The organism is Aeromicrobium sp. P5_D10, from assembly GCF_054049535.1.
In genome coordinates this window covers 286,454-342,480 of the sequence record NZ_JBFUME010000006.1, presented here as the reverse complement: position 1 = coordinate 342,480, position 56,027 = coordinate 286,454, and the positions used below count along the sequence as shown (strand labels likewise).

General features: G+C 65.6%; 59 protein-coding genes (2 of these 59 running past the window's edge). 15 read left to right on the top strand and 44 right to left on the bottom strand.

Annotated elements, in window-relative coordinates:
• The 3 genes in view from hflX to miaA are tightly spaced (at most 49 nt apart) and all read right to left on the bottom strand, a layout consistent with a single transcriptional unit that may run on beyond the window.
• Positions 1–465: the 5' end (the start) of a GTPase HflX gene (gene hflX, locus ACXJKC_RS14235; RefSeq protein ID WP_456697394.1), read on the bottom strand. 933 nt of this gene lie to the left of the window's left edge; 465 of the gene's 1,398 nt are visible here — the first part of the coding sequence; it begins with the start codon at positions 463–465; the stop codon falls past the left edge of the window.
• Entirely contained in the window at positions 462–1,280 is an 819-nt protein-coding gene (gene dapF / locus ACXJKC_RS14230; protein ID WP_456697393.1) for a diaminopimelate epimerase, read from the bottom strand. Before dapF ends, hflX begins: the two co-directional genes overlap by 4 nt.
• Before the next feature lie 49 nt (positions 1,281–1,329).
• Positions 1,330–2,241, bottom strand: coding sequence for a tRNA (adenosine(37)-N6)-dimethylallyltransferase MiaA (miaA, locus tag ACXJKC_RS14225; RefSeq protein ID WP_456697392.1), 912 nt, complete (start codon positions 2,239–2,241; stop codon positions 1,330–1,332).
• A gap of 77 nt (positions 2,242–2,318) precedes the next feature.
• Here miaA and ACXJKC_RS14220 point away from each other — a divergent pair, with 77 nt between their 5' ends.
• Positions 2,319–2,546, top strand: a complete 228-nt coding sequence (locus tag ACXJKC_RS14220) for an antitoxin (RefSeq protein ID WP_456697391.1) — start codon at positions 2,319–2,321, stop codon at positions 2,544–2,546.
• On the opposite strand, the gene ACXJKC_RS14215 is transcribed toward ACXJKC_RS14220, so the two are convergent.
• A complete protein-coding gene (locus ACXJKC_RS14215) occupies positions 2,539–3,183 on the bottom strand; it encodes a class III extradiol dioxygenase subunit B-like domain-containing protein (RefSeq protein ID WP_456697390.1) in 645 nt (214 codons plus the stop codon). The genes ACXJKC_RS14220 and ACXJKC_RS14215 overlap by 8 nt on opposite strands.
• A gap of 35 nt (positions 3,184–3,218) precedes the next feature.
• Between ACXJKC_RS14215 and ACXJKC_RS14210 the strand changes: the two genes are divergently transcribed.
• Complete coding sequence (locus ACXJKC_RS14210) at positions 3,219–3,815, top strand: hypothetical protein (protein ID WP_456697389.1); 597 nt, start codon at positions 3,219–3,221, stop codon at positions 3,813–3,815.
• On the opposite strand, the gene ACXJKC_RS14205 is transcribed toward ACXJKC_RS14210, so the two are convergent.
• The 4 genes from ACXJKC_RS14205 to ACXJKC_RS14190 form a co-directional block, all read right to left on the bottom strand.
• Positions 3,804–4,373: an HhH-GPD-type base excision DNA repair protein gene (locus ACXJKC_RS14205; RefSeq protein ID WP_456697388.1), complete on the bottom strand. Its 570-nt coding sequence runs from the start codon at positions 4,371–4,373 to the stop codon at positions 3,804–3,806. The two genes, ACXJKC_RS14210 and ACXJKC_RS14205, sit on opposite strands and share 12 nt — an antisense overlap.
• A 35-nt stretch (positions 4,374–4,408) precedes the next feature.
• The gene (locus ACXJKC_RS14200; protein WP_456697387.1) at positions 4,409–4,867 is read right to left on the bottom strand and encodes a hypothetical protein; all 459 of its coding nucleotides are present in this window, start codon (positions 4,865–4,867) and stop codon (positions 4,409–4,411) included.
• 225 nt (positions 4,868–5,092) lie between these two features.
• Positions 5,093–5,764: a DUF222 domain-containing protein gene (locus ACXJKC_RS14195; RefSeq protein WP_456697386.1), complete on the bottom strand. Its 672-nt coding sequence runs from the start codon at positions 5,762–5,764 to the stop codon at positions 5,093–5,095.
• 113 nt (positions 5,765–5,877) lie between these two features.
• The gene (locus tag ACXJKC_RS14190; protein WP_456697385.1) at positions 5,878–6,513 is read right to left on the bottom strand and encodes a TetR/AcrR family transcriptional regulator; all 636 of its coding nucleotides are present in this window, start codon (positions 6,511–6,513) and stop codon (positions 5,878–5,880) included.
• A gap of 76 nt (positions 6,514–6,589) precedes the next feature.
• Here ACXJKC_RS14190 and ACXJKC_RS14185 point away from each other — a divergent pair, with 76 nt between their 5' ends.
• Positions 6,590–9,472, top strand: a complete 2,883-nt coding sequence (locus ACXJKC_RS14185) for an efflux RND transporter permease subunit (RefSeq protein ID WP_456697384.1) — start codon at positions 6,590–6,592, stop codon at positions 9,470–9,472.
• Positions 9,469–11,505 (top strand): YhgE/Pip family protein, encoded by a 2,037-nt coding sequence (locus tag ACXJKC_RS14180; RefSeq protein ID WP_456697383.1) that lies wholly within the window; start codon positions 9,469–9,471, stop codon positions 11,503–11,505. The genes ACXJKC_RS14185 and ACXJKC_RS14180 overlap by 4 nt, the downstream gene beginning before the upstream one ends.
• 1 nt (position 11,506) lies before the next feature.
• Here ACXJKC_RS14180 and ACXJKC_RS14175 read toward each other — a convergent pair whose 3' ends face one another.
• The 29 genes from ACXJKC_RS14175 to dapA all read right to left on the bottom strand — a co-directional run bounded on the left by ACXJKC_RS14175 (position 11,507) and on the right by dapA (position 41,504).
• Positions 11,507–12,073 carry a DinB family protein gene (locus tag ACXJKC_RS14175; protein ID WP_456697382.1) on the bottom strand — a complete coding sequence of 189 codons (567 nt, stop codon included), beginning with the start codon at positions 12,071–12,073 and terminating at the stop codon, positions 11,507–11,509.
• A 13-nt stretch (positions 12,074–12,086) separates the two neighbouring features.
• Positions 12,087–13,733, bottom strand: a complete 1,647-nt coding sequence (locus ACXJKC_RS14170) for an alpha/beta hydrolase (RefSeq protein ID WP_456697381.1) — start codon at positions 13,731–13,733, stop codon at positions 12,087–12,089.
• Positions 13,734–13,818: 85 nt separating this feature from the next.
• Complete coding sequence (gene miaB, locus ACXJKC_RS14165; protein ID WP_456697380.1) at positions 13,819–15,285, bottom strand: tRNA (N6-isopentenyl adenosine(37)-C2)-methylthiotransferase MiaB; 1,467 nt, start codon at positions 15,283–15,285, stop codon at positions 13,819–13,821.
• 589 nt (positions 15,286–15,874) lie between these two features.
• Positions 15,875–17,155, bottom strand: coding sequence for a hypothetical protein (locus tag ACXJKC_RS14160; RefSeq protein WP_456697379.1), 1,281 nt, complete (start codon positions 17,153–17,155; stop codon positions 15,875–15,877).
• A 50-nt stretch (positions 17,156–17,205) separates the two neighbouring features.
• Positions 17,206–17,694: a hypothetical protein gene (locus tag ACXJKC_RS14155; protein ID WP_456697378.1), complete on the bottom strand. Its 489-nt coding sequence runs from the start codon at positions 17,692–17,694 to the stop codon at positions 17,206–17,208.
• 96 nt (positions 17,695–17,790) lie between these two features.
• On the bottom strand, positions 17,791–18,252 hold the full coding sequence (locus tag ACXJKC_RS14150; protein WP_456697377.1) for a hotdog fold domain-containing protein: 462 nt from the start codon (positions 18,250–18,252) through the stop codon (positions 17,791–17,793).
• Positions 18,253–18,292: 40 nt separating this feature from the next.
• Positions 18,293–19,375 (bottom strand): exo-alpha-sialidase, encoded by a 1,083-nt coding sequence (locus ACXJKC_RS14145; RefSeq protein ID WP_456697376.1) that lies wholly within the window; start codon positions 19,373–19,375, stop codon positions 18,293–18,295.
• Positions 19,376–19,414: 39 nt separating this feature from the next.
• Positions 19,415–19,972 carry a GNAT family N-acetyltransferase gene (locus ACXJKC_RS14140; protein ID WP_456697375.1) on the bottom strand — a complete coding sequence of 186 codons (558 nt, stop codon included), beginning with the start codon at positions 19,970–19,972 and terminating at the stop codon, positions 19,415–19,417.
• Between the two features lie 31 nt (positions 19,973–20,003).
• A complete protein-coding gene (locus tag ACXJKC_RS14135) occupies positions 20,004–20,507 on the bottom strand; it encodes a regulatory protein RecX (protein ID WP_456697374.1) in 504 nt (167 codons plus the stop codon).
• 5 nt (positions 20,508–20,512) lie between these two features.
• Positions 20,513–21,595: a recombinase RecA gene (gene recA / locus ACXJKC_RS14130; RefSeq protein ID WP_456697373.1), complete on the bottom strand. Its 1,083-nt coding sequence runs from the start codon at positions 21,593–21,595 to the stop codon at positions 20,513–20,515.
• Positions 21,596–21,857: 262 nt separating this feature from the next.
• Positions 21,858–22,052 carry a DUF3046 domain-containing protein gene (locus ACXJKC_RS14125; RefSeq protein WP_456697372.1) on the bottom strand — a complete coding sequence of 65 codons (195 nt, stop codon included), beginning with the start codon at positions 22,050–22,052 and terminating at the stop codon, positions 21,858–21,860.
• Positions 22,053–22,062: 10 nt separating this feature from the next.
• A complete protein-coding gene (locus ACXJKC_RS14120; RefSeq protein ID WP_456697371.1) occupies positions 22,063–22,362 on the bottom strand; it encodes a helix-turn-helix domain-containing protein in 300 nt (99 codons plus the stop codon).
• Positions 22,363–22,401: 39 nt separating this feature from the next.
• The gene (locus ACXJKC_RS14115; protein WP_456697370.1) at positions 22,402–22,884 is read right to left on the bottom strand and encodes a CinA family protein; all 483 of its coding nucleotides are present in this window, start codon (positions 22,882–22,884) and stop codon (positions 22,402–22,404) included.
• Positions 22,881–23,489, bottom strand: a complete 609-nt coding sequence (gene pgsA, locus ACXJKC_RS14110; RefSeq protein WP_456697369.1) for a CDP-diacylglycerol--glycerol-3-phosphate 3-phosphatidyltransferase — start codon at positions 23,487–23,489, stop codon at positions 22,881–22,883. Before pgsA ends, ACXJKC_RS14115 begins: the two co-directional genes overlap by 4 nt.
• 30 nt (positions 23,490–23,519) lie before the next feature.
• Positions 23,520–23,957, bottom strand: coding sequence for a hypothetical protein (locus ACXJKC_RS14105; RefSeq protein ID WP_456697368.1), 438 nt, complete (start codon positions 23,955–23,957; stop codon positions 23,520–23,522).
• A gap of 2 nt (positions 23,958–23,959) precedes the next feature.
• A complete protein-coding gene (locus ACXJKC_RS14100; protein ID WP_456697367.1) occupies positions 23,960–26,458 on the bottom strand; it encodes a DNA translocase FtsK 4TM domain-containing protein in 2,499 nt (832 codons plus the stop codon).
• On the bottom strand, positions 26,400–27,188 hold the full coding sequence (locus ACXJKC_RS14095) for a sirohydrochlorin chelatase (protein ID WP_456697366.1): 789 nt from the start codon (positions 27,186–27,188) through the stop codon (positions 26,400–26,402). Before ACXJKC_RS14095 ends, ACXJKC_RS14100 begins: the two co-directional genes overlap by 59 nt.
• Positions 27,189–27,437: 249 nt before the next feature.
• Positions 27,438–28,073, bottom strand: coding sequence for a class I SAM-dependent methyltransferase (locus tag ACXJKC_RS14090; RefSeq protein WP_456697365.1), 636 nt, complete (start codon positions 28,071–28,073; stop codon positions 27,438–27,440).
• Between the two features lie 29 nt (positions 28,074–28,102).
• Positions 28,103–28,810, bottom strand: coding sequence for a sirohydrochlorin chelatase (locus ACXJKC_RS14085; protein WP_456697364.1), 708 nt, complete (start codon positions 28,808–28,810; stop codon positions 28,103–28,105).
• Positions 28,807–29,922, bottom strand: coding sequence for a uroporphyrinogen-III synthase (locus tag ACXJKC_RS14080; RefSeq protein ID WP_456697363.1), 1,116 nt, complete (start codon positions 29,920–29,922; stop codon positions 28,807–28,809). Before ACXJKC_RS14080 ends, ACXJKC_RS14085 begins: the two co-directional genes overlap by 4 nt.
• Positions 29,919–30,251, bottom strand: coding sequence for a nitrite reductase small subunit NirD (gene nirD, locus ACXJKC_RS14075; protein ID WP_456697362.1), 333 nt, complete (start codon positions 30,249–30,251; stop codon positions 29,919–29,921). The genes ACXJKC_RS14080 and nirD overlap by 4 nt, the downstream gene beginning before the upstream one ends.
• On the bottom strand, positions 30,248–32,827 hold the full coding sequence (gene nirB / locus ACXJKC_RS14070) for a nitrite reductase large subunit NirB (protein WP_456697361.1): 2,580 nt from the start codon (positions 32,825–32,827) through the stop codon (positions 30,248–30,250). Before nirB ends, nirD begins: the two co-directional genes overlap by 4 nt.
• A 46-nt stretch (positions 32,828–32,873) precedes the next feature.
• Entirely contained in the window at positions 32,874–34,343 is a 1,470-nt protein-coding gene (locus ACXJKC_RS14065) for an FAD-dependent oxidoreductase (protein ID WP_456697360.1), read from the bottom strand.
• The gene (locus ACXJKC_RS14060; protein ID WP_456697359.1) at positions 34,340–36,421 is read right to left on the bottom strand and encodes a molybdopterin oxidoreductase family protein; all 2,082 of its coding nucleotides are present in this window, start codon (positions 36,419–36,421) and stop codon (positions 34,340–34,342) included. Before ACXJKC_RS14060 ends, ACXJKC_RS14065 begins: the two co-directional genes overlap by 4 nt.
• A gap of 7 nt (positions 36,422–36,428) precedes the next feature.
• Positions 36,429–37,973, bottom strand: coding sequence for an MFS transporter (locus tag ACXJKC_RS14055; RefSeq protein ID WP_456697358.1), 1,545 nt, complete (start codon positions 37,971–37,973; stop codon positions 36,429–36,431).
• A gap of 98 nt (positions 37,974–38,071) precedes the next feature.
• Entirely contained in the window at positions 38,072–38,320 is a 249-nt protein-coding gene (locus ACXJKC_RS14050; RefSeq protein ID WP_456697357.1) for a DUF6457 domain-containing protein, read from the bottom strand.
• Positions 38,313–38,894 carry a molybdenum cofactor guanylyltransferase gene (gene mobA, locus ACXJKC_RS14045; RefSeq protein WP_456697356.1) on the bottom strand — a complete coding sequence of 194 codons (582 nt, stop codon included), beginning with the start codon at positions 38,892–38,894 and terminating at the stop codon, positions 38,313–38,315. Before mobA ends, ACXJKC_RS14050 begins: the two co-directional genes overlap by 8 nt.
• 4 nt (positions 38,895–38,898) lie before the next feature.
• Positions 38,899–40,578, bottom strand: a complete 1,680-nt coding sequence (locus tag ACXJKC_RS14040) for a ribonuclease J (protein ID WP_456697355.1) — start codon at positions 40,576–40,578, stop codon at positions 38,899–38,901.
• 11 nt (positions 40,579–40,589) lie between these two features.
• Positions 40,590–41,504, bottom strand: coding sequence for a 4-hydroxy-tetrahydrodipicolinate synthase (gene dapA / locus ACXJKC_RS14035; protein ID WP_456697354.1), 915 nt, complete (start codon positions 41,502–41,504; stop codon positions 40,590–40,592).
• 53 nt (positions 41,505–41,557) lie between these two features.
• On the opposite strand from dapA, the gene ACXJKC_RS14030 reads away from it, so the two are divergent.
• Together ACXJKC_RS14030 and ACXJKC_RS14025 are read left to right on the top strand one after the other, a co-directional pair.
• Positions 41,558–42,343 carry a thioesterase family protein gene (locus ACXJKC_RS14030; RefSeq protein ID WP_456697353.1) on the top strand — a complete coding sequence of 262 codons (786 nt, stop codon included), beginning with the start codon at positions 41,558–41,560 and terminating at the stop codon, positions 42,341–42,343.
• Between the two features lie 51 nt (positions 42,344–42,394).
• Entirely contained in the window at positions 42,395–42,610 is a 216-nt protein-coding gene (locus tag ACXJKC_RS14025) for an amphi-Trp domain-containing protein (RefSeq protein ID WP_456697352.1), read from the top strand.
• On the opposite strand, the gene ACXJKC_RS14020 is transcribed toward ACXJKC_RS14025, so the two are convergent.
• Positions 42,600–43,091 (bottom strand): dihydrofolate reductase, encoded by a 492-nt coding sequence (locus tag ACXJKC_RS14020; RefSeq protein ID WP_456697351.1) that lies wholly within the window; start codon positions 43,089–43,091, stop codon positions 42,600–42,602. The genes ACXJKC_RS14025 and ACXJKC_RS14020 overlap by 11 nt on opposite strands.
• A 10-nt stretch (positions 43,092–43,101) precedes the next feature.
• Positions 43,102–43,896 carry a thymidylate synthase gene (locus ACXJKC_RS14015; protein ID WP_456697350.1) on the bottom strand — a complete coding sequence of 265 codons (795 nt, stop codon included), beginning with the start codon at positions 43,894–43,896 and terminating at the stop codon, positions 43,102–43,104.
• Between the two features lie 51 nt (positions 43,897–43,947).
• On the opposite strand from ACXJKC_RS14015, the gene ACXJKC_RS14010 reads away from it, so the two are divergent.
• The 5 genes from ACXJKC_RS14010 to ACXJKC_RS13990 all read left to right on the top strand — a co-directional run bounded on the left by ACXJKC_RS14010 (position 43,948) and on the right by ACXJKC_RS13990 (position 46,812).
• Positions 43,948–44,448: a hypothetical protein gene (locus tag ACXJKC_RS14010; RefSeq protein ID WP_456697349.1), complete on the top strand. Its 501-nt coding sequence runs from the start codon at positions 43,948–43,950 to the stop codon at positions 44,446–44,448.
• A 120-nt stretch (positions 44,449–44,568) separates the two neighbouring features.
• Complete coding sequence (locus ACXJKC_RS14005) at positions 44,569–45,312, top strand: slipin family protein (protein ID WP_456697348.1); 744 nt, start codon at positions 44,569–44,571, stop codon at positions 45,310–45,312.
• Positions 45,309–45,842: an N-acetyltransferase family protein gene (locus ACXJKC_RS14000; RefSeq protein ID WP_456697347.1), complete on the top strand. Its 534-nt coding sequence runs from the start codon at positions 45,309–45,311 to the stop codon at positions 45,840–45,842. Before ACXJKC_RS14005 ends, ACXJKC_RS14000 begins: the two co-directional genes overlap by 4 nt.
• A complete protein-coding gene (locus tag ACXJKC_RS13995; protein ID WP_456697346.1) occupies positions 45,839–46,510 on the top strand; it encodes an AzlC family ABC transporter permease in 672 nt (223 codons plus the stop codon). Before ACXJKC_RS14000 ends, ACXJKC_RS13995 begins: the two co-directional genes overlap by 4 nt.
• Entirely contained in the window at positions 46,507–46,812 is a 306-nt protein-coding gene (locus tag ACXJKC_RS13990) for an AzlD domain-containing protein (protein WP_456697345.1), read from the top strand. Before ACXJKC_RS13995 ends, ACXJKC_RS13990 begins: the two co-directional genes overlap by 4 nt.
• A 79-nt stretch (positions 46,813–46,891) precedes the next feature.
• Here the strand turns inward: ACXJKC_RS13990 and dapB are convergent, their stop codons facing one another.
• The 4 genes from dapB to rpsO form a co-directional block, all read right to left on the bottom strand.
• Positions 46,892–47,635, bottom strand: coding sequence for a 4-hydroxy-tetrahydrodipicolinate reductase (gene dapB / locus ACXJKC_RS13985; protein ID WP_456697344.1), 744 nt, complete (start codon positions 47,633–47,635; stop codon positions 46,892–46,894).
• 5 nt (positions 47,636–47,640) lie between these two features.
• Positions 47,641–48,849, bottom strand: a complete 1,209-nt coding sequence (kynU, locus tag ACXJKC_RS13980; RefSeq protein WP_456697499.1) for a kynureninase — start codon at positions 48,847–48,849, stop codon at positions 47,641–47,643.
• 7 nt (positions 48,850–48,856) lie between these two features.
• Entirely contained in the window at positions 48,857–51,079 is a 2,223-nt protein-coding gene (locus ACXJKC_RS13975; RefSeq protein ID WP_456697343.1) for a polyribonucleotide nucleotidyltransferase, read from the bottom strand.
• Positions 51,080–51,305: 226 nt separating this feature from the next.
• A complete protein-coding gene (gene rpsO, locus ACXJKC_RS13970) occupies positions 51,306–51,596 on the bottom strand; it encodes a 30S ribosomal protein S15 (protein WP_456697342.1) in 291 nt (96 codons plus the stop codon).
• A gap of 158 nt (positions 51,597–51,754) precedes the next feature.
• Between rpsO and ACXJKC_RS13965 the strand changes: the two genes are divergently transcribed.
• Positions 51,755–52,624 carry an SGNH/GDSL hydrolase family protein gene (locus ACXJKC_RS13965; RefSeq protein ID WP_456697341.1) on the top strand — a complete coding sequence of 290 codons (870 nt, stop codon included), beginning with the start codon at positions 51,755–51,757 and terminating at the stop codon, positions 52,622–52,624.
• The gene (locus ACXJKC_RS13960) at positions 52,621–53,499 is read left to right on the top strand and encodes an SGNH/GDSL hydrolase family protein (protein ID WP_456697340.1); all 879 of its coding nucleotides are present in this window, start codon (positions 52,621–52,623) and stop codon (positions 53,497–53,499) included. Before ACXJKC_RS13965 ends, ACXJKC_RS13960 begins: the two co-directional genes overlap by 4 nt.
• Here ACXJKC_RS13960 and ACXJKC_RS13955 read toward each other — a convergent pair.
• The gene (locus ACXJKC_RS13955; RefSeq protein ID WP_456697339.1) at positions 53,496–54,425 is read right to left on the bottom strand and encodes a bifunctional riboflavin kinase/FAD synthetase; all 930 of its coding nucleotides are present in this window, start codon (positions 54,423–54,425) and stop codon (positions 53,496–53,498) included. The two genes, ACXJKC_RS13960 and ACXJKC_RS13955, sit on opposite strands and share 4 nt — an antisense overlap.
• Positions 54,426–54,534: 109 nt before the next feature.
• Here ACXJKC_RS13955 and ACXJKC_RS13950 point away from each other — a divergent pair, with 109 nt between their 5' ends.
• Both ACXJKC_RS13950 and ACXJKC_RS13945 read left to right on the top strand, forming a co-directional pair.
• Positions 54,535–54,846 carry a hypothetical protein gene (locus tag ACXJKC_RS13950; RefSeq protein WP_456697338.1) on the top strand — a complete coding sequence of 104 codons (312 nt, stop codon included), beginning with the start codon at positions 54,535–54,537 and terminating at the stop codon, positions 54,844–54,846.
• On the top strand, positions 54,815–56,027 hold the 5' portion of the coding sequence (locus tag ACXJKC_RS13945) for an ATP-binding protein (protein WP_456697337.1). The gene runs 221 nt beyond the window's last position; only the first 1,213 of its 1,434 coding nucleotides appear in the window; the start codon lies at positions 54,815–54,817; the stop codon falls past the right edge of the window. The genes ACXJKC_RS13950 and ACXJKC_RS13945 overlap by 32 nt, the downstream gene beginning before the upstream one ends.

Genomic DNA, 56,027 nt, shown 5'->3' with positions numbered 1-56,027 from the left:
CTGGGCGAAGATGTCGAGGATCAGCGCCGTGCGGTCGACGACTTTGACCTTGCACTTGTCCTCGAGATTGCGCAGCTGGCTGGGCGCGAGCGCCCCGTCGCAGATGATCGTGTCGGCGCCGCTGGCCTCGACCGACGCCCGTAGATCCTCGACCTTGCCCGAGCCGATGAAGGTCGCGGGGTCGGGCTTCTGCCGCCGCTGGATCATGGCATCGAGCACCTCGGAACCGGCTGTCTCGGCGAGCAGCTTGAGCTCGGCCAGGGAGTTCTCGGCGTCCTCGACGGTGCCTTCGGTCCACACACCGACCAGGACGACTCGCTCCAACCGAAGTTGGCGGTACTCGACCTCGGTGATGTCCTCGAGTTCGGTGCGGAGGTTGACGACTCGGCGAAGTGAGTTGCGCTCCTCCAGCTCGAGACCTTCCGTGCCGATTTCGTGAGCTGGGCCTGTCGAAGTGTCGGTCATGCAATCCAATCCATATTTCCGCGTGCGGCAATTGAGGCGGGACCCGTCAGGATCATGTGGTCATCGGCACGCCAGGTCACGTGCACCGTGCCGCCCGGCACGTCGACGCGGTACGTCGCCGGTCTTTCGGCTCGGTCAGCGGCTGCTGTGGCCACGGCCACCGCACAGGCGCCGGTGCCGCACGAGCGGGTCTCGCCCGATCCACGTTCGTGGACCCGCATCGCGACGTGCTGGTCACCCTGGCGAACGACGAACTCGATGTTGACGCCGTCCGGATAGACGGTGCGGTCGAATTCGGGCTGCTGCAGCAGGGTGCCGGCATCGCTCAGGCGATCGACGAAGGCGACAGCGTGCGGATTGCCAGTACGGACGTCCTGGGCCTCCCAGGCGTGACCGTCGACGGCGACCTTGGAGACGCCCTGGATCTGCGGAGCGCCCATGTCGACGCTGATGAGGTCGCCGTCCAATGTGATGGTCTTGTCTCCGTCGCGCGTGCCGACGACGAACGGCGTCGTCGGATCGACGAGACCTTCCTGCGCGAGATGCAAGGCGAAGACCCGCATGCCGTTGCCGCACATCTCACTGACCGATCCGTCGGCATTGCGGTAGTCCATGAACCACTCGCCGGCCGATTCGAGGCCGATCGCCTGAGTTCGGATGACGCGCAAGACACCGTCGGCACCGATACCGCGCCGACGGTGGCAGAGTGCGGCCACGAAGGCAGCGTCCAGCTCACCGTGGATCGTGCCGTCATGGTCTGGGAGCAGCACGAAGTCGTTCTCGGTGCCGTGCCCCTTGAGCCATGGAAAGGTCATGGGTTCCAGTCTACTTGGTTTCGAAACACTGCTCGTGCCTCGCGGATCCTCAACCAACGAGACGCAGGGCCTGATCCACCAGATCGTCCGCGTCGTACTTGAGCCAGTGGATCCGGGGGTCCTTGCGGAACAAGCGGTCCTGACGTCGGGCGAACTTGCGGGTTCCGGTGACGGTGGCCTCCCGCGCCTCGTCCTCGGTCATCTCTCCGCGCAGAAAGGCCAATATCTGCTGGTAGCCGATCGCGCGGGAGGCCGTCAGGCTCTCCTCGATTCCGGACGGCAGGAGCGACCGCACTTCCTCGACGAAGCCCGCAGCCCACATCTGTTCGACCCTCGCGGTCAGCCGCCGATCGAGCACGTCGCGGGGCACGTCCAATCCCAGGATCGTGACATTGTCGTAGATCGAGTCGTACCCCGGCATCGTGGCGGTGAACGGTTCGCCGGTCAGTTCGATGACTTCCAGGGCTCGGACGACCCGCCGGTCGTTGCTGGGCAGGATCTGGGCCGCTGCGGCAGGATCACGGCGGGCGAGTTCGGCATGCAGTTCAGCGGGTCCCCGCTCCCGCAGCTGGTCCGCCCAGCGCTTTCGCACCGCCGGATCCGTTCCGGGGAACTCCAGACGGTCGAGGACCGCGCGCACGTACAGCGCCGACCCGCCGACGATGACCGGCGTGACTCGGCGCGCGGAACAGTCGTCGATGATCGCGCGCGCCCAGCCCTGGAATTCGGCGACACTGGCCTGCTGGGTCACGTCGAGGACGTCGAAAAGATGGTGGACGACATCGCCACGTTCGGCCGCGGTCGGCTTGGCGGTACCGATGTCCATTCCGCGATACAGCTGCATCGAATCGCCGTTGATGACCTCAGCGGTTCCCAGCGCAGACGCCATCTGAACAGACAGCGACGACTTGCCCGACGCCGTCGGGCCAACGACAGCCACGATGCGGTCAGGTAAGGACATATCGCAAATTCTCGCAGTACTGTGATTGCTACACGGGGGCGGTCGTGCCCACGCCTAACAACAGAAGGAGTGAACCCATGGGTTTCCTCGACAAGTTGAAAAAGAAGGCTCCTGAACTCAAAGACAAGGCAGCCGATCTGGCCGCCAGCCAGAACGCCAAGATCGATCAGGGCATCGACAAGGCAGCCGACCTGGCCAACAAGGCCACAAAGGGCAAGTTCGACGAGAAGATCGATTCCGCCGCCGACAAGGCCAAGGACGCTGCCGACAAGCTCGCCGAGGGCGGCGACAAGCCCGCTACCTGAGCACCCAGTCGGCCACGATGTAGCCGACCCCGAGGGGCGCCGAGTCGTAGCGCAGACGCGCCACGATATCGGCGCCCTTTGTCAGTTCTCCCAAGGTCTTGAGCGCCGGGACGCCCGCGGCCAAGAGTTCTGCCCCAAGATCGGTATCGAGCGATGCGAGCGACTCGGCGTCGCCCTCGGACAGGGCCTTGGCCAGCGCGGCGTCGAACGGCTCGGCACGTTCGTCGAGGAATCCGGGTGCCTGCAGCGAACGTTTGGCGCTGCCATCGGCCATGACGAGCAGACCGACCCGGCCGTCGATCAGGGGACGGCCCGTCGAGTACGTCCTCGCGCCCGACCAGCCCGCCCGATCGAGCAGCCAAGCGCCGATCGTCAGGCTCAGCGGGAGCACGAGCGCATCTCCCCCGGCCCGGACGTCGACGCCGTATGACGCGAGGGTGCCACCTGCTCCTTCGTCCAGGTCATCGGCCGCAACTCCGGCGCCCACAACCACGATGCGCTCAGGTGCTGCATCCAGTACGGTCTGCACAGCTTCGGAGCAGGCGCGTCGCAACTCTTCGAGCTCGGCGGCGGTACCCGGCGCTATCTCCGGCACCACGACAGGAGGGTGCGGGCACACAGCGGCGGCGACGATCACGCGACGAAGGCTACCTGGCGTGTCACGATGGACCTGTGTTCGACTCTCAGGGGCTGCCGCCCTACCCGCCGCGGCAGAACGCCTGGCAGTTCCCACCCCCGCCGATCCAGAAGCGGTGGAAGTGGCTCGCGATCGCGGCAACGGCTCTCAGCGCTGTTGTGGCGATACTGCTCACCACGACGATCATCGTCCTGGAAACCCGCGATGCGCCGGGCCTCATCGACGACACCGACCTCACCGCGATCATCGACGATGCCTGCGAGCTGATGACCACTACGGTCGAGTCGATGCCTGTCAGTGGTTCGCCACGGCAACAAGCCGAGACGATCGAAGACCAGGATTTGGCGGTCACCGTGATGCTGACGGAGATCGAGCGCGGTCACGGTGAACTCATCCGTGCCGACCGTCCGGCACAGCAGTGGCTCGACGACTGGACCAGGCTCCTGGCAGCTCGTGATCGCTTCCGCACCGAGTTGCTGCGCCGGGGCGAGGCCACCTTCGTTGCTCCCGTGGACTCGTCAGGAAATCCTCTTCATCAGCGGATGGAGGACGTTTGGCTCGGCGATGCCGTCTGCGCCGTCCCGCCGAGTCTGCTGTGGCCTTACCCTCGGCACCGCACGTCAGAGATCTGACGTGCGGGCGGCGGCCTTCATTTCCTTCTTGTGCGCCCGCACCTTGGCCAGCGAATCCGCATCGACGACGTCGGCGACTGAGCGGAAGCCTTTGCGGCCGTAGTCCCCGGTAACTGTCGTCCAGCCACGCGGTTTGACGCCCAACTGCTTGGCCACGAGCGCGACGAAGATCTTGGACTTCTGCTCGCCGAATCCCGGCAGCGCGGTAAGCCGCTTCATCAGAGCGTCGCCGGTCTTGGCCTCGGTCCAGATGCGGGAAGCATCACCCCCGTATTCGTCGGCCACGATCCGGGCCAGGGCCTGCAACCGTCCGGCCATCGATCGCCCGTAACGGTGGATCGCCGGCGGTGTCGCACACAGATCAGCGAATGCCTCGGGATCGGCGTCCGCAATCACGGCCGGATCAAGTGTCCCGAAACGATCGAGCACCTTGGCCGGCCCCGCGAACGCCCGCTCCATCGGAAACTGCTGGTCGAGCAGCATGCCTGCCAGCAGCGCGAACGGGCTGTCAGTCAGAACTTGGTCAGCGTGTGGATCCTGCGCAATCTGGATGGCCATGACTCCATCATCGCAAGAAACTCCCGCTCGAGGGCTCAGGGTCGCCAGCGGTGGTTGCGTTGCCACAGGGTTGATTCGGGTGGCCGGTATTCGATATGGCCGGCCGTGCTGAGTCTGATCGACCACGGTTCGGAGTGGATCAGTCGGTGGTGGTGTGGGCAGATGAGTAGCCCGTCGTCGAGGGTGGTGGTGGCGCCTTTGGCCCAGTCCATCCGCCAGTGATGCCCTTCGGACTCCTCAGGTGGCCTGTCACATCCCGGGAATGTGCACCCATGGTCGCGGGCAGCCAGCGCTTGTTTCTGAGCCTTGGTGAACAGCCGTTGTTCATGCCCATGATCCAACGGCAGCGATTTGCCGCCGAAAACTTGCGGCACAATCCCCAAATTGCAAGCCATCAGCCGTGCCTGTGAAGCAGAAATCCTGGTGCCGGTCGATAACGTCGCGGCTTTGATGCCGTGGATCAGGGTGTCGAGATCCAACCGCACCATCAACATCGCACCCAGCCCAGAGCGGCCTGGCAGCAAGTGCCCCGGGAGCCTGGAGCAGAGTTCGGCAAATCCGACACCCATCCGGGTACGGCCCTTCGAGACGCTCGCTTCGCTCGCTCCTCAGGGACCCGTTCATGTCCCTGGCCGGTGGTTGAGGAGCTGTTGGGGGCACCTCCCGCGAGCGTAGCGAGTGGGGGCGGGACGAGCAGCGTCTCGAAACCAGCAGCCAGATCAACCTGATTCGGCCTGCGCATCAGGGAGTTTGAACCCACCCGACGTGGTGCCGTCACCATTGGGTTTCATCCAGAACTCGGACGCCTTCCAGGCCCGCTTCTCCTGCGCCTCCAAGTTCTCGTTCTCGTCCTTATCGACCTCAGGCTCTGGTTTGAACCGGTCAGTGATCCGCTTCGACCTGGATTTGAGGTCTTTGAGGTTGTACTTCGGGGCGTCCCCGATCAGCGCCTCTTCACAGGCCTTCTTCTGCTCATCGGTCGTGCCGTCGGGTAGATCGCCGATCGCGCCGGCGATGATTCCGGCCTGCTTCTCACCGATTTGGCCATCCGCCAAGGCTTCTTCTGTCGACGGTGCGTCTTCGAGCGCTTGGCCCTGTTTGACCATCGCCTCAGCAGACCGCCGGTCACCACCAAAAGAACCAGCCAACATCGCACCCGTCGACGTGGCACCTGACTTCCTCGCCAACCCAGATGCCTCCAACGCCCGCGCCGCAGCCAACTGGTGCGCCTTGACCCGTGCCTCGGCACGCATCAATTCCTCGGCCAGATGCCGGACGGTCTCAGCCTCCAAAGCCGTCCACGCCGCAATCGGCATACCGTCGAGCGCATTCTTCATCGCCACAACCCCACCCGACAACGGGTCAGGCAACGACGCAAGAACAGCCGACACGGGCAACCTCCAAAGCGGAATCTACAACCCGAAATCCCTACAATTCCGGTGCACAAACCACTCTGCCCCACACCTCAGACACTCATATTTCGACAACCCGGACTTATCCACACCTACGCCTTCGGCCGAGTGATCGAGTGCAGCAGAACCGGCAGAGTGTCCCGCATCAGCGTCTGATCGATCGGACGCTGCCCGACGAATGCCTCGCGCAATGCCATCTCGTAGGTACCCATCAACACTGTCGACGCGTGACCGACGTCGACCGTCAGCTGCAGTCCGAGCGCGTCGAGGACGGACTGCATGAATGCCTCCAGGTCGCTGCGTACCTGACCCAGCACCGCTGCGAACTCGCGACCGACGGCATCATCGCGGACGACTCGCAGTTCGAACTCGGCATGCAACAGGTACCACTCACGCTCCGGCGGATGCAGCACCAAGAACCGGTCGACGATGACCCGGATCGCGTCGAGCACGTCCTTGCCGGAGTACGACGTCGGATCCGCCGCCTCGCGAAGCATGCTGAACATCGTCTCGTGCTCACGGTTGAACAACGCCAGGACGAGTTCGTCCTTGGTCGAGAAGTTGGAGTAGAACGCACCGCGGGTGAACCCGGCTTGTTCGCAGATGTGCTCGACAGAAGCACCTTGGATGCCCTCACGCGCCAACACCACACGGGCAGCATCCAGCAGCCGTTCCCGGGTCGCGGCGCGGCGCCTTACTGTGCGCTGGCCACTGGAGACCTCAGTCATGCTCTCTCCTCCTATGTGACGCACACAGCGTACTCGATACATTGACGTATTGAATACACAAACGTATCGTAAACGTGTGTCGACATCTCTTTACACCCTCGGCCGCTGGGCATTCAGACATCCGGGTCGAGTACTGGCCGCCTGGATGGTCGTGCTCCTGGTCGCCGGAGTCGCAGCTCTCGGCCTGGGCAGCAGCACCAAGAACTCATTTGAGATCCCGGGCACCGAGTCCCAAGAGGCCATCAACTCGCTCGGGCGCACGTTCCCGGAGTTGAGCGGTGCTGGGGCATTCCTCGTGATCGTGGCTCCCGACGGTCAAAGCGTCCAGAACGCCGAGACCAAACGTCTCGTAGCAGATGCGATGTCCGGGATGAAGAAGGTCGACGGGGTGACCCAGGTCGTCTCGCCCTACTCAGATCTGCCCCCCATCGGCGTCTCCAAGGACGGCACCGCCGCCCAGATCCAGGTCCAGTTCAGCGGGGATCTGACCGACGTCGCGCCAGCCGACCGAGACCAACTCGTCGCGACCGGCGATGCCCTGCGCGATGCGGGATACACGACCGCTTTCGGCGGCGACGTCTTCACCAACACCGGTCCTCAGCTCTCGATCACCGAGGTCATCGGCGTGGTGGTCGCGTTCATCGTGCTGTATCTGATGTTCCGCTCTTTGCGCGCTGCTGTGATGCCGATCGTCACGGCGCTCCTCGGCGTACTCGTTACGACCGCCCTGACGATCGCCGCGACCGGATTCATGACGATCTCGGCGACGGCTCCACTCTTGGCACTGATGATCGGCCTGGCGGTCGGTATCGACTACGCGCTGTTCATCGTGTCCCGGCACCGCGAACAGCTCGCCGACGGCATCGAGCCCGAAGAGGCGGCCGCCCGATCCGTCGCAACCGCCGGGTCAGCAGTCGTCTTCGCCGGCGTCACGGTCGTCATCGCCCTGCTGGGTCTGGCGATCGCCCGTATCCCGTTCCTGACCGTCATGGGAGCCGCCGCCGCACTGTCGGTCGTCATCGCCGTCGCCGTCGCCGTGACGGTGATCCCAGCGCTGCTGGGTCGCGCCGGTGCGAAGCTGACACCTGAAACCAATCGCTCCGCCGACGGATTCTCCCGCCGCTGGGTCAAAGCCACGACCCGCTTCCCGATCTTCGCGATCGTCATCGTGGTGGTCGGCCTCGGAGTCCTGGCGATCCCCTCGAAAGACCTGCGGCTGGCCCTGCCCGACAATGGATCCGCGCCGGCAGCAAGCACCCAGCGGGCGGCCTTCGACCTGGTCGACAAGCACTTCGGGCCCGGTTACAACGCGCCCTTGCTGATCGGGATCGACATCATCTCGACGACCGATCCGGTCGGTGTCGTCAATGACATCGCCGATGACCTGCGTGAGCTGCCGGGTGTCGAGGCCATCGGGCTGGCCACCCCCAACCGCACCGCAGACACCGGGATCATCCAGGTCATCCCCCAGACCGGTGCGACGGACACCCGCACCGCCGATCTCGTCCATGAGATTCGCGACCGCAAAGCCGAGTGGAAAGACGAGCACGGGGTCGACGTCACCGTGACCGGTCTGACCGCTGGCGGCATCGACGTGTCCAACCGTCTGCAGGGGGCGCTGTTGCCATTCGGGCTCGTCGTGGTCGGTCTGTCTGTCCTGTTGCTGATGGTCGTGTTCCGCTCGATCGTCGTGCCCGTCAAAGCCACGCTGGGGTTCCTCCTGTCGACGGGTGCATCTTTCGGCGCGGTCGTGGCCGTGTTCCAGTGGGGTTGGCTCATGGACCTGGTGCACCTCGAACAGACGGGGCCGCTCATCAGCTTCCTGCCGATCATCCTGATGGCCGTGCTGTTCGGACTCTCGATGGACTATGAGGTCTTCCTGATGTCGCGCATGAAGGAGGAATATGTCCGCACCGGCGACCCGCATCGCGCAATCGTCGACGGATTCGTCGGCAGTTCACGGGTCGTCACGGCGGCCGCGATCATCATGCTGGCGGTTTTCGCGGCATTCGTCCCGGAGGGCGATCCCAACATCAAACCGATCGCCTTCGCACTGGCCATCGGGGTGTTCGCCGACGCCTTCCTCGTGCGGATGCTGTTCGCACCTGCCGTCCTGCAGCTCTTCGGACGACGCGCATGGGTGCTGCCCAGGGCACTTGACTCCCGGCTCCCCCACGTCGACGTCGAAGGCGAGGGATTGCATCAACGGGTCGAGTTGCAGGCCTGGCCACGTCCGCATTCGACGGCGGCGATCACCGCGTCGGGTCTGACGACCAACGGCCCAGAGGGCCCGATCTTCAACGATGTCTCGGTCGAGATCGAGGCCGGCGACTGGCTCGTCGTGCATGGTCCGAGCGGATCCGGCAAGACCGCGCTGCTCCTGACGATCGCCGGACGGATGGCGTTCGACAACGGGCGTCTGCGCGTCAACGGGGCGTTGCTGCCCCAGGAGACGTCGAACGTCCGTCGATCTGTGTCGCTCGCGGAGTTCTCGGGAATCAACGATCTCGAGGACAATCTCTCGATCGATCAGCACATCGCCGAGCGACTGTCGATCCGATCATTCGGTCTGTGGGTCAGCCGCAGCCGGATCGGACCTGTCCGGGTCGAGTTGGAGCAGGCGCTGCAGCACGCCTACGAAGCTGCCGGACTCCCCTACGAGAGCCATCCCGGCTCGACTCTCGTATCGGCGCTGCCCCGGCTCGAGCGCAAGTTGCTCGGCATCGTCCTGGCACTCATCGACGACCCGCGAATCGTCGTGGTCGATGACATCGACGATCTGAGGGCCAGCGAACACATCGAACTGCTCTGGACAGCGCTCGCCTGGCTGCTCGAAGACCGAGATGTCACCCTCCTGGCCAGCGCCCAGTCCGCATCCGCAGCACCCGAACCGTCCAGCCGACTCCACCTCCTGGAGTTGGACACGAACCGCACACTCCACGAGTTGATGAACCGATGATTCCCTCCCCCACCCTTCCCTGGTTCGAACTCGCCAGGTTCAAGCGCAGCAGGCTGACCCGCGCGGCCATCGTGGCCGTCATGTTGGTGCCGCTGTTCTATGGCGCGATGTACACCTGGGCCAATATCAACCCCACGGGGCGACTCGACAAAGTCGACGCCGCGGTCGTCAACCACGATCAGCTCATCGAGATCACCGGTCGGGACGGCAAGAAGCAGCCCGTCGCGGTCGGAAGACAGCTCGCGGGCAATCTCGTCACCAGTGACGATTCGAACAACTACAACTGGATACTGACCGACGAGAAGGACGCCCAGCGCGGCCTGGCAGACGGTCACTACAAAGCCGTCCTGACGATCCCTGAGAACCTGTCGAAGGCTGCGACGTCGACCAGTGGAGACCCCCAGGACGTGCTGCAGGGCAAACTCGATCTGCAGACCAACGACGCGGTCAACTACATCAACGGGACGATCGCCCAGACAATCCTGCAGGCAGCCAAGAACGCCCTGAACGCTCAAGTCACCGAGACCTATCTCGACAACGTCTACCTGAGCTTCTCCGACATCAAGGTCTCACTCGACGACGCCGCGAAAGGCGCGACGAAGCTCGCCGACGGTGCGGACGAACTCGCGGGCGGAGCCGGCAAGCTTTCGGACGGGGCGGCGACTCTGGCCGACGGAACGAGGCGTCTTGCCGACGGCGCGTCACAGCTCGACACGGGCGCGCAGAAGCTGTCCGGCGGACTCGCTGAACTCGACTCCAAGACCAAGCCTCTCGCCGGGCAGACACGACAGCTCGCCGATGGATCACGCCAGGTCGCCGACGGCACGGAGGAACTCAACTCGACGGTGCAACTGATCGGCTCGACGATCCTCGACGCCACCGAGAACGCGAACCGCGACATCGCCGAACTCACCCGGAATCTCGGTGAACTCGCCGCGACGTGTGAGAGCGCCCAGCCGGCCGGCATCGACTGCAGTCTGCTCCGCGAGGCGGCCGACGGATCCGGTGAGCTGAAGGGCTTCGTCAGCGAAGTGCGCGGGCAGACCAAGGAGATCAGCGCGGGTACGCAAAAGCTCAGCGACGGCGCCGAGCAGGTGGCCGACGGCAACGCGAAACTCGCCAAGGGCGTGCCGACCCTCGTCTCGGCGATCGGCGATGCGTCAGGCGGCGCGAAACAGTTGGCCGGTGCGACGGGACAACTCAGCGACGGTGCGTCGCAGGCCGCGACCGGCGCCGGCGCGCTGGCCGACGGCAGCACCAAGCTCGTGGACGGGGCGGACCAGCTTTCGACCGGTGCGCTCAAACTCGCCAACGGTCTGCGCGACGGTAGCGGCCAGGTGCCCGACTACGACAAATCCGAGCGCGAACAACTCGCCAAGACCGCTGCGACTCCGATCGACGATGCCGCCAAGCGGGTCCATGGTGTCAAGAACTACGGTTCCGCTCTGGCTCCCTACTTCATCTCCTTGGCGCTGTGGGTCGGCGCGATGGCGATATTCCTCCTGCTTCGACCGCTGTCAGCGCGCGCGATCGCCTCGACGGCGGGCAGTGTCCGAACCGCGCTGGCCGGATTCGCGCCCGGATTGGCGATCTCGGCCGCACAAGTGGGTCTGTTGCTCTTGGTCCTGGAATGGATCGTCGGCATCGATCCGGCCAATCGTCCGCTCCTGATCGGTATCAGTCTGATGACCGGGGCGGTCTTCACCGCGATCAATCAGATGTTCGTCGCCTTGTTCGGCGGCGCCGGCAGGTTCGCGGCGCTGGTCTTCGTCAGTCTGCAGCTCACCGCCGCTGGAGGGACGTATCCGATCGAGACGGCTCCCCCGTTCTTCGGCCTGCTGCACGATCTGTTGCCCATGACGTATGCCGTCCACGGGATGCGAGCAGCACTCGCCGGGGGCACCGACGGCGTCACGCGCGACTTCGTGGTGCTCGCTCTGTTCGCCGTACTCGCGCTGACGGTCACGGTCATCGCGGCGAGGCGTCAGCAGACCGTCACGATGAAACGGCTGCACCCCACGCTGATGGTCTGACTTAGCCTGTCCTGGAGGCGTCGGCTTCGGCCTGGATCCGCGCGACGTAGGCCGACCAGTCGACGTCCGAGGCGCTGGTGTCAGAACCGCTGCGTCCGTCGATGAGCTCCCGGACGATCTCGGCGTGCCCCGCGTGCTGCGCTGTCTCGGCGACCATGCGCACCATGAGAAAGCCGAGAGTCGTATCCGCCTTCTCTTCCACCCAGTGCGGCACCCGACCGGGGCTGTCGATGTCATGGGTCTCGATGGTCTCGTCGCTGTGACGGCAGGCGCGGTCGTACAACGCCAAGATCTCGGCGACGGATTCGTCGGCGGTCGCCCACATATCGGATCCCTGGTAGACCGATCCGTCCTCGACCCACGGCAAGACGTCCGGTGCAGCACGGCCGAACGAGGTCCCGAGATAGACGTGCTCGATGCCCACGAGGTGCTTGACCAGTCCGAGCAGATTGGTGCCCGTCGGCGTCATCGGTCGACGCACGTCGTAGTCATCTGCACCGTCAAGCGCCGCGAGCAGCGCGCCGCGCGACTCGCGGAGCTTGTCGTGCAGTTCGCCCTTGATCGTCATCGCCGGCCCGACTTCAGTGCGGGACTGCCATCTTCTGGACGTCGAGACGCCAACTGTTGCTGAAGGACGGCTGCTGGGCCTTGGCCGCCGAAGTCGACGGTGTCGGCTGTGGGAGAGGCGCGCAACGCTTGTCGGCACGGTTGCCCTTCATCCGCTTCGGAACGTGCCCGTCGTACAGATAGCGAGCGATGGTCTTGTCGACACAGGCGTTGCCGGCCAGCGAATTCGAGTGCGTCGTTCCGCCCACGACCGAGATCAGCCTGGCCTTCGGGTACCGCTTACGGACCTCGATGCTGCCCGCATACGGGGTCGCGGCGTCGAGCGTCTCGTTGATCATCAACAGGCTCTTGACCTTCTTGCCGTTGATCTTCTTCGGAGTGCGGGACGGGGCGGGCCAGTGGCGGCACGGTTCGTTGTACCAAGCGTTGGACCAGGTTTCGAACGGCGCGACGGCGTTGACCCTGTTGTTGTCCTTGCGCCACTTCGTCCAGCTCTTGGGCCAGGACACATCAGTGCACTGGACGCCGAGGTAGACCGCGTAGCCGTTGTCGTCCCCGTAGCCCGAGGCGTCGAGGTAGGCGCTCTCGAGCGCCGCGACGTCACCCTTCTTGACGAAGGCGCTGAACACGCTGCCCAGATCGGTCCAGGTCGACTGGTAGTAGCCCGCATACAAGAACGCATCGGTCCATTCACTACCACCGAGCTTGCCGCCGGGTGCGGCGACCGGGTTGGCGTACAGGCTGTTGCGGGTCTTGTAGAAGAGCTTGCGCACCTTGGACGTGGTGTTGCCCAGCTTGTAGACCTTGTCGTTCTTGGCAAGCCAGCCGAACCAGATGTTGATGTTCTTGTCGAACGCGACGTCTTGCGAGAGATTCGCCTTGTACCAAATCTCGCGCGGGTCGACGGTCCCGTCGAAGACCATGCGCCGGGTGCGCTCAGGGAACATCGAGGAGTACACCTGGCCGAGATAGGTGCCGTACGAGAAGCCGTAGTAGTTGATCTTGCCCGCACCCAACCGCTGACGGATCCGGTTCATGTCGCGGGCGACGTCCTTGGTCGTCAGGTGACGAAGAAGGCTCTTGCTGTTCTTGGCCTTGCAAGCCTTGGTGTAGGCATTCGTCCTGGCCGGCCACGGATCAGTGAGTTTGTAGGTCTTGTAGCTGACGTTTTTGTCGGGGTCGTACTTGGGACGGTTATAGCCCGCGTACTTCGGATCGCACGACACGTTGGGCTCACTCGCGCCGACGCCACGCGGATCGAAGCCGATCCAGTCATATGCTCCGCCGACAGACTTGCCCTTGTAGGCGGGGATGATCTGGCCGAGGAACGACAGACCGAGGCCCGATCCGCCGGGGCCGCCGGGGTTGACGAGCATGATGCCTTGGTACTTCTTCTTCGAGACCGTGTGCTTGACCCGGGAGATCGCGATCTTGATCTTCTTGCCGCGTGGCTTGTTCCAGTCGAGCGGGACCGAGACCGTTGCGCACTTGGCGCCGAAGTCACGCAGGTCCTCGTCGGCGCAGGTTTTCCACACGATCGATGACGGTGCCGACTTCTGGGCCAGAGGCGCCGCGCTGGCGGATGTCGTCCCGGGACCGCTGAGTGTCAAGGCCCCGACTGATGCTGCGGCGACTACACCAAGGATCTTCTTGCTGCGCACGATGTTCTCCCAACTCCCGTACCCAAGCTGGGCAGGACCAGTTCACAGTGCCATGGGTCGCGGCCCGTGGCAACCGTTCGACGGACTACAGAGCGCAGGCTTGCGCGGGCGGCAATGGCGCTGGTGCGCCCAACGACGGCATACCCAGCCCGACTGACCGCACTTCGGTCTTTCCTTGGCGCGCTTCCCACGCATCGCCGGCGGACGTCCGCCGGTACATGACTGGCGGATCGTCGCTGACGAGATGGTGCGGCGCGGCGTACGTGATCCGGACCTCGACCATGTCGCCAGGACGGACATCGTGATCGCCCGGAACGAAGTGGACGAGCCGGTTGTCGCGGGCACGGCCGGTCAGCCGCAGCGTCGCCCCGTCCTTCTTGCCTTCGTGATCGGCGACGAGCAACTCGACGGTGCGACCTTCCTGTTTCTTCGCCTCGTCCCAGGCGACCTCGTTGACGACCTCAATGAGTCGGTCGTATCGCTCCTGCACGACCGCTTTGGGCAGTTGATCGGGCAGTTCGGCCGCCGGGGTGCCGGGACGCTTGGAGTACTGGAACGTGAACGCGCTGGTGAATCGGGCCTTGCGGACGACCTCCATCGTCTGAACGAAGTCCTCTTCTGTCTCACCGGGGAATCCGACGATGATGTCGGTCGTGATCGCGGCATCCGGCATCGCCTCGCGGACACGGTCGATGATGCCGAGGAACTTCTCCTGGCGGTACGAGCGGCGCATCGCCTTCAGCACCCGATCCGAGCCTGACTGCAGCGGCATGTGCAGCTGTGGCATGACGTTGGGCGTCTCGGCCATTGCAGCGATGACGTCGTCGGTGAAGTCTTTGGGGTGCGGGCTCGTGAACCGCACACGCTCGAGTCCCTCGATCTCTCCGCACGCCCTCAACAGCTTCGCGAAGGCCTGCCGGTCACCGAACTCAACGCCGTATGCATTGACGTTCTGGCCCAGCAGGGTCACTTCGATGACGCCGTCGGCGACCAGTGCCTTGATCTCGGCCAGGATGTCGCCAGGACGACGGTCCTTCTCTTTGCCGCGCAGCGCCGGGACGATGCAGAACGTGCACGTGTTGTTGCAGCCGACGCTGATCGAGACCCAGGCCGCGAACACCGAATCGCGCTTGGTCGGCAGGGTCGACGGAAAGACTTCGAGTGACTCCAGGATCTCGACCTGGGACTCCTCGGCGATACGGGCCCGCTCGAGCAGCACCGGCAACGAGCCGATGTTGTGGGTGCCGAAGACGACGTCGACGTACGGCGCCTTCTTGGTGATGGTGTCGCGGTCCTTCTGCGCCAGGCAGCCACCGACCGCGATCTGCATGCCGGGGTTCTTGGCCTTGACCGACGCGATGTGGCCGAGGTTGCCGTACAGCTTGTTGTCGGCGTTCTCACGCACCGCACACGTGTTGAACACGACCAGGTCAGGCGTCGTGCCGTCCTCCGCCGGGATGTAGCCATCGGTCTCCAGCAGCCCGCCGAGGCGTTCGCTGTCGTGAACGTTCATCTGGCAGCCGTAGGTGCGCACTTCATAGGTCTTCGTCATGACCGTTCAATGGTACGTGGCCGAACCTCCCCAAGGTCAGGTCGACCGGCCGAACCTCGAACACGGCGCGTCTTTCGGATCCCCGCCGCCGACACGCTCCTCCCGCATGCAGGCGCGGCAGCTTCCTCGGTGCTCGTCCTTGCGATGGCCGCACTTCCTGCACAGCTCGTGAGGCGGCGATGTGGGCAACACTGCACGTCTCATCGCTTCAGCGTGTTGCAGGATCCGGCCCATCTGCCGACACTAGCCGCCGCACCGGGGTCTTCGCACCCGATCGGGCTGCGCGGGTGCTCCAGCTAGACGCCGCGAGACTCCGGCTTGTAGAGCTCCAGCGCCAGCTTTTCCATCGGGCCTTTGCCACAGGCACTTCCGATGTTGCCGCTGCCAGGAACAGCCCCATGCCCAACTTGCGATGACTCAGATCTGCACGGTTCGCGTTCACCGTGTCATCCTGTCAGGCGCGGGACCACCCCGTGCTGTTTTCGCGTCCCGTTCGACCGACGTGGCGACTCTGCAACCGCGTCACGTTTGTTCGTGGTTGAGGGCTTACCGGCCCTGCGGCCGACCATCGCCCACAGGGCCGGCGATTTCACTTCCTGACCCGCACGGACTTCGTCTTGACTGTCCGGGTGGCGTAGCCGGGCTTGCGCACCGTGACCTTGACCGAGAGCTTGCGCTTGCGATCGCTCTTCTTGACCTTGTACGACGCCTTGGTCGCTCCGCCGATCGCTCGACCGTTGCGGTACCAGCGATAGGACACACTGGCCGGCACAGAGGTCCAGGTGCCAGAAGTGACTCGCAGCGTCTTGCCCTTCTTCGCGGTGCCCGAGATCTTCGGCATCTTGGTGACGCCGAACTTGATGGGTGCCGGTCGCCTCGTCTGATAGACCGATGCCGACCACGACGGCTGTTTCCCGCCGGGGATCGTCAACACTGCCTGCAAGGCGCAGTTGATCGGCTCGCTCTTGATCCAGATTCCGTCCTGTTCCTCCCACGCGAGGGCCGACGAGTCGGGAGCGAAGGTCGGGCTGTTGAATCCCGACTGCGCCTCGGTCTCACACCGGTACTCGGGCAGTGGTGGAACTCCCCCGGTACGCGGATTGCCCGGTAGATGGGCGATCTGTATGCGGGCGTCTTCGAACTTCCCCCGCACCATCGCGAGGTAGGCGCCGTTGCGCGAGACCGCACCATCGGCGAGCGGCATGAAGTCCGAGCCCGGGAACATACCTTCGTGGAACCAGAACGCATCGCCTCGGTACACGTCGAACAGGTACATCTGATCGAAGCCGATGCCATTGACCATCAGCCGACTGTTGGTGAGCCAGGTGGGGTGGTCGTAGAACATCACACCGTAGCCGGCAGCCGGCGTCAGCCGGTTGGCTGCGGTGATCGCGGTGACCCAACGCAGCCGGCAGGGCGGTGCCGGTATGGTCGACGGGCACGAGAACCGCTCATATGTGTACGCGATCTTCGACCCGTCGGGCGAGATCGTCACGTGGGTCATCCGCCCCCCGATCCACTCCCCGGCCGAGTTCTTCAGGTCGGGCGGATCGATGGTGTTGAGCTCGGTCCCCCACTGATTCATCCGATAGATCCGAGTGCCGCGGGTGGCAACGACTGTGCCGACGTCCGACTGATCCGGCGACCGCCACGGCGAGGCACTCGTACCGTTGCTGGTCAGCGCCCGTTGACCGGAACCATCCGGCCGCGAGACCCAGATGTTGTGATTCTTGATGAAGACGATCGAACCCGCCATGGTCGCCCCGTGGGCCGATGGAGCGCGTGGCCCCACGGCGACCAGTGCTCCGGCGATGAGTGCGACGGCCGTCAGCCGGAATAGCAGATGGGAGGATCGGTGCAGGAGATTCATGCGCCCCAGCCTCGACGTCCCAGAGTCCCGGGAACCAGGGTCGATTGCCCTCATTTGGCCAGCGCAATCGAGAACTTGCCCTCGTCGGCCGAGATCTGGAAGTCCACACCGTCCGCCACGCCGACCAGGACATCCTCGCCGAGGCCCGACTTGTCGCGCACAGGCTTGTACGACGGCGCGAGTGTCGACTCGTACGCCGCGAAGATCTCGTCCGGCGCCAACTCGGTCGCGTAGTCGACTTCCTCCCGCGATCCGCCTACCGTCTCGGACGTCTGGCAGAGGGTCGATCCCGGGGGCGGCCCGGGCAAATCGGCCGGCAGCAGACGTACGTCAGCGATGTCTGGCGTCCCGAATGCCGTGGGAAAGGCCGCCTTGCACTCGGGTGGGACGTCTGTGGACGTGACGTCCGGCGCGGATCCGTCGTCCGGGCCGGCGACATCGTCACCGCCGCCGGAACTGCAACCGACAAGAGCCAGCACGGCGACCGTCAACAGACCTGCGGTCTGATATGTACGGGACGAGGGCAGGGCGATTCTCATAAGAACTCCATCCAGGTTCAGGGAGTTCCCACGCTGCCCGGCCCAATCGCCCGGAATCCAGAGTGAACTGACCCGGTTTCCCAGGCCGGCCCAGGCTCAGCTCCCCTTCGGAGTCACCCAGAGATGAATCGTGCCCTCGACTGTCACGGTTCCATCGGTCGTCACCGCTTTGACCCTGACCGGGACGTCCGGGCCGTTGGCCCAGTCGGACTCAATCGTCTCAGCGGTACACGTCAGCGCCGTGGTCGACTTGGCCAGGTACTTGACGTCCATCCCCTTGGGCAGCCAACGCATATCGGCCGGGCAGGTCGCCTCGGCCAGCAGCCCCATCGCCGCCTCCAGACCATTGCAGGCCGCGATCGCGTGGACCGTGCCGATGTGATTCTTGACCGAACGGCGCTTGGGGATCACAACCTTGCCCAGGTGCGGCTTCATCTCCTGGACCTGCATGTGGATCGATGCGAAGTACGGTGCCTTTTGTCCGTAGAGGACCGAGAAGACCCGCTTGCCTTGTGGAAGCGCGGTGACCTTCTTGTACAGCTCGAGGGTGGATGACATGACGCTATGTTACCCACAAGTAACCAACGATGGCGACCGGCTAGAGAACCGCCCCGCGAATGCACAGCACATCGGGCAAGTTCGTGCGTACCTCACTCCACGTGCCCCCCTCGTCATTGCTGACCCAGATGGCACCGTGCCGTGAACCTAGGTAGAGACCTACCGGATCCGCGCGGTCGGCCGAGAAGCCATCACGCAGTACGACGGACCACACCTCTTCAGGAAGCCCCGGGCCGGTCTCGTGCCACGTCTCACCTGCATCCTCAGAACACCACACAGCCGGCTTACCTGCCGGCGGGAAGCGTTCGATATCGGCCACCAGCGGATACACGTACACAACGCCGGGACGATGCGGATGAGCGACGATCGGGAACCCGAACTCGACGGGTAGCCCTCCACTGATCTTGACCCACGAACGACCGCCGTCATCCGAGCGGAAGACTCCCCCGTGATTCTGCGCGTAGAGACGGTCGGGATCGCCCGCATCGACCGCGACCTTGTGCACGCACTGGCCGAATTCGGGAGCTTCGCCCGGCAGGAAGTCGGTCGTGATGCCGCGGTTTCGCGGCTCCCAACTGGCACCGCCGTCTTCGGTCCGGTACACGCCGCCGGTCGACATCGCCACGGTGACGATGTCGGGATCCGTCGGGTGGGGCACGATCGTGTGGATCGCCTGGCCGCCGAAGCCTTCTCCCCACTCCGGCCGGTGCGGGTGGTCCCACAGACTCCTCACGAGCTCGAAGGTCTCTCCTCGATCATCCGAACGGAACAATGCGGACGGCTGAGTGCCCGCCCAGACGACGCCGTTGTCGGCGCCCGAAGGCTGGATCTGCCAGACCCGCTCGATCGAAGCCCCCTCCCCGCGAGGCAACCGCACAGCTCCTTCTCGGGATTCCGACCAGGTGGCACCCAGATCGTCTGATCGGTAGATCTGCGGCCCATACGGCATGCTCGTCGACCCGACGAAAAGCCGAGGGACAGAACCACGGTCGTCGATCGCGACCGAATAGATCTCTTCCATCGGGAAAACCGGCGCATCCCAGCGCCACTGTTCCCGAGCCTCGTCGGAGCGGCCGATGAACAGCCCTTTACGCGTCCCAGCCAACAACACAGCTGACGACATGTGGCCCACCTCCCGATGGAATCGTCCGGAGTCTGGACGCTAGGCCGAAGCCACCGGGCTGTCAACGGGTCGATCGAATACCTCACGGGGTGCCGTGCAGACCACCTCGGGATGAGTCACCGACTCGGGCTGGATCCAGAGGCCCTGCGTGAACCCGCACTTCTCCAACATCCGGATCGACCTGGCGTTGCGGACATCAGGACTCGCCACGAACCTCGGCGCATCCGGATAGTCACGGCACAGAACTTCGCGGCAGAACGTCGTGATCATTGCCGTCCCGATGCCGCGGCCGACCAGATCCGGCTCGCCGATCAGATAGTCGAAGGCCACCGCGGTCAAGTCCTGCACCCGCACGGCATAGTCGTCGTACGCCGCGACGGGATAGTCCTGCACATAGCCGATCGGGCGTCCATCCAGTTCGACGATCCACATGCGGGTCGCGCTGGTCCCGGCGAGCTCATCGGCGTAGTGCGTGCGAGCCAGCTCAGGAGATCGCGGCTCATCGCCGAACCAGGGCTGCGCGTGGTCGGCGGCCATCCACATCACCAGCATCGGGATGTCCGCGTCGAGGAGTCGGCGGAAGATGAAGCCATCCATGGGCAAACAAGTTAGCCCATGATCGGGACGACTACATGCTTTCGAGCGGTTGCGCCTCGGCACCGAGTTCTTGACGCACGACCTCGAAGGCCACCTGCGGTGCATAACCCTTGCGTGCCAGGAGCCCTGTCAGCCGTCTGATCTTGGTCGTTTCGTCGAGCCTGCTCATCGAGCGCAATTTGGCCTGCACGAGCCGGTGCGCGGCTTCCACCTCGGCCTCGGGGTCGAGCTCATCCAAGGCATCGCGGACCAACTCGTCGGCAACGCCTTTGCGCTTGAGCTCCATTGCAAGCACTCGCGACGAAAGCCCCTTGCTGCGTTGCCTGGCCTGCACCCATGCGTGGGCGAACTCCGCATCGTCGACGAGCCCGGCGTCCTCGAACTTGTCGAGGACCGCCGTGGCCACCTCGGCAGACACCTGTTTCTTGGCCAAAGTCTGCTCGAGGTCAGCCCGGCTTCGAGCAGAGACCGCCAGCCGGTCGTAGACGATCTGGCGCGCCCGACTCATCTGCTCAGCCAGGTCCTCGTCACTCATGTCGATCAGAACTCGGTGGCCGGGAGATCCGGCCCTTCGACTTCATCGACAGCTGCCGGCATATCGGCCTGCGGACCGATGCCCTTGGCCTCCATGATCCGCTTCTCCAGCTCGACCGCCAGATCGGGATTGTCCTTGAGGAAGGCGCGCGCCTTCTCCTTGCCCTGACCCAGCTGATCGCCTTCATAGGTGTACCAAGCGCCGGCCTTGCGGACGAATCCGGTCTCGACGCCGACGTCGATCAGGCTGCCTTCGCGGCTGATGCCCTGGCCGTACATGATGTCGAACTCGGCCTGCTTGAACGGCGGGGCCAGCTTGTTCTTGACAACCTTGACGCGCGTGCGGTTGCCGACCATGTCGGTGCCATCTTTGAGCGTCTCGATGCGGCGCACGTCGAGGCGGACCGAGGCATAGAACTTGAGCGCCTTGCCGCCCGTCGTGGTCTCGGGCGAGCCGAACATGACACCGATCTTCTCGCGCAGCTGGTTGATGAAAATCGCGGTGGTGCCCGAGCCGTTGATCGCGCCGGTCATCTTGCGCAGCGCCTGGCTCATGAGGCGGGCCTGCAGACCGACGTGACTGTCGCCCATTTCGCCGTCGATCTCGGCGCGGGGCACAAGTGCGGCCACGGAGTCGATCACGATGATGTCGAGCGCGCCGGAGCGGATCAGCATGTCGGCGATCTCGAGCGCCTGCTCACCGCTGTCGGGCTGCGAGATCAGCAGGGCGTCGGTGTCGACACCCAGCTTGCGGGCGTAATCGGGATCGAGTGCGTGCTCGGCGTCGATGAAGGCCGCGACACCGCCGGCCTTCTGCGCATTGGCCACCGCGTGCAGGGCGACGGTCGTCTTACCCGAGGACTCAGGGCCGTAGATCTCGACGACGCGGCCACGCGGCAGACCGCCGATGCCGAGCGCGATGTCGAGCGTCGTCGCACCGGTGGGAATGACCTCGATCGGCGCGCGGGCCTGATCGCCCAGTCGCATGACAGCACCCTTGCCGTGGGCACGATCGATCTGGGCCATCGCATTCTCGAGCGACTTGTTGCGATCCTTGTCGGAAGCAATGGAGCTGTTGGGCTGTGCCATGGGTCTGGGTCCATATCTGCTGGTGGGTGGCCGGTCATCGACGACGCTAGAAGGACCCACAGACAAAAGTGAGCCTCATCGACTCGTCTGTGGAAGTTGCCCTTCACACGTCCAACCTGTGCACAACGGTACCCGAACACCTGTTCGATCGAAATGCGACACGCCGAGTGGTGCGCAACGGTCCCCGAGTGGTGCGTCCTGGACAGACACGCCGTCCCAGAAAGACCAAACCGCACCACTCGCGGATCAGGGGTGGGGTGAATCAGCGCTCGGAGGCGGGGAGCCCCAAGGTGGCGTGCACAGCCCGCCACACGGTCTTGGGGTCCTCGCCCGCGTCGAGCGCCTCACTGGCCGTGCGGCCGCCCAATACCGCCATCACATGGTTGCCGGCCCAGACCCGGGCATAGGCGCGGCCGAAATGCTGATCCATACGGATCCAGAAATCACTGTGTCTCACTGCTGCAGGCTCAGGCGGCCGACACTGCGACGTCCGGGGCGATCGACGAGATGCTCGCGATCTGCTCCACGGATGCTTCTTCGATTTCGAGCAATGCACTGACGTCGAGCAACACCTTGGACAGTGGCACATCGAGCGCCGCCGCAAGGGCCGCCAGCAGCTCGGAGCTGGCCTCTTTCTGCCCGCGCTCCACCTCGGAGATATAGCCCAAGCTGACTCGGGCCTTCCCTGAGACGTCACGCAAGGTGAGGCCCTGTGAGACTCGACGAGCGCGGAGCACTTCGCCGACGTGCTGTCGCATCGCGGTCATCGGGCACCTCCGTCAATTGCCTGCATATGAGTCTCAACCTCAATCGGGTCGAGAATCTTCCCCCAGCCTAGCGACCAGCAAAGACAACAGCGCGGCGACCGTCCGGGTTCGTACCGATTCACGATCTCCGGACAGTTCGAGCAACCGTGTCACAGCACCTTCAGGCCCTGCCACCGCGATGTGGACCGTGCCCGCGGGCTTGCCCTCGTCGGGTCCGGGACCGGCCACGCCGGTCGTCGCCAATCCATAGGTCGAGCCCAACCGGGAGCGGACACCGAGCGCCATCTGCGCCGCAACTCCGGCATCGACCGTCCCATGGGTCGCGATGAGTTCCGCGTCGACGCCCAACAACTCGACCTTGAGTGACGGCGCATATGCCACGACGCCGCCGCGTACGACGTCTGAGGCACCGGGCACGCTGACGAGTGTCGCGCAAACCAGTCCCCCGGTCAGCGATTCGGCCGTCGCCACGGTGGCACCTGCCGTCCGCAGCGCGGTGACCGTCTCGGCCGCCAGCGTCACGACGACGCCGCTGCCCGTGCCTCACGTCGAAGCACTCGTGCGTCACGGATGTACTGCACACCCGTCCACATCGTGATGACGACGGCACCGGCCATCAGGATGTGCGTGATGATCAACAGGACGTCGGTCAACGGGTTGTCCCACAGCTCGAACGGCAGGATGTAGCCGGCGAGTGCGAGCGCCTGCAACATCGTCTTGAGCTTGCCGCCCTGGCTCGCCGGCATGACCCCGTACTTCTTGACCGCGAACCGCATCAAAGTGATGCCCCACTCGCGGGCGAGGACCAGCATCGTGATGGTCCAGAACAGCCAATTGTCGAAGATGATCGACAGACCGACGAACGCCATACCCGTCAGTGCCTTGTCGGCGATCGGATCGGCGAGCTTGCCGAAGTTGGTGACCAGGTTGTACTTGCGCGCCAGGTCACCGTCGATGCGGTCGGTGATCATCAGCACCCCGAACGCCGCCCAGGCGGCGACGCGCATGCTGATGGAATCGCCGTCCTGCGTCAGCAGAAGCCAACCGAAGAACGGAACGCCGACGATCCGGACCACCGTGAGTACGTTCGCGATGTTCAGGTTGCTCGGCGTGGATGCCGCGTCCATGAGTCCCTTTCGATGGGATGAAACGACTCCTCAGTATGCGGCAGCAGAGCGGCGTGACGCCAACTGGACCTCTGCCTCGCCCGGGGAGACATTCGTCGACAGCCCCAGCGGCGAGGTGTAGAACCGGCGTCCGTCGCTGCTGACGACCTTGATCCGCGGATCGTGGATCACGCCTTCACGGGGTTCGACCCTCAGTTCGCCCAGCTCGCTCCACAGCAGTCCGACCCAGCCGTTGTCCGAACGCAGCCGAATGCCGTGATCGTCGGCGACGAACAGCGGCGTGCGGGGGTCGCCTACGCCGCGCAGCAGCATGACCGCCAATCCGATGAGCACGACCGCCGGAGCGATCAGCAGATAGTCCTCCCGTTCGGTAGCCTGCCAGACGAATCCACCGCCCACCGCCAGGCAGGCCAGCACGAGCACCAGATACAGACTCGTCCGTCTGTGCACCTCGAAGGCATCGCTCATGGTCAGCCGGCCTGGATGGTCGCCAGGACCTGCTCGAGCTCATCGGGCTTGACCAGCACGTCACGGGCCTTAGAGCCCTCGCTGGGTCCCACGATGCCCCGGCTCTCCAGAATGTCCATCAGACGTCCGGCCTTGGCGAAGCCGACACGCAGCTTGCGCTGCAGCATCGACGTCGAGCCGAACTGGGTCGTGACGCACAGCTCGATGGCCTGCAGCACGAGGTCCATGTCGTCGCCGATGTCATCGTCGATCTCCCGCTTGGCTGCAGGGGCCGCCGTGACGTCTTCGCGATACGTCGGCTGCAGCTGTGTCTTGCAGTGTTCGACGATCGTCTGGATCTCAGCTTCGGTGACCCAGGCACCCTGCATGCGCATGGCCTTGTTCTGTCCCATGGGCAAGAACAGGCCATCGCCCTGGCCCACGAGCTTCTCGGCGCCCGGCTGGTCGAGGATGACCCGGCTGTCTGCCAACGACGAGGTCGCGAACGCCAGACGGCTCGGCACATTGGCCTTGATCAGACCCGTCACGACGTCGACGGACGGTCGCTGGGTCGCCAGGATCAGGTGGATTCCGGCGGCACGGGCGAGCTGGGTGATACGGACGATGGAATCCTCGACGTCTCGTGGAGCAACCATCATGAGGTCGGCGAGCTCGTCGACCACGACCAGCAGGTACGGATACGGAGCCAGCACCCGCTCACTCATGGGTGGCAGCTGAACCTGGCCCGCCTTGACGGCCTTGTTGAAGTCGTCGATGTGGCGGTAACCGAAGTTGGCCAGATCGTCGTAGCGCATGTCCATCTCGCGCACGACCCACTGCAGCGCCTCGGCGGCCTTCTTGGGGTTGGTGATGATCGGCGTGATGAGGTGCGGGACCCCTTCGTACGCCGTGAGCTCGACCCGTTTGGGGTCGACCATGATCATGCGCACCTCTTCGGGCGTCGAACGCATCAGGATCGACGAGATCATCGAATTGACGAACGATGACTTGCCCGAACCAGTTGCGCCGGCCACCAGCAGGTGGGGCATCTTGGCGAGGTTGGCCAGGACGTAACCGCCCTCGACGTCCTTGCCGAGACCGATGACCATCGGATGGTGATCGCCGCGCGCCTTGGGCGAACGCAGCACGTCACCGAGCGAGACCATCTCCTTGTCGATATTGGGGATCTCGACGCCGATCGCGGACTTGCCGGGGATCGGGCTGAGGATGCGGACCTCGTTGGAGGCCACCGCGTACGCGATGTTCTTGCTCAGTGCGGTGACCTTCTCGACCTTGACCGCGGGGCCGAGCTCAACTTCGTACCGGGTGACCGTCGGGCCGCGCGTGTAGCCCGTGACGGCCGCGTCGATCTGGAACTGCTCGAGCACCTCGGTCAGGCGCGCCACGACGTCGTCAGAGGCCTTGGAACGTGCCTTGTGGGGCGAGCCCTCGCGCAGCATCGTGCTGTCTGGCAGCGAGTAGACGACGTCGCCGGACAGTGCGAGCTGCTCGGCGCGCGCCGGGATCGGCTCCATCGGCGGCAGCTCGACCTCGAAGTCGTCACTTGCGTCCTCGACGACTTCGGCGGCCTCGGCCGGTTCGGGCACGAACGGCTTGAACGTGCGCGCGGGCGGCTTGACCTCGTCGTCGGGCCCGTCGATCAGCGGATTCTCGTACGGCACGTCGTCGGACACGATCGCCTTGGACGGCCTGCGCTTGCGCGGTTCTGGCGCGGGCGAGTCTTCATCGACCTCGGGTTTACGACCCAGTGCGACGTCGCGCAGATCGCGCAGCCGGTCGGGCACCGCGTACACCGGAGTGTTGGTCACGACCAGCAGGCCGAACGCGATGACGAGGATCAGGATCGGCGAGACGACGTAGGCGCTCTTCAACAGGTCCATCGGGATGGCCGAGAACAAGAAGCCGACAGCTCCCCCGGCCTCGCGCATCGCGTCAGGATCCTGATCGCTGGGTCGCGGGACGTCGTGAGCGATGTGGACGAGTCCGAGGACTCCGCCGCACATGGCTGCCCAGCCGATGAGTTGACGGCCGGCCGGCCCGTTGCGGTCGGGATGACGCAGCGTCCGCCAGGCCACGACGATCAGCACGATCGGGACGGCCCAGGCCAACAGGCCCACCGCGCCCGAGGTCGCCTTGCGGATCCCTTCACCGATCGGCCCCGACATGTCGGACCACACGGATCCGGCGACGACGATGCCGAGCGCCAGGATGCCGAAGCCGACTCCATCGCGGCGTTGCTCGGGGTCGAGATCACGTGCACTGTGGCCGATGCTGCGCGCTATCGCGCCCACCATGCCGGCCACGCCGAGCCAGAACGCCGTCGAGGCGCGCAGCAGCGCGTGAAAGACCACTACAAAGGGGCCAGGTCCCGATTTGGCTGCCGCCGGCTTGCGGGCTGCGGGCTTTCTGGCCTGCGGCTTGCGCTTGCTGGTGGTCGGCTTCTTACGGGCCTGGCTGCCGGACGGCCGCTTGCGCGGCGGGGAAGTCGTTCGGGTCGCCATGTTCAAAGGGTAAAGCAAAGGTCGAAGGTTTGGCGTGAACCACGCCGTTCCGCCCCATTTGGGACCGCGCACGGTCGACGATCAGGGCGACGAGTCGCGGATCGGGCGGTCCCGCGTCCAGCAACGGTTCGGTGACGACATCGGCCCCAGCGTCGGCGATCGAATCGTGCGGTGTCCCCGGACTCAGCAGGTACGTCGACACCACGACACGCTTGCCGTAGGCGCGGGCGACGTCGACGGCATCGGCGAGCGGAATGTCAGGGCCGCCGAGCGTTCCGACGTGGACACGTCCGCCCCACACGGCACTCAGCAGCCGCGCCGCCTTGCCGATGTCGGCGACTGCCCGGTCATCTGTCGGAGCTGCTGCCGCCAGCACGATGGTGTCGTCGGCCCGCGCTCCGGCCTCGACGAGACGGCGCACGCCGACCTCGGCCAGCACCCAATCCGGGCCCAACGGCGCCGTCACAGTCACCATCGGATCGAGATGTGAGGCACGCGCGATATCGACCGCGACCGGGCGGTCGTAGACAAGCATCAAAGGAACCACTATTCGTGGACCCGAGCTCTCCCGCACCAGATCGGCCACGCCGGGCTGCTGGCCGTCCACGAATGCGTCGACGACCTCGAGGTCATGCGCCTCCCGGCGCACCGCGTTGACCAAGGCGGCGAAGGCGCCCCTCCCCTTCGGACTGGTCCCACCATGCGCACACAAGATGACGGTTTGATTCACGACGGCCTCCGATCGACCGCGGAACCCGAGATGCCCGCGGTGGGTCGTTCGTGCCTCGAGGTTCCGGCGACCGTTGCGTGAACGGGCGCCGGAACCTCGAGAACACCTCGGCGAGCGCCGACCGACCGCCCGCGGGATGCGCTGACACACATGTCCAGCCCCCTTGAGACGTCGGTCCGGGTCTCCCCTCAGCCCCTTCAGCCTGATCCATGGCTGTTTCGCGCGGGTTAACGCAGCGGCGGGCTTTGGTTACAGATCAACCAATCCGGTCCGACGGCGCGCTGCGATCGCCCCGTGAGGCCGGTGGCCCGGGGCCGTGCGGGTGTGGGACTCGACGACATCGAAGCCGGTCGCCACGAGCTGCCGGCCCAGTTCGCCGGCGGACCACCGATAGGCAGGCGTGACAGCATGGTCGAATCGTTCGACCGTCGCACCCTCGAAGTAGCCGATCAGGAGGCTCCCACCGGGCTCGAGCACACGGGCGAACTCGCTCAACGGAATGTGAATCGACTCGGGGTCGTGGTGGATCAGCGAATACCAGGCAAGCACCCCGCCCAGCGATCCGGTGGCGTCTGGCAGGGCCTCGCTGCACCCCAGTTCGAAGCGGAGACCCGGATACTGTTGGCGGGCCCGGGCCACGAAGTCAGGGACCAGATCCAGACCGTGGACCGACGTGCCGCCCGATGCCAGGAAGTCGGTCCATTGCCCCGGACCGCAGCCGGCGTCGAGCACTCGCCCGGTCAGGCCGTCGGCCCAATGCCGCACGAGGGCACGATCAGTTGGATGGGTCGAATCCATCGAACCGAACAGCTCGACATATTCCTGCGCTCGGCCTGAGTAGGCCCGACCGACGTCTGTCCCGACCGTGGGTTCCGATCCGTTCACAGCGCCTATCTTGGCAGCACGTTCCGAGTTCAGCGCACCGCAGCCACTGTTCGGCGCAGCCGGCCAGCCGCTTCGGCGCACCGATCGAGCACGAGCGAGACCATCGCCGGATCGACGTCGGTGCCGTCGAGCAGCGGCCGGGTGACCACGTCCGCGCCGCATCGTGTGAGACGGCCGTGGAAGAAACCGGGTGCCATCAGGTAGCTCGCGACGACGACTCGGCGTCCTGCCTTCGAGACGCCACGCACGACGTCGGCGATCGGTGCACCGGACCCGCCGACGTGTCCGACCCTGACCGGCGCTCCCCAGGCGGCCCCCAGCAGCCGGGCAGCATGTTCGACGCTCCGCAGGGCAAGGACGTCGGTGGAGCCTGCGGCCCCGAGCACGACGATGTCATCGGTCGTCGCCCCGGCCTCGGCGAGCCGCCGGAGCATGATCTGCGTCAGTCGGTTGTCCGCACCGAGGGTCCGCGCCGCCACGACCCAGTCGCGGTCGGCGGCCCGCCGCACGTCGACCCGGACGTGGAATCCGGGCGCCAACAGCAGAGGGACGATGACAACCGGGCCGTCGATCAGATCCACTGCCGTGTCGATGCGCGGCAACTGCACATCGACGAACGCCTCACGGACGTCGAGGTGCGGTGACTCGATCCTGACCGCCTCGACGAGTGCCGTGATGGCCTCCTGAGCGGCGGGGACGTCGGTGCCGTGGCTCGTCGCCATCAGCGAGAGCGTCATGCGTCCTCCCTCAGGGCGAGCCGGTAACCGCGCTTGACAACGGTCTGCACGATGGGTCGCCCGACCGCCTCCCGCAACCGTGCCACCGCGACCTCGGCCGAGTGCGGGTCGTCCGACTCCCCCGGCAGGACCGTCAGCAACTCCTCGCGCGATCGGACCGCCCCCGGTTCGCGGGCCAATGCCCTCAGGATCGCCAGCCCGCTGGGCGATATCGGAAGAACCGTGTGCTCGAGCGTTGCCGCGGTGGCCCGCACCCTCAGATCACCGGCCACCGTCGGGACGCTGGTGGAGGCATCGCCGAGGTACATCACAAGCGAGCGCACCATCGCGCCGAGACGTGCGCGGTCGGGCAACAGCGGGTCGAAACCCGCGTTGCGCAGGGGATCTGCGGTGACGTGGCCGACTGCGGCGAGGGTCAATCGACGATCCTTCTCCAGCCGCCGCAAGTCGTCCGTGACACCGGCCCGCTCGACCGTCCCGAGCCAGGCGGAGGCGCCGGGCGCCGAAGTGAAGACCACCGCGTCGTACGCGCCCGCAGCGGCGGCGACCACCGACCGTTCGACGGCCTCCGGGTCCGGGGGCGGACCCCAGCGGTACACGACCAGCCCGAATGGACGTCCGCTCGCCGCGGCGAGCCGCTTCTCCAGTCCGTCGTCGCCGGCGCCGTGGTGCTGGACCGCTATCGACAGCCCCTGCACACCCTCAGTCACCAGGAAGTCCGCGATCTCGGCCGACGTCTCGGACTCGGCGACCCAGTCGGGCATCAGACCGGCCGCCTGCAGCGCACCGCGCGCTTTGGGGCCACGCGCGATGATCCGCATCGAGCCCAAGGCCTCGATCAGGTCATGCCCGAGTCCGGCGGCTTCGGCGGTGTCGAGCCAACCGCGAAAGCCGATTCCCGTGGTGACGACCACGATGTCGGCACCGGTCGCGATGATCTGTCGGGTCTGCGCCAGCAGCGTGTCTTCGTCGATATGCGATTCCACGCCGAGAGCTGCCGCGACTGACACCGCCGCGCCCCTGCGCCCGAGTGCTTGGGACAGATCATCGGCGCGCCGCTGGGCGGTCACCAGGATCTGAGTTCCGGCGAGCACCGGACCCAATGTCTTCATGGCGCGCCGCAGATCTCGACCCAGCCGTCGATGACCCGAGTCGGCCAGACCGTCAACGAGACAGCCGGGTCATCCAGGCACTCGCCGGTGCGCAGATCGAAGGACTGCTTGTGCATCGGCGAGGCCACGGTCGGAACGCCCTGGCGGCTGCCGACGAGTCCGCGAGCCATGACATTGGCCCGACTCAACGGATCGAGATGGTCGACGGCGTGGATCTCGCGAGTGTCGCTGAGCAGGAAGACCGCCACCTGCCGTCCTCCGACCAGTGCTGCGGATCCCCGATCCGGGACCAGCGCATCGACTGAGCACACCCGCTGCCACTGAGTCATACCGTCAGCTCCTCGGTCTGTGGCCGTACTGGAATGCTGGCTCCTGCGATCAGTACGGCGCGCTCCTGGTCGTCGGCAGGTCGGCGCTGACCGCGTTCCTGCACATATACAAGATCCGGGTCGGGTGTTTCGGGCGCGTTAACGAATGACACGAAGCGAAGAAGTTTCTGATCGTCGCCGAGAGTCGCGGCCCACTCATCCTCGTACATGTCGACATGTGAGGCCATCGCGGCGTCGAGATCGGCGGCGATGCCCAGGCTGTCGTCGAGGACGACCGCCCGTACCGCGTCGATCCCGCCTTCGACGCTCTCGAGCCACGGCGCGGTTCGCTGCAGCCGGTCGGCGGTGCGGACGTAGTACATCAGGAACCGATCGATGGCGCGGACGAGTTGCTCAGTCGTCAGGTCCTCGGCGAACAGTTGCGCGTGCCGGGGCGTGAACCCGCCGTTCCCGCCGACGTACATGTTCCAGCCTTTGTCGGTCGCGATGACGCCGACGTCCTTGCCGCGGGCCTCCGCGCACTCGCGAGCGCAGCCTGAGACTCCGAGCTTGATCTTGTGCGGTGAACGCAGACCCCGGTAGCGCAGCTCCAAGTCGATCGCGAGCGTCGTCGAGTCCTGCACGCCGTAGCGGCACCACGACTGTCCGACGCACGACTTCACGGTGCGCAGCGACTTGCCGTACGCGTGCCCCGACTCGAATCCTGCATCGACGAGTCGGCGCCAGATCGCCGGCAACTGCTCGATGCGGGCACCGAACAGGTCGATCCGCTGACCGCCCGTGATCTTGGTGTACAGACCGTAGTCGGCTGCGACCTGGCCGATCGCGATGAGACCCTCGGGCGTCACCTCTCCGCCGGGTATGCGCGGGACGACCGAGTAGGTGCCGTCCTTCTGCAGATTGGCCATGACGTGATCGTTGCTGTCCTGCAGAGCGGCATTCTCGCCGTCGAGCACGTGGCCCTTGCCGAGCGAAGACAGGATCGATGCCGCGACTGGCCGGCAGATGTCACAGCCGCGGCCGTTGCCGTGCAGGCCGATGAGTTCGCTGAACGTCGAGATCCCGCTGACCCTGACGATGTCGAACAGTTGGGCACGGGTGAACGCGAAATGCTCGCACAGGGCGTTGCTGACCTCGATGCCTTCCTCGGCCAGCTGGGTGTCGACGAGCTTCTTGACCAAAGACACGCACGATCCGCAGCTCGTGCCGGCCTTGGTGCAGGCCTTGACCCCGGCCAGGTCGGTGCATGCACCCTCTGTGACGGCGCAGCGCACCTGGCCTGCCGTGACGTTATTGCACGAACACACCGTGGCGTCGTCGGGCAGGGCGCTGCCGGCCGGCCGCTCCAAGCCTTCCGGCAGCAGCCAAGCCGTCGGGTCGCTGCCCAAAGCACGACCGACCATGGGACGCAGATTGGTGTAGGAGCTGGCGTCTCCGACCAGCATTCCGCCCAGCAGCTGCTGCGCGTCATCGCTCATCACGAGCTTCTTGTAGACCCCTGCGGTCGGGTCGGCGTACACGACCTCCAAGCTGCCCTGGGTCGCGGCGAAGGCATCGCCGAAGCTTGCGACGTCGACGCCCAGCAGCTTGAGCTTGGTCGACAGGTCCGCGCCCTCGAACGCCGCCTCTCCCCCGAGCAGCCGGTCGGCGACAACTTCGGCCATCGTGTATCCGGGACCGACCAGGCCCCAGACCCGTCCCGCGATGTGCGCGACTTCGCCGATCGCGTAGATCGACGCGTCGCTGGTCAAGCAGCCCGAGTCGGCGACGACACCGCCCCTTTCGGCCACGTCGAGACCCATCGTCCGGGCCAGCTCGTCGCGTGGACGTACTCCCGTCGCGAACACGACGACATCGGCGTCGATCCGCTCCCCGTCGGCGAACTGCATCCGCGTCACTTTGCCGTCGCGGCCAGACTTGAGCTTCGACGTCGAGGTCGAGGTGCGCACCGAGACGCCCAGATTCTCGATGATCCGTTGCAGCGCGGCACCACCCGCGCGGTCGACCTGCAAGGGCATGAGCCACTCCGCGAACTCGACAACCGTGGTCTCGGCACCCAATGCCGTCAGGGCACCCGCCGCTTCGAGACCCAGCAACCCGCCGCCGACGACCGCCCCCTTGACGGTCCGACCCAATGCCGCCTCGCGGTCGAGCACCCACTGGCGAAGCTCGGTGACGTCGTCGACCGTGCGGTACACGAAGCAACCGGGCAGGTCTGAGCCGTCGACCGGAGGAACCGTCGCGTACGAACCCGTGGCCAGGACGAGTTTGTCGTAGGCGAATGTCGTCCCGCGGGCATGTAGCCGGCGGGCGTCGCGATCGATCTGGGTGACGTTCGAGTTGCGGTAGAGCCGCACCCCCGGCCGCCGCCACAGACCTGGGTCACCGAGGAGCAGATCGTCGGGATCGCGATCGGAGAAGAACGAGGTCAGAGCGACGCGGTCGTACGGCGGCCGGGTCTCGTCGCCGAACACCTCGATGTCCCAGGCATCGTCCGCCCCACGTTCCACGAGCGCTTCCACGAGACGGTGGGCCACCATGCCGGCGCCGACCACGGCGAGCTTCTTCTTCGTCATGACGTGAACACTAGGAAGGCCAGATTTCGTGGCCGCCGACTTCGTGTTACCTCGATGGAACAGTTGTCTCACGGTTGGCGTCGGCCGACTGTGAGGGCGGTTGCGGGTCGCTGGCCTGCAGCCAGTCGACGATCCCGCACACGAGCTGGGTGCAGCCGCCACAGCCGGTCGTCGCGAGGGTCGCCTCGGCGAGGTCTTCGACGGTGCTCGCCCCGCCGTCCCAGGCGTGCACCAGATCGCCCTTCGTGACCCCATTGCAACGGCAGACCGTGGTCGCTGCCGGCATAGCGGTCGGTGAGTCGCTTTCGGCTGCGCCGGGACACGAGGTTCCCATCAACAGGTGCATCGGATCGGCCGGCAACATGCCTGGGCGGTCGAACTGCGTCGACAGGTGGGCGGCGAGCTCGGGTGCCCCGACGCAGGTCACACCGACGAGGGTGTCGCCGCGGGTGACAAGCTCGATGTGACGACGTTCGCGACGGTCCGACATTGTGACGACTCGGTCGTCGGACCGGGCCGTCGAGCTGCGGACGCCCATCGTCACAACGCTCATTCCGACGGCTTTCAGCCGCATCGCCGAACCTGCGATCGGCGGCAGCTCGATCTCGGTTCCGGCCGCCAGGCTCCGGGCCAGCGCACGGGCCTGGGCCCAGCCGGGAGCGACCAGACCGCTGACGCCCGCGGGCGTTTCGGCACAGTCTCCGATCGCGCACACAGCGGCGTCGCCGGGAGTCCGCAGGTCATGACCGACGACGACACCGACATTCGTCTCCAGCCCGGCCCGTGCCGCGAGCCCGGTCTCCGGAGCCGAACCGCAGGCCAATACGACGAGTTCGGCCGGGAACGATCGACCGTCGCGGAGACGGACCTCGTCGACTCGCCCACCTCGCACGCTGACCGAAGCGATCTGTGCTTCGCGCACGACGTCGATACCGAGCCACGACGCCTGGTCGGCGGCCACCGCGGCGATATCGGGGTCCACGTCGCGGTTCAGCAGATCGGACGCGGCGATGAGCGTGACTCCGACACCGCGATGCCGCAAGGCGCACGCCGTCTCCACCCCGAGTGGGCCGGCACCGATGACGACCGCATGCGAGACGTTGAGGGCAGCGGCGGTGATATCGCGGGCGTCGTCGATCCGGCGGACGACATGCGCTCCGCGCGGCAGCCCGTCGCGCAGGCCCGGCACCGGGATGACCCGGGCTCGTGCGCCCGTCGCGAGCACCAGCACGTCGTAGCCGAAGTCACCGTCGGCGGTCACGACGATGCGCCGGTCCCGGTCGATCTCCACCGCCCGCACCCCCGCACGGACGCGCACCCGTCCCTGGTCCGGGGTCGGCAGGGTGAGCCCCGCCAGGTCGATGCGGCCGGCGATCAGCTCGGTCAGCATGACCCGGTTGTACGGCTGGTACGACTCGGCACCGAGCACGTCGATGTCGATCTGAGGCGCGAGCCGACCCAACTCGTCGGCGAAGCGGTTGCCGACCATACCCGCGCCGATGACGACCACTTTCATGAGCCGCTCCTCGCGATCTGAACGGCGCACACCTTGAACTCGGGCATACCCGAGATCGGATCGGTTGCCGCATTCGTCACGGCATTGACCATTCCTTGGTCGGCGAAGTGGAACGGGACGAACACCGTGTCGGGCCGGATGTCGGCGCTGATCCGGGCCTGCGCGGTCATCGAGCCCCGACGAGACGTGATCGTGATGTCCTCGATGCCCTCCACACCGATGCGTCCCGCGAGCACGGGATGGATCTCGACGTAGGCGCGCGACATCGAATCGTTGAGCTTCGCGACACGTCGTGTCTGAGCCCCGGACTGATAGTGCTGCAGCACCCGGCCCGTCACGAGCCACACGGGCGCGTCAGCCCGCAACGGCTCATCCGGGCCGACCTCACGCACCGAGACCATCCGCGCCCTGCCGTTCGGCGTCGGGAAGGCCTCGGCGAACAGCCGTGGTGTGCCGGGATGATCCTCGTCCGGGCACGGCCAGTACAGCGCCTCGCCGGCGTCGAGTCGTTCGTACGAGATCCCCGCATAGTCCGCGCGTCCCCCGGCGCTGGCCCGTCGCAGCTCGTCGTAGACCTCCCGCGGGTCGGTCGGCCACGCGCCTGGAGCGTCGAGGCGCGCCGCGAGGCCGGCGAAGATCTCCAGCTCGGAGCGGACACCCTCTGGCGGTTCGACGGCCTTGCGACGCCGCAGCACCCGTCCTTCCAGGCCGGTCATGGTTCCTTCTTCCTCGGCCCACTGCGTGACCGGGAGGATGTAGTCGGCCAACAACGCCGTCTCCGAGGGGACGAAGTCGCACACCACGACAAGGTCGAGCGCCTCGACCCGCTCCCGCACCCGGCCGGCGTCCGGCGAGCTGACCACGATGTTGCTGCCATGCACGAACAGCGCACGAGACCCATCCGGCTCCCCCAGACTCATCAGCAGCTCGACCGCGGGGACTCCCGGTCCCGGAATGACGTCCGGGTCGACGCCCCACACCTTCGCGACGTGCTCACGGGCCACTGGGTCCGAGATCATCCGGTAGCCGGGCAGTTGGTCGGCCTTCTGCCCGTGCTCGCGTCCGCCCTGCCCATTGCCCTGACCCGTGATCGCTCCGTAGCCGCCGCGCTCAGCCCCGACGAGTCCCAGCGCAAGGGCGAGGTTGATCACCGCGGTGACGGTGTCGGTGCCGTCAGCGTGCTGTTCCGATCCCCGGCCCGTGAGCAGGAAGGCGCCACGACCGCCGCGGTGAGGACTCGCGTCAGCCAGGACCCTCGCGATCCGCCGCAGCTGGGTGTCGGACACTCCTGTCGTGGCGGCGACCCGCTCCGGCCACCACTGCGCCACGCTTCGGCGCACCTCGTCCGCACCGTCGACGCGGGCCGCCAGGTAGTCGGCATCGGCCAATCCCTCGGCGAACACGATGTGCAACAGTCCCAGCACCAGCACCAGGTCTGTGCCGGGGACGAGCTGCAGGTGCTCACCAGCACGATTCTCGGTCAGCCTGGCGGTGGCACTGCGACGCGGATCGACGACGAGCAGGCCCCCCCGTTCCCGCACCGGTCCGAGGTGTTGCACCGCCGGCGGCATCGTGTCCGCCAGGTTGCTGCCGAACAGCATCACGACATCGCCGTCGGCCAGATCTGTCAGCGGGAACGGCAGACCACGGTCGACGCCGAGCGAGCGGTTGCCGGCTGCAGCGGCCGATGACATGCAGAAGCGTCCGTTGTAGTCGATATTGCGGGTGCGCAGCGCGAGCCGGGCGAACTTGCCCAGCTGATACGCCTTCTCGTTGGTCAGTCCTCCCCCGCCGAACACCGCGATCGTGTCGGGTCCGTGCTCTGCTGACAGTGCCGTGACCCGAGCTGCGATGTCGTCGAGCGCCTCGTCCCACGTGATCTCCTCGAATCCGGCCGGCCCCTTCCGCATGGGCGCCGTGATCCGGTCGGGGACACCGAGTACCTCGGTACTGGTCCACCCCTTCTGACACATCCCACCTGCGTTGGTGGGGAACTGTCGCGGCTCCGCGATCAGCGGCTCACCGCTCAGATGCTGCGCACACTGCAGCGCGCAGTACGGGCAGTGCGTGTCGGTCATGCGATGCTCACACGCCCGCCTTGGCCATGACCGATTTCGGTCGCAGGTAGAACAGCCAGGTCACCGCCAGGCAGACGACATAGAACGCGGTGAAAACCCAGAACGCGCTCTTGACCGCATCCACGGGATCGGCGATCCAGGGTGCGCTGAACGTGATCGGGATAAGAAATCCACCAAGGGCCCCGACAGCCCCCGCCATCCCGATGACGGCCGATGCTTCCTTGGGTGAACGTCGCTCCGCGGCGAGTCGGGCCGGGCTGCCGTCGGTTCCCACCTGTTGTGCGTATGTCCGCTGGATCAGCGGGATCATCCGATACGTCGAACCATTGCCGATGCCAGTGGCAGCGAACACGATCAGGAAGGCGCCGAGAAACCACGGGAAGACATCGGTGTTGTGCTCGACGGCAGTTCGCACCGCCCCGGAGTACGTGAACGTGGCCGGATCGAGCGAACCGGCCGGCTTCGGCACGGCCTCGAGCTGGGCGAGGGACAGCATGACCAGCCCGGTACCGACGATCATGCCGATGAAGGCGAACAGTGTGATGCGTGCACCGCCGAACCGATCGGCCAGCCATCCCCCGAACGGCCGGGTCAACGAACCGACCAGTGCGCCAAGGAAGCCGTAGAACGCGAAGTTGATGCCGATGCCGGGAATCGTCGGAATCGGCTGGTTGAAGAAGTTGATCTTGATCAGCAACGGCATCGCCGCGGAGTAGCCGATGAACGAGCCGAACGTGCCGATGTACAGCAGCGACATGACCCAGGTGTGCTTGTACTTGACGACGGCCAGCTGTTCACGTGGTCGGGAGTACGCCGCAGCGAGGTTGTTCATGAAGAAGTACGCCGTCAGCGCGGCCACGACCGCCAGCGCTGCGTACAGATAACCGACCCGCTCCAGCACGATTCCGCTCTGGCTGGCCTTGACCAACCCGAAAGCCCCGGCTCCGCCCACGATGATCGGCAGGAAGAACTGGATCACCGCAACACCGAGATTGCCACCTGCCGCGTTCAGCCCGAGAGCAGTGCCCTTGAGTCGGGCCGGGTAGAAGAAGTTGATGCTGGCCATGGAGGACGCGAAGTTGCCGCCCCCGACGCCTGCCGTCGCCGCGATGGCGATGAAGACCCAATACGGCGTGTCCGGGCGCTGCACGAACCACGCGAACAGCAACGTCGGGACGAGCAACATCAAGGCGCTGAACACGGCCCAATTGCGACCACCGAACTTCGGCACCGCGAATGTGTACGGCAGTCGCAGCAGCGAGCCGACCAGATTGGGCACCGCGACGAGCCAGAACAACTCCTGTGCCGTGAACGCGAAGCCGGCCTTGGCCAGCAGGCCGGCGGCCGCGCTCCACATCAGCCACACCGAGAAGCCGAGGTGCTCGCCGAATATCGACCAGATCAGGTTGCGGCGGGCCACCCGGCTGCCGCCGGCCTCCCATTGGGCCGGATTCTCCGGATCCCATTCGTCGATCCACCGGCCGGTGCGCCGGCGGGTCGGGCGGGACGGGGCCGACTCGTGGTCGGGCGGGCTTGTCACGACGCTGGTCATGACTTGAACCTAGGAAGCGTGTGTTTCGCCGAAGGGTGTCATCGAGTCAGCAGTGAGTAACACTTCCCGCACGGTGCGGGAGGGACGACTGTGAGAAGTTACTCCACAGCCCAGCGTTCCAGCGCGTCCTGGACCGTCGCCAACACCTCGGCGACCCTGGCCGGGTCACGATCACCCTGACCTATCGCGACACCCGCCAGGAAGGTCGTGAGCGGCGCTGCGGGCCGGACGACTCCGTGCGCCGCATCTGCCGCGAGCTTGAGCACAGTGTCGACGTCAAGCACCTGCTCGATGCCGAGGTCGGTAGCGAGACCTTCGGCCCACTTGGCCAGAACTTGTTCAGTCATGTTCGGACTCCTTGAAACGTCGCAGATCAGCGGGTGTGTCGATATCGGCGAGGACGTCGTCGGGCAGATCGAGGATTGTCAGGGCGAGGTCCCGGGTCACCCGAGTGACCCCGAGGTCTGTCAGCGGCTCGTGGGCAGCGAGGACCGTCGCCAGCGCCTTCACACGGTAGACCGCGACAAGCGGCTGGCGGTGCCCGTCAGAGGAGCGCGCCACGACCCCGTCGACGCTGTCAGGCGCCACAGCCAGCAGGGCCGGAACCGCAGCAGCGGCCCGGGGCACATCAGCCGCGAGGACGACGACCAGCTCTGCCGGATCATTGCCCAGCGCGGCCAGACCTGCTCCCAGCGCGGCCGCCGGTCCGCCGAACGGTGGATCCTCACGCACGACGACGGCGCGCGGTGCTGTGCCGGCCAGACCGTCCGGTCCCACCACCACGAGCGTCCCCGCCGCCGATACTGCCTCGCAGGCGTGTGCCAGCAACGGCAGACCGTCGAGGACCACGCCGATCTTGTCGACGCCGTCCATACGGCTCGACCGACCGCCTGCCAGGACGATCGCGTCGAACGCGGTCATGATGTCAGGCCTGAATGACGACCGGCAGAATCATCGGGCGACGACGCAGCCGACGTCCGACGAATGAACCGAGCACCCGGCGGATGACCTGCTGGAGCTGGCCGGAGTCGCGGGTGCCGTCACCGATCGCCTCTTCGAGCGCCGCCACGATCTTGGGCAGGATCTCGTCGAACTTCGAATCGTCCTCGGCGATGCCGCGCGCGTGGATCTCGGGACCGGACAGGATCTTGCCCGTGGCCGAATCCACGACGACCACGACCGAGATGAAGCCCTCTTCGCCCAGGACGCGACGGTCCTTGAGCTCGGAGTCGGTCAGATCGCCCACCGACGAGCCGTCGACATAGACGTAGCCGCAGTCGACCGCACCGGTGATCGAGGCATGTCCGTCGACCAGGTCGATGACGTAGCCGTCCTCGGCCAGCAGCACGTTCGGGACGCCGGTGGCCGTCGCGAGCTTGGCATTGGCATGCAGGTGGCGGATCTCGCCGTGCACCGGCAGAACGTTGCTGGGCTTGACGATGTTGTAGCAGTAGAGCAGCTCGCCGGCCGACGCGTGGCCCGAGACGTGCACCAGCGCATTGCCCTTGTGCACGACGTTGGCACCCAGCTTGGTCAGACCGTCGATGACCCGGTAGATCGCGTTCTCGTTGCCGGGGATCAGCGACGAGGCCATCAGAACCGTGTCACCGGGTTCCAGGCTGACCTGCTGGTGGCTGTTGTTGGCCATGCGCGACAGAGCCGCCATCGGCTCGCCCTGCGAACCGGTCGACATCAGCACCATCTGGTGTGGCGGAGCCGCGTCGATCTTGTCGACGACGACACCGTCAGGCACGTGGAGGTAGCCCAACTCCCGGGCGATCTGCATATTGCGGACCATCGAACGTCCGACATAGGCGACCTTGCGATTGTGCTTGGCCGCCGCGTCGATGACCTGCTGCACACGGTGGATGTGCGAAGCGAAGGACGCCACGATGATGCGCTTCTTGCTGCTGGCGAACACCGCATCGATAGCCGGGGTGATATTGCGCTCCGACGTCGTGAAGCCCGGGACCTCGGCATTCGTCGAGTCGGTCAGGAACAGGTCGACGCCCTCTTCACCGAGGCGGGCGAAGGCCCGCAGGTCGGTGATACGTCCGTCGAGCGGCAACTGATCCATCTTGAAGTCGCCGGTGTGCAGTGCGACGCCGGCCGGGGTCTTGATCGCGACGGCCAAAGCGTCGGGGATCGAGTGGTTGACCGCGACGAACTCGCACTCGAACGGGCCGAACGTCGCGACCTCGCCCTCCGAAACGATGTACTTCGGGGCGTCCTTGAGCCGGTGCTCCTTGAGCTTCGGGTCGAGGAACGCCAGCGTCAGCTTGGAGCCGATCACGGGGATGTTGCCGCGCTCGCGCAGCAGGTACGGAACTCCGCCGATGTGGTCCTCGTGGCCGTGTGTGAGCACGATGCCGACAACGTCCTTCAGCCGATCGCGGATCGGCCCGAAGTCGGGCAGGATCAGGTCGACACCGGGCTGGGTCTCCTCTGGGAACAGTACGCCGCAGTCGACGATCAGGAGCTTGCCGCCGTACTCGAACACGGTCATATTGCGACCGATTTCTCCGAGTCCGCCAAGCGGAATGACGCGCAGGGCGCCTTCGGGCAGTGCGGGCGGAGCGTCGAGCTCCAGGTGCATATGGCTCATATAAGAGTGGCCTAGCTTTCAAGAAGGCCTGAGGCCACGAGTCCGGCGCGAACAATCGCAACCTCTTCGTCAGTGGCTTCAGGCAGCGGGGCACGCATCGTGCGGTTCTCGATCACGCCAAGCAGCTGCAACGCTGCCTTCGCGGTGATCGCACCTTGCGTGTGTGTCATCAACGCCTGGACGGCGGGAAGCAATTGGTCGTTGATCGCGCGGGCGGCCCTCAGGTCCCCTGCGTCGACTGCCGCGACCAGATCGGCATACTGACGTGCTGCTGCGTGACCGACGACGCTGACGACACCGCTGGCGCCGTGCGCCAGCCAGCCGAAGTTCAGCGGATCGTCACCGGAGTAGAACTTGATACCCGTCTCGCGCATGATCCACGCACCACGGTTGAAGTCGCCCACAGCGTCCTTGACCGCGATGATCAAGGGGTTCTTGACCAGCTCGGCGTACGACGGCGGTGCGATCGCGACGCCTGCACGACCGGGGATGTCATAGAGCATGACCGGTACGTCGTCGCCTGCCCGTGCGACCTCGTTGAAGTGCGCGACGATGCCTGCTTGGGGCGGCTTGCTGTAGTACGGCGTCACGATGAGCAGGCCGTGGGCGCCGATCTTCTTCGCCTGTTGAGCGAGCTCGATCGAGTGGCGGGTGTCATTCGTCCCGACGCCTGCGACGATCGTGGCCCGGTCGCCGACGGCTTCGAGCACGGCCGCCAACAGACGTCCGTCCTCTTCGCCGGTCGTCGTGGGCGATTCGCCGGTCGTGCCGCTGACCACCAGTCCGTCATTGCCCTGGTCGACCAGATATGACGCCACCTTCTGCGCCGCGTCGAGATCGAGTTCACCCGAAACGGTGAACGGCGTGACCATGGCTGTCAGCACACGCCCGAAGGGCGCTGCCTCAGTTGCGAACGGCGACGTCATACCCCGAGGCTACCGCCTGAGTACCTGTCGGTGACGACCGGCAGGATGGACATGTGAGTCAAGACATCTACGACATCGACACCGCATCGGTCCCACGCGGTGACGGAACGCGCGATCTGACCCTGACCGACCGGTGGAACACTCCGCTCGGCAAGCCCAATGGCGGCTACATCCTGGCCGCGATGCTGCGCGGCCTGGGTGAGGAGATGGGGGCAGGCGATCCTCTGGTCGCCTCGATCTCGTATCTCGCATCGCCTGAAACCGGCGCCGCAGAGTTGCGTACGTCAACTTTGCGGATGGGCCGGCGGGTGCAGACCGGCTCGGCTTCGCTGTGGGAGGGCGACCGGCACGTCGCGGAGATGACTGCGAGTTTCGGCGAGCGAACCGGAGGGATCACTCGTGAGCTCGGCGCGCCGCCGACGATGAAACCTCCGTCGGAGTGCTTCGATGCCCGCGGCAACGGGATGCCCGAAGGCGGCCTGTTCGATCGCGTCGACTACCGCATCGACCAGATACCCGCCGTCGTGTTCCAGAAGTGGACCGACGATCCCACACTGACGGTCTGGCAGCGCCTGCGCGACGGCCGCGAGATCGACTTTCCCGCCTTGGCCTTCCTGTGCGACTCATTCATGCCTCCGGTCACCGAACTGGGTCCGGGCCACAACTCCATGACGGTCCAGCTGACCGTGCACCTGCACCGACTACCGAGCCCCGGCTGGATCGCTACCAAGCTCACGACCCGGCACATCGTCAACGGCTTCCACGAGGAAGACTGCGAGCTCTGGGACGAAGAGGGCAACCTGGTCGCTCAGAGTCGCCAGCTCGGGATCCTCCTCTAGGCCGTATCGGTACTCTCGGGGCAAAGCTGCACCGCCTACCGAGGAGTACCCGTGGACCTGTTCGAGATCGACAACACGACAACGCTGTCCCGCGAGGACGCCGCCGCCAAGCTGCACGCTCTCGCCGACGCCCTGGCGCGTCACAACTCGGTCGAGTTCGAACGCGACGGACGCCGGATCACCGTCAGCATCCCCGACGAGGTCAAGCTCAAGATCGAGGTCGAGATCGGCGACGAGAACGAGCTCGAGATCGAACTCACCTGGTAGCGGACGCCCCGCGCAGCTCGTAGTCGGCGATGTCGTAACCGTCATAGGCTTGCCGGCTCGTCTCGCTCCACTGCGACCAGTCGAGGTCGGGGAACCAGGCGTCGCCCTCGGGCGAGAGGTGCACGTGGGTCACGACCATCCGGTCGACCACGCGGGCCTCGATCGCAGCGGCGTACACCTGCGCACCGCCGATGATGAACACCTCGTCGTCGAGGTCTGCCGCGATTTTGAGCGCCTGTTCCAGGCTGGCCGCCACTTCGACGGCCTCGGCGGTCCAGTCGGGATCGCGGGTCAACACGATCGACGTGCGTCCCGGCAGCGGCCGTCCGATCGACTCGAACGTCGTGCGTCCCATGATCATGGGATGGCCCATCGTGAGCTGCTTGAACTGCACCTGGTCGCCCGTACGGGGCCAGGGCATATCGCCTTGGTACCCGATGACCCCGTTGTCGCCGATCGCGACGACCAACGCGACTGTCACAGCGCCGCCTTCATACTGCGATCGGCGCTTTGATCAACGGGTGCGGGTCATAGCCCTCGACCTTGATCGAGTCGAGGGAGAAATCGTCGATCGAGGTCACCGACGGGTCGAGCCACAACGTCGGCAGGGCCCGGGGCTCCCGCGTGAGCTGTTCGCGCGCCTGATCGAGATGATTGACGTACAGGTGCGCATCACCCAGGGTGTGGACGAACTCGCCCACCTCCAGGCCCGTGACCTGGGCGACCATCTGGGTCAGCAGCGCGTACGACGCGATATTGAACGGCACGCCCAGGAAGACATCCGCCGAACGCTGGTACATCTGGCACGACAGCTTGCCGTCGGCGACGTAGAACTGGAAGAACGCATGGCACGGCATCAGCGCCATGGCGTCGAGATCGGCCACGTTCCAGGCGCTGACGATATGACGGCGCGAGTCGGGATTCGTGCGGATCTGTTCGATGACCTGTGACAACTGGTCGATGTGCCGGCCGTCGGGCGCAGGCCAGGAGCGCCACTGGTAGCCGTAGACCGGGCCGAGATCACCATTCTCATCGGCCCACTCGTCCCAGATCGACACACCGTTCTCGCGTAGATAACCGGTATTGGTGTCGCCCTTGATGAACCACAACAGTTCGGCGATGACCGACTTGAGGTGGATCTTCTTGGTCGTTACGAGCGGGAAGCCCTCGGCCAGGTCGAATCGCATCTGGTGACCGAAAACGCTGCGTGTTCCGGTGCCGGTGCGGTCGCCCTTGGCGACCCCGTCATCGAGGATTTTCTGGACGAGATCGAGGTAGGCCCGCATGGGTCCACAGTATCAATTCCACAACACCAAACCCTGTGCGAAACTCTCTGCATGCCGAGTGATGAATACGACGCAACTCCCACTGAAGTCCGCAAATTCGCCGTCCTGCAAATCAGCCTCACAGCAGGCTTCTACGTCCTGCTGTTCTTCATGCTCGGCGGTACCGACGAGCCCTTCCCCCCGATCTGGCTGGCGGTGGCGCTCGTCGCCCTGGTCGGGCTCGGTGCGTTCTTTGCCGAACGGGTCTGGTTGACCGGCTCACCGCTGCCGCCCGACCTCGACCCTGAAGAGGTCAGCCAGACCGCGGTCGGCATCTTCGCCGGTCAGACCGTCCGCAAACTCGTATGGTGCGAGATCCCGCTGTTGATCGCGGTCGTCGTGACGTTCGTGGCCGGTCACGGCGGCTGGCCGCTCATCATCGCCGGTTTCCCGGGCCTGATCGTGTTGACCTGGGAGATCTGGCCCAGCCTGCGGAACACCTCGATGACCGCGGCGATGCTGGAATCACGCGGAACCAAGTCACACCTGGTGGAGAGCTTTCTCGACTCATGACAGACTGACCGTCCACGGAATCAGTGGACCAGTGACCGTAGGTCACACGGTTTCCACGCGTTGTACTCCGTGGATTGCCATCTCAAAAATGGACTCCTATAGGCCCGTTCGCAGATCGGCATGCCCTTCGGGGCACGGATGAAGGGCTCTGCGGGGCTTCGGGCTCCCCGCCTCGATTCCGAGCCGATCTGCGAACGGACCACCATTGGAAAGGGACTCATCATGGTGACCGTGATGCCGTACGAGCGCTTCGTCCACTACCGCCACGGCGCGCTCATCGACGTCCTCGAACCGGGACGCCACCGCATCTGGGGCTCCGGTCACACCTATGAGCGCATCGACACACGTGTCCAGCTCTTCGAGGTCCGTCCCCAAGAGGTGCCGACCTCCGACGGGATCAACGTCAAAGTCAGCGCTGCCGCCCAGCTGCGCGTTGTAGACCCCGTCGCACATGTCGAGCACGCCGCCGATCCACTCGCCTTCCTGTACGACGCCGTCAAGACCTGGCTGCGTGACGAGATCCGTGCACGTACTCTCGACGAGGTCGTCGCCGGCATCACGGTCGACCAGCCTCCTGCGCAGATCGCCGCGGCTGCGTCCGCCACGGGCTGCGAGATCACTGACTTCGGCATCCGAGACGTGTTGATTCCCGGCGAGATTCGGCGCGCCAGCGAAGAACTCATCACTGCCCAGCGCCAAGCGCAGGTCGCACTTGAGCGCGCCCGCAGCGAAGTCGCTGTGATGCGTGCCATGGCCAACAGCGCCAAGATCTTGGAGGATCACCCGATGCTTGCCTCGCTCCGCCTCGCAGAGACAGCCGCCTCCCACGGCGGCACCGTCATCATCGAACGTCCCACTGCATGAGCCCTACCGCAGACGTCAGCGCACGACTGGCCTGGCCGGATGACGCAGCCTCGATGGTTCGCGTCCAGCTGGCCTGCTGGCGCGCCAATGACTTGGTCCCCACAGACGTATTGGACGCCCTCGATCCGGCTGAGTTGACCGAGCGCTGGGCCAACCTCATCTCCTCACCTCAGGACGCGCGGATGCGGGTGCTCGTGGCCTTGGAACGGGCCGACATCAGGGGCTTTGCCCTGGTCCACCCGTCCTACGACCCCGACAGCGACCAGGTCGCCGACGGCGAGATCGGCGAGTTCATGGTTGATCCTGCTCATCAGCGAGACGGTCACGGATCCCGTCTGCTGCAGGCCGCCGTCGACACCCTGGTTGCCGACAAGTTCACCCGGGCACGTTGGTGGATCGCCTCGACCGATGACGTGCTTCGCGCCTTCGTCACAGAGTCTGGTTGGGCCGCTGACGGCGCCCATCGCGAGCTGGAAGGCGACACCGGAGCGACGGTCAAGCAGATCCGGCTCCACACTGCACTGGCATGACGACTGACCGATCCGTCATCGTCGACTCGCTCGGCGTGGGCGTGGCAACCGGCGTGTACGGCGTCTCGTTCGGCGTGATCTCGACGGCGTCGGGGCTCAGCGTCCTGCAGACGTGCGCCCTGTCGCTGCTCGTGTTCACCGGTGCTTCGCAGTTCGCCTTCATCGGCATCATCGCCTCGGGCGGCAACCCGATCGCGGGTGCGCTGACGTCGGTGCTGTTGGGCAGCCGCAATCTGTTCTACGGTCTGAGCCTGGCACAGAAGCTCGGCCTGTCCCCCGCCGAGCGCCTTGCCTCAGCGCATCTGGTGATCGACGAATCCACGGCCATGGCGGTGACCCGTGACAATCAGCACCAATCGCGGTTGGGGTTCTACTGGACCGGGCTGTCGATCTTCATCCTGTGGAACATCTTCACCTTGGTGGGTGCACTGGCCGGCGAGAAGGTCGGCGATCCCCGTACCTACGGTCTCGACGCAGCGGTCGGAGCGGCATTCCTCGGCTTGCTGTGGCCCAGACTCACGTCCTGGCATGCCCGGATCGTGGCACTGTTCGCCGCCGCGGTGGCCCTGGGGTCGGTGCCCATTGCTGCGGCCGGTATGCCGATCATCATCGGCGGGGCGGCTGCCGTCCTGCTCGGGATGCTCTGGCGTCCGAGGGCCGAGTCGTGACGTCGGTGTGGATCGCGATCGTCATCATGATCGTGGGATGTTTCGCGCTGAAGCTCGCGGGTCTGTCGGTGCCTGCACGGGTGCTCAATCATCCCTGGACGATCCGGGCTGCTGATCTGATCCCGGTCGCACTCCTCGGCGCACTGATCGCGGTCCAGGTGCTCGGCAGCGACAAGGAGGTCGTGCTGGACGCCCGTCTGGTGGGCCTCGGAGTAGCAGCAGTTCTACTGGCGTTCAGAGTCCCGTTCCTGCCGATGGTCGTCGCGGCCGCAGTAGCAGCCGCCCTGATCCGCCAACTCTGACCCGCCCCCATCCCCCAAGATGTCGGCGGTTCTGGGTCGAACCGGCCGGGTTATCGACCCGGAACCGCCGACATCTTGCTCAGAGGCCGAGGATCTCGTCCAACCCGACTGTCACGCCGGGACGTCCGCCGACACCCCGCACAGCTGCGACGACCCCGGGCATGAACGAGGTACGGTCGTGCGAATCGTGGCGGATCGAGAACGACTCGCCCTCGCCGCCGTACATGATCTCCTGCGAAGCGACGAATCCCCGCGCCCGGACGGCGTGAACCGGCACACCGGCGATCTTCGCGCCCCGTGCGCCGTCGGGGTCGGTCGTCGTGGCATCGGGCAGCGGCGGCGATCCAGCGGCGGCGCGTGCAGCTGCGATGAGCTCAGCCGTGCGCACGGCCGTTCCAGAAGGTGCGTCGACCTTGTTGGGATGGTGCATCTCGATGACTTCGACCGATTCGAAGAACGGTGCCGCCGCAGTGGCGAACTTCATCATCAAGATCGCACCGATCGAGAAGTTCGGCACGATCAGGACACTGGCCGTGGGCGCATCCCCGAGCTTGGCGCGCACCGTCGCAATGCGGTCATCATCGAATCCCGATGTGCCCACCACGACGTCGACACCGTGGTCGATGCACCAGGCCACATTGTCGAGGGCGACACCGGGCTGAGTGAAATCGAGTGCGACTTCTGCACCAGATGACGTGATGACATCGAGCGAATCACCCAAGTCGATCTCGGCGACCACCTCGAGGCCCTCAGCGGCGTTGATCGCCCGAACCGACTCCGAACCCATGCGCCCTTTGGCGCCCAGCACTGCCACCCGTGTCATGGACGTCAGCCTATCGGCGTCGCCGTCTCGCTCAGGATGCGCACTCCCTCGGCCAACTCGGCATACGACGTCGTCAGCGGCGACAGCCCGAGTCGGATCAGATCGGGCTCCCGGAAGTCTGGGACAACTCCCCTGGTTACCAACTGGGCCGTGATAGCGCGGGCATCGCGATGACGCACCGTCACATGACTGCCTCGCAGGGAGATGTCGCGCGGCGTAGCGACCTCGAAACCAGCCTGGTCGAGCAGCGCCATGGCGTAGGACGTCAGACGCTCCGACTTGTCGCGTATCGCCTCGATGCCCGCCTCGGCGACGAGCCTCACGCCCTCACGCACCGCGAGGATGCCCTGCACGGACGCCGTGCCACTCAGCATCCGACGGATCGACGGCGACGCCTCATAGACGTCTGCCATCGCGAACATGTCTGCGGCGCTCCACCAGCCGCTGATCGGCTGCTTGGCCCGGGCCAGGTGTCGCTCCGCCACATAGATGAACGCCGGCGAGCCGGGCCCGCCGTTGAGGTACTTGTAGGTGCAACCGACCGCGAAATCGACGTCAGCGCCATCCAGATCGATCTCGACGACTCCTGCGGAATGACACAGGTCCCAGATGACGACCGCTCCTGCCGCGTGGATCGAAGCGGTCAATCCCGGGAGGTCGAGCAATGTCCCGGAGCGGTAGTCGACGTGGCTCAGCAGGACCACGGCAGTGCGCTCCCCCAGCACTTCGTTCAGCACCTCGACAGTGACGTTCTCGATCATCTCCGGTTCGAGCCAGCACACTGTCATCCCCCGGCTAGCTGCCACTGATTCGGCCAGGTAGCGGTCGGTCGGGAAGTTCGTCGCGTCGATCACGATCTCGTCGCGGCCCGCCCTCAGCTCTGCGGCTGCGTGCAGGAGCTTGTAGAGGCACACGGAGGTCGAATCGGCGATCACGGTCTGACCTGCCTTGGCGCCGAGCACAGCCGATGCGAGTTCGTCGCCGACGATCTGCGGCAACTCCGTCCAGCCCTCCGACCAACCACGGATCAGCCGGCCGCCCCACTCGTCGCGCAGAAACGCCGTGAGCCGTTCGAGAGTCGCCTGGGGCAAGCGGCCCAGCGAGTTTCCGTCGAGATACGCCACCAGGTCATCGTCGACAACGAATCGTTCCCGAAAAGGCGCCAGCGGATCGGCGAGGTCCCCGCTGCCATAAGCCGGGGGGCCCCTCGTCAGAACAGGATCAGGCGTCGGCAGATACTTCGGCCGGAGCCTCAGCTTCTTCCGTCTTCTCGACCACGGGGACGAGCGACAGCTTGCCGCGGTCGCCGAGCTCGGCGATCTCGACCTGGATCTTCTGGCCGACGGACACGACGTCCTCGACGTTGTTGACCCGCTGGCCGCCGTTGAGCTCGCGCAGCTTGCTGATGTGCAGCAGACCGTCACGGCCCGGAGCCAGCGACACGAAGGCACCGAAGTCGACAACCTTGACGACCGTGCCGAGGTAGCGCTCGCCGACCTCGGGCATCGTCGGGTTGGCGATCGCGTTGATCGCGTCACGCGCAGCCTCTGCAGCTTCGCCGTTTTCCGCACCGACGTAGACCGTGCCATCGTCTTCGAGCGAGATGTTGGCGCCGGTCTCGTCCTGGATCTGGTTGATGATCTTGCCCTTGGGGCCGATGACCTCACCGATCTTGTCGACAGGGATCTTGATCGTGATGATCCGCGGAGCGTAGGGGCTCATCTCGTCCGGGACGTCGATGGCCTCGGCCATGACGTCGAGGATCGCGACGCGAGCGCCGTACGCCTGCTTCAGCGCGCCGGCCAGGACGTCGGCGGGGATGCCGTCGAGCTTGGTGTCGAGCTGCAGCGCCGTGACGAACTCGCGGGTTCCGGCGACCTTGAAGTCCATGTCGCCGAAAGCATCTTCAGCGCCCAGGATGTCGGTCAGCGTGACGAACGTCTGCTTGCCGTCGATCTCGCCGGAGATCAGGCCCATGGCGATACCGGCGACCGGTGCGCGCAGCGGGACACCCGCGTTGAGCAGACCCAGCGTCGAGGCACAGACCGAGCCCATCGACGTCGAGCCGTTCGAGCTCAGCGCCTCGGAGACCTGACGGATCGCGTAGGGGAACTCCTCGCGCGTCGGCAGCAYGGGCAGCAGCGCGCGGCCCGCGAGGGCGCCGTGACCGATCTCGCGACGCTTCGGCGAACCGACCCGGCCGGTCTCACCGGTCGAGTAGGGCGGGAAGTTGTAGTTGTGCATGTAGCGGCGCGACGTCTCGGGCGAGAGCGTGTCGAGCTTCTGCTCCAGACCCAGCATGTTGAGCGTCGTGATTCCCATGATCTGGGTCTCGCCACGCTGGAACAGCGAGGAGCCGTGGACGCGGGGCACGATGCCGACCTCGGCGCTCAGGGCGCGGATGTCTTCGAGGCCACGGCCGTCGATGCGGACCTTGTCGCGCAGCACGCGCTCACGGACGACAGCCTTGGTGACGGAACGAACGGCAGCGCCGATCTCCTTCTCACGTCCCTCGAACTGGGCACCGATCTTGTCGATGACGTCGGCCTTGATCTCGGATTCGCGCTCTTCGCGGTCGGCCTTGCTGACGATCGTCAACGCCTGGGCCAGATCGGCCTTGGCGACGTTCTCAACGGCTTCGTAGACGTCGTCTTCGTAGTCGAGGAAGATCGGGAAGTCGCGGACCGGCTTGGCCGCCGAGCTCGCGAGCTCAGCCTGCGCCTCGCACAGCTGCTTGATGAAGACCTTGGCGGCCTCGAGGCCACCGGAGACGATCTCTTCAGTCGGCGCCTGGACGCCGCTCTTGACCAGATCCCAGGTCGACTCAGTCGACTCGGCCTCGACCATCATGATCGCGACGTCATCGCCGGCGATACGGCCGGCAACGACCATGTCGAAGACGGCGTTCTCGAGCTGGCTGTGCGTCGGGAAGCCGACCCACTGACCGTCGATCAGGGCGACGCGCGTGGCGCCGATCGGACCTGTGAACGGCAGGCCCGAAATCTGCGTCGACGCCGAAGCCGCGTTGATCGCGAGGACGTCGTACGGGGTGTCGGGGTTGAGCGCCAGGACCGTGATGACGACCTGGACCTCGTTGCGCAGACCCTTCTTGAAGGTCGGGCGCAGCGGGCGGTCGATCAGGCGGCACGTGAGGATCGCGTCTTCGGACGGGCGACCTTCGCGGCGGAAGAACGATCCCGGGATGCGACCTGCGGCGTACATCCGCTCCTCGACGTCGATCGTCAAGGGGAAGAAGTCGAAGTGGTCCTTGGGGTGCTTGCCGGCCGTCGTGGCCGACAGGAGCATCGTGTCGTCATCGAGGAATGCGGACACCGAACCGGCGGCCTGCTGGGCGAGGATGCCCGTCTCGAAGCGGATCGTGCGGGTGCCGAAGGCACCATTGTCGATAACTGTCTCGACAGAGTGAAGTGTGGGTTCCGTCATGGAAGTCCCTTCCGCAGAGTTGACTCTGCATCGATGGGACGAGAACTGAATCGGGCGGATGAACCATGCCGGTCTTCGATCGAGGCCTGCGGCTGCGCATCGATGCGTTCCGAGGGCCACTACCGAGGACCGAGCGCGCGTGCCCGATGTTCTCGTCTGGTGTGGTGCGGTATGGAATTGTGCGAGAGGCGGCCACTTCGTGAGAAGTGACCGCCTCAGGGCAAAACTAGCGGCGCAGACCGAGACGCTCAATGAGCGAACGGTAACGCTCGATATCGGTGTTCTGCAGGTAGTTCAGCAGACGACGACGCTGACCGACCAGGAGCAGCAGACCACGACGACTGTGGTGATCGTGCTTGTGCTCCTGCAGGTGGCCCGTCAGGTGCGCGATGCGACCTGTCAGCAGCGCGATCTGAACCTCCGGAGAACCGGTGTCACCGTCTTTGAGCGCATACTGCTTGATGATGTCTTCCTTGGCAACGCCCGCAACTGTGGGCGCAGCAGTCTTCTTCGACATTTCTCTCCTTGGTTCCGTTGCACGGCGCGCCCGGGCACATCCACCGGGGCACTATCGATCCGTGGCCGATCACACGGCAACGTCCAGACTATCAGCGGCAGCACTGGCAGGGCCAATCGACAGTTGGCCGCTTCGGCCAGACCGATAGCCTCCAGGTCATGGGAGTCGACACGATCGTACGCGGCGCGGTGGCCTTCGGCCTGGCCATGTCTCTCGCGGCCTGTTCGTCCGGCTCGGCGCCCGACGCCGTCCCGGAGGGGACTGGATCTCCCACGCCACGTGACATGACCACCTCGTACGTGGCATTCGGCGATTCCTTCACCGCCGGACCCGGTATCGCTCCCCAGAAGTCGGATGCCGGGTACTGCCAGCGCTCGGTCGCGAACTGGCCGTCCCTCTTGGCCAAGACGGCCGAGTTCGACAAGTTCACCGACCTCAGCTGCTCGGGCGCGACTTCGGCCGATGTGCTGTCGACCGTGAGCCTCGCTCCGTTGAACGCTGGGACCGACCTGGTGACGTTGGGGGTCGGCGGCAATGACGGCGCACTGTTCGCCTCGCTCATCTCTGCCTGCGCGAAGGAGGGCACCGCGTGCGAGACCTTCGTCGACACACAGGCACCGACCATCCTTGCCAAGGCCGTCGACAGCATCGTCGCAGTGGTCGAGGCGATCCGCGCCCGAGCGCCAGAGGCCGAGATCCGGCTGGTGGGCTATCTGCGCATCATGCCGGCCAGCGGCACGTGCGACGCCGTCGGCGTCCCGGCTTCGCAGGCCGACCGGGTCGCCAGTGCCGAGCAGGCTCTCGACCACACGCTCGATACCGCCGCCGAGCGAGCCGGGATCGGTTACACGTCCTTGCTCGAAGCCTCACGGGGACATGACGCCTGCGCCGGCGACGAAGCGTGGACCAATGGCGCACGCCCCTCGGACGGCGACGGCATCTTCTTCCACCCTCGCCAGGACGGCATGCGGGCGGTCGCCAAAATCGTCGGATCAGCCGTCGAGTCGGCAAAGAGTGCTGAGTCGTGAGACCAGGGCTGTTCGCCACCTCGCTCGGCGTCGTTCTGTTGGCAGGATGCAGCAGCAGTGCCACTCCCCTGCCCGAGCCGACCCCGATCGCGGGCCTGACGTCCTATGTCGCGATGGGCGACTCCTTCGTCGGCGGACCCGGCATCGACCCTTACGACCGCGAATCGGGCGCTTGCCATCGCTCCGAGCGCAACTACCCGACGTTGCTCGCGGCTCGTCTCGGAATCTCCGGCTTCGCCGACGTCAGCTGCGCGACCACCGGATCGGCCGAGATCGGCGGCACCGCCGAGGTCGCCGGTGAGACCTTCGCGGCCCAGCTCGACGCGGTCGATGCCGACACCCGGCTGATCACGATAGGCACCGGCGGCAATGACGGCTTGTTGTACGAGAGCCTGTTCGACGCCTGCTACTTCCCCGAAACACGCTCTCCGCAGGCCTGTACGACGTTCGTCGAGCGCGACGCCGATAAAGTCCTGGCTGCCACGAAGGAGGAGCTCACCGGGTGGATGCGGGTAGTCCAGTTCAAAGCTCCGGACGCCCGCATCGTTCTGGTCGGTTATCTGCGCTATCTGCCCGACGCCGGTCCGTGCCGCGCCTTCGATCTGACAGCCGCTCAGGTCCAGCAAGTCCTGACAGTCCAGAACCGGCTGGAGGCGACCCAGCAGGCCGCAGCCAAGGCGCTCGGCATCGAATTCGTGTCACTGCAGAACCTGTCGCGCGGCCACGATGCCTGCGCGGGACAGGACGCCTGGGTGCACGCACTCGAGGGCGCCGACGGGGACGGCACCCCCATGCATCCGACTGCCGCCGGAATGACGGCCGTCGCCGACGAGCTCAACACCCGCCTGAGGGCACCGGTCAGCCCGACTGGCTAGAGGCCGAGCACGACTCTGATACCGGCGACGTCCTTGTCCATCTGCGCGATAAGAGCGTCGACATCGTCGAACTTCTCCATTCCGCGCAGCATGTCGATGAACTCGACATCGATCTGCTCGCCGTACAGTTCCAGATCCGTGCGATCCAACACATAGGACTCGACGCGACGTTCGACGCCGTCGAAGGTCGGATTGGTGCCGACAGAGATGGCGGCGGGGAGCCGGGTGCCATCGGCCCGAATCAGCCAACCCGCGTAGACGCCGTCGGGCGGAACCGCATAGGTCTCATCGACGGGCACATTGGCGGTCGGGAATCCGAGAATCCGGCCGCGCTGATCTCCTTGCCGGACAATTCCGGTTACCTCGTGCGGACGTCCCAGCACTTCGGCGGCAGCCTTCATCCGGCCGTCGGCCACCATCGCGCGGACCAACGTCGAGGAGTACGGTTCGGCACCGCCGTCGAGGCCCAGGCCGTCGACGGTGAACCCTGCGCGCGTACCGGCCTCACGCAAGAATGCGGTGTCACCGCTGGCGCGGTGGCCGAAGCGGAAATTATCGCCTACTGCGACGAGCGCGACTCGCAGCTGCTCGACCAGGACGCGGTCGACGAACTCCTGCGGCGACCACCCGGCCATCTGAGGGGTGAAGTCCAAGATCCTGACCTCGTCGACACCGGCGGCCAACAGAAGCTCGACCCGCCGCTCGATCGACGTCAGCATCTTCGGCGCCCGACCTCGACCGACGACGGCCAGTGGGTGCGGATCGAAGGTCACCGCGATGACGGGCAGGTCACCGGCCAATTCACGGGTTCGCTGGACGACATGCTGGTGCCCTCGGTGCACGCCATCGAAGTTTCCCACCGTCACAGCGGCCGGTTCGACCCGAGGAGCAGTGGACGCACCTAGGATGTCTCGCCAGATCGTCACGGGAAAACTTTGCCATACCCGAATCGGCGGCCGCGGGCGAGCCGGACCTAAGAACGTTCTCATCAGTTCCTCATCGACCCGCATGGGCACATACGGCAGGCTGTTCACCATGAACCTGACACGTCGGCTCCCGGGACTGTTGCTCGCCGTTGTGGCGATCGCGCTGACTGCAGTGATCGCCGGCCGGGTCTCAGCGGGGGCAGACCCGGCCCCCCAGGACACTCAGCCGATCGTGCTCGAGACCACGCAGGCTCCGTCGTCCCCTACCCCGACGCCGACCCCGTCCGCCAGCCCGAGCACCGACACCGATGACGACGACGATGACGACCGCGTCAAACCCCGCCTGCGCGACGACGATGACGACGACGGCCCGGACGATGACGACGACGATGACCGTTTCGACGATCGCGACGACGACTGAGGTGAATCCACGTTCCCTGTCGCAATTGTCGGTTCGTCAGCGCCTCACCCTCACGGTCGGTGCGCTGACGTCCGTTGCCCTGCTCGCTGTCGGCCTGACGCTGTACGCCCTCGAATCACGCCGCATCGATCGCGGTATCGAAAACAGCCTGAACCAGGAGATCGGCGAGTTCCGAGCCCTGCAGAGTGAAGTGGATCCCAGCACGGGCAAACCGTTCACCTCCGCCGACCGGCTCCTGCGGGTCTTCCTCGAACGCAATCTGCCCGACGACGATGAAGCGCTGTACGGATTCCCGGCCACCGGCGGACCGACATATCAGGGCGACGGTGATCCGGTACTGCAGAAATCGCCGACATTTCGGGCCGCGGTCGACCGACTGCGGGCAACCGGAGGAACCGCGAAACTCGACGTCTCCGGACGCAGCTATCGAGTCGCCGTCCAGCCCATCCGACAGGGCGGGGCCACCTCGGCGTTCGTGGTGACCCACAACGTGACGGCGGCCCGATCGACCCTTCGTGAACTCATGACGACGTATGCCCTGCTGGCGGCGCTATCGGTCATCCTCATCGCGGGCATCGCGTCGTGGAGCGCCGGCCGCCTGCTCAGCCCCGTACGTCAGCTACGGGACACTGCCAGAGGAATCTCTGACGGGGACCTCGGCGCACGTCTGGAGGTCACGGGCCACGACGACCTGTCGGATCTGCAGCGCACGTTCAATGACATGCTCGACCGCCTCGAGGCCGCGTTCGTCACCCAGCGCGAGCTGCTCGATGACGCAGGCCACGAACTGCGTACTCCCCTGACCGTGCTGCGCGGGCACCTGGAAGTGCTCGACATCGACGACCCGGACGATGTCGAGGCGACCCGTGCTCTTCTTCTCGATGAGATCGACCGGATGTCGCGGCTTGTCAACGACCTGCTGATGCTCGCCAAGGCTCGCCGCCCCGACTTCGTCGATCCCCATCCGGTCGATGTCGAATCCTTGACGTTCGGAGCAATCGAACGTGCCCGGGCCTTGGCCGATCGCAACTGGCTGCTCGACGGCGTCGCACGCACCAGCGTCGCGCTGGACGCTCAGCGGATCACGCAGGCACTCCTGCAACTCTCCGACAATGCGGCCAAACACACGCAGCCTGGCGATGAGATCGGCATCGGATCACGCCTGCACGAGGGCCGTCTCG

What these genes read in the sequence shown, in the direction of transcription:
- dapB (WP_456697344.1), bottom strand. Translation starts at nt 47,635, where the DNA reads ATGACACGGGTGGCAGTGCTGGGCGCCAAAGGGCGCATGGGTTCGGAG.
- ACXJKC_RS14180 (WP_456697383.1), top strand. Translation starts at nt 9,469, where the DNA reads ATGATTCCCTCCCCCACCCTTCCCTGGTTCGAACTCGCCAGGTTCAAG.
- dapF (WP_456697393.1), bottom strand. Translation starts at nt 1,280, where the DNA reads ATGACCTTTCCATGGCTCAAGGGGCACGGCACCGAGAACGACTTCGTG.
- ACXJKC_RS14065 (WP_456697360.1), bottom strand. Translation starts at nt 34,343, where the DNA reads ATGAAAGTGGTCGTCATCGGCGCGGGTATGGTCGGCAACCGCTTCGCC.
- nirB (WP_456697361.1), bottom strand. Translation starts at nt 32,827, where the DNA reads ATGACGAAGAAGAAGCTCGCCGTGGTCGGCGCCGGCATGGTGGCCCAC.
- ACXJKC_RS14205 (WP_456697388.1), bottom strand. Translation starts at nt 4,373, where the DNA reads ATGGCCATCCAGATTGCGCAGGATCCACACGCTGACCAAGTTCTGACT.
- ACXJKC_RS14015 (WP_456697350.1), bottom strand. Translation starts at nt 43,896, where the DNA reads ATGCGGGCCTACCTCGATCTCGTCCAGAAAATCCTCGATGACGGGGTC.
- ACXJKC_RS14040 (WP_456697355.1), bottom strand. Translation starts at nt 40,578, where the DNA reads ATGAGCCATATGCACCTGGAGCTCGACGCTCCGCCCGCACTGCCCGAA.
- nirD (WP_456697362.1), bottom strand. Translation starts at nt 30,251, where the DNA reads ATGACTCAGTGGCAGCGGGTGTGCTCAGTCGATGCGCTGGTCCCGGAT.
- ACXJKC_RS13950 (WP_456697338.1), top strand. Translation starts at nt 54,535, where the DNA reads ATGAACCTGACACGTCGGCTCCCGGGACTGTTGCTCGCCGTTGTGGCG.
- ACXJKC_RS14200 (WP_456697387.1), bottom strand. Translation starts at nt 4,867, where the DNA reads ATGTTGATGGTGCGGTTGGATCTCGACACCCTGATCCACGGCATCAAA.
- ACXJKC_RS14150 (WP_456697377.1), bottom strand. Translation starts at nt 18,252, where the DNA reads ATGTCATCCACCCTCGAGCTGTACAAGAAGGTCACCGCGCTTCCACAA.
- miaB (WP_456697380.1), bottom strand. Translation starts at nt 15,285, where the DNA reads ATGACGAAGACCTATGAAGTGCGCACCTACGGCTGCCAGATGAACGTT.
- ACXJKC_RS14080 (WP_456697363.1), bottom strand. Translation starts at nt 29,922, where the DNA reads ATGAAGACATTGGGTCCGGTGCTCGCCGGAACTCAGATCCTGGTGACC.
- ACXJKC_RS14135 (WP_456697374.1), bottom strand. Translation starts at nt 20,507, where the DNA reads ATGAGTGACGAGGACCTGGCTGAGCAGATGAGTCGGGCGCGCCAGATC.
- ACXJKC_RS14010 (WP_456697349.1), top strand. Translation starts at nt 43,948, where the DNA reads ATGCCGAGTGATGAATACGACGCAACTCCCACTGAAGTCCGCAAATTC.
- ACXJKC_RS14085 (WP_456697364.1), bottom strand. Translation starts at nt 28,810, where the DNA reads ATGACGCTCTCGCTGATGGCGACGAGCCACGGCACCGACGTCCCCGCC.
- mobA (WP_456697356.1), bottom strand. Translation starts at nt 38,894, where the DNA reads ATGACCGCGTTCGACGCGATCGTCCTGGCAGGCGGTCGGTCGAGCCGT.
- miaA (WP_456697392.1), bottom strand. Translation starts at nt 2,241, where the DNA reads ATGTCCTTACCTGACCGCATCGTGGCTGTCGTTGGCCCGACGGCGTCG.
- ACXJKC_RS14220 (WP_456697391.1), top strand. Translation starts at nt 2,319, where the DNA reads ATGGGTTTCCTCGACAAGTTGAAAAAGAAGGCTCCTGAACTCAAAGAC.
- dapA (WP_456697354.1), bottom strand. Translation starts at nt 41,504, where the DNA reads ATGACGTCGCCGTTCGCAACTGAGGCAGCGCCCTTCGGGCGTGTGCTG.
- ACXJKC_RS14050 (WP_456697357.1), bottom strand. Translation starts at nt 38,320, where the DNA reads ATGACTGAACAAGTTCTGGCCAAGTGGGCCGAAGGTCTCGCTACCGAC.
- ACXJKC_RS14000 (WP_456697347.1), top strand. Translation starts at nt 45,309, where the DNA reads ATGAGCCCTACCGCAGACGTCAGCGCACGACTGGCCTGGCCGGATGAC.
- ACXJKC_RS14055 (WP_456697358.1), bottom strand. Translation starts at nt 37,973, where the DNA reads ATGACCAGCGTCGTGACAAGCCCGCCCGACCACGAGTCGGCCCCGTCC.
- ACXJKC_RS14060 (WP_456697359.1), bottom strand. Translation starts at nt 36,421, where the DNA reads ATGACCGACACGCACTGCCCGTACTGCGCGCTGCAGTGTGCGCAGCAT.
- ACXJKC_RS14105 (WP_456697368.1), bottom strand. Translation starts at nt 23,957, where the DNA reads ATGAGCGATGCCTTCGAGGTGCACAGACGGACGAGTCTGTATCTGGTG.
- ACXJKC_RS14100 (WP_456697367.1), bottom strand. Translation starts at nt 26,458, where the DNA reads ATGGCGACCCGAACGACTTCCCCGCCGCGCAAGCGGCCGTCCGGCAGC.
- ACXJKC_RS13965 (WP_456697341.1), top strand. Translation starts at nt 51,755, where the DNA reads ATGGGAGTCGACACGATCGTACGCGGCGCGGTGGCCTTCGGCCTGGCC.
- ACXJKC_RS14175 (WP_456697382.1), bottom strand. Translation starts at nt 12,073, where the DNA reads ATGACGATCAAGGGCGAACTGCACGACAAGCTCCGCGAGTCGCGCGGC.
- ACXJKC_RS14140 (WP_456697375.1), bottom strand. Translation starts at nt 19,972, where the DNA reads ATGGATGGCTTCATCTTCCGCCGACTCCTCGACGCGGACATCCCGATG.
- rpsO (WP_456697342.1), bottom strand. Translation starts at nt 51,596, where the DNA reads ATGTCGAAGAAGACTGCTGCGCCCACAGTTGCGGGCGTTGCCAAGGAA.
- ACXJKC_RS13995 (WP_456697346.1), top strand. Translation starts at nt 45,839, where the DNA reads ATGACGACTGACCGATCCGTCATCGTCGACTCGCTCGGCGTGGGCGTG.
- ACXJKC_RS14145 (WP_456697376.1), bottom strand. Translation starts at nt 19,375, where the DNA reads ATGTCGTCAGCTGTGTTGTTGGCTGGGACGCGTAAAGGGCTGTTCATC.
- ACXJKC_RS14120 (WP_456697371.1), bottom strand. Translation starts at nt 22,362, where the DNA reads ATGACCGCGATGCGACAGCACGTCGGCGAAGTGCTCCGCGCTCGTCGA.
- ACXJKC_RS14005 (WP_456697348.1), top strand. Translation starts at nt 44,569, where the DNA reads ATGCCCTTCGGGGCACGGATGAAGGGCTCTGCGGGGCTTCGGGCTCCC.
- pgsA (WP_456697369.1), bottom strand. Translation starts at nt 23,489, where the DNA reads ATGGACGCGGCATCCACGCCGAGCAACCTGAACATCGCGAACGTACTC.
- ACXJKC_RS14190 (WP_456697385.1), bottom strand. Translation starts at nt 6,513, where the DNA reads ATGACTGAGGTCTCCAGTGGCCAGCGCACAGTAAGGCGCCGCGCCGCG.
- ACXJKC_RS14155 (WP_456697378.1), bottom strand. Translation starts at nt 17,694, where the DNA reads ATGAGAATCGCCCTGCCCTCGTCCCGTACATATCAGACCGCAGGTCTG.
- ACXJKC_RS14160 (WP_456697379.1), bottom strand. Translation starts at nt 17,155, where the DNA reads ATGAATCTCCTGCACCGATCCTCCCATCTGCTATTCCGGCTGACGGCC.
- recA (WP_456697373.1), bottom strand. Translation starts at nt 21,595, where the DNA reads ATGGCACAGCCCAACAGCTCCATTGCTTCCGACAAGGATCGCAACAAG.